A 57,494-nucleotide genomic window follows, 5' to 3' on the forward strand; every position below is an offset into this window, starting at 1 on the left:
CACCGAGGTCGCCGCGCTCTTCTATTCCCTCATCGAGACGGCACGCCTGCGGGGGGAGGACCCCGGGCACTATCTGCGGCGTGCCGCTCTCGCCGCCATCGAGAACCCAGGCACGGTCACACTTCCGGAGAGTCAGGACTGACGGCAGCTCCCGCCGGTCGTCCCGGGCGGGTCAGCACGGCGCCGGGACGGGGCACGGCGAACAGTTACGGTGGTCCTCTTCGTGCCCAACAGCCACAACAACGGGAATTAACTTCGCAACCTCCGCGACTGCTTCAACCACAGCAGGGTGGCTAAATGGGAGGAGCTGCCATTTCTCCGAAGTGCCACCACGAGCAAGCACGATGGCACGAACATCGTGCACGCGGGCGGCCTGGCGCACTCCGGCGGCTATGCTCTCCGCGGAGCCCAAGTCCACATACTCAAAGCCGGGGAATCCAGGGTCGAGATAGTTTGCCCCCTCGAGGACTTTCCGAATGTCCTTCTCGCCAGCGGTGCCCTGCCCCGTGACGATGACGGGGCGACGAATGGTCCGCGTCTCCTTCACCGGGACGTGCCCCACCAGAGCCCTCTCGACGGCGGCGAGCCATTCTATATGCCGGGCGGATTGCCGTCCGAGTTGGGTGAGAGAGGTGATGCGCAGGCGGACCAATTTCTGGAGGGTCTTCGCCTTCTGGTCCTCCTCGAACGCCCCCTCGACGAGGACGATGTCACCCTCCCTCGGAAGGGCGAGGCGCGCGGAGAGTAGAGCGTTGATGTAGCGGCCATCGCTCGCTCGCTGAAGCCACAGGAAGCGTCCACCCTTATTGCCGAGGTGAATGGAGAGAACCTCGGCTTCGAAGTGAGTCGGCCCATGCGGGGTCCCCACCACCGCCTGGAATGAGCTCTTCTTCTTGCTGCCTCGGCCCCCTCCAGTCGAACAACCGCGACCCGTCATGCCAGCCCCCGCGAGAAGTGCGTTGAACTACCTGCTGGGCTGGCTACCTAGCAAATGCGTCTGACATGCCCCCACAGAAACCCCAGTGTCGTCCAGCCGCGGAGAAGACGACTCGGCGCGTCAGGCGGCTCGCACTGGCGACCAGCTGAGGTTTCCGCCCTACCCGCAGTTCCTGTCCTCCTGGCTGCCATCCACGACCTCCTGGCCAGTTTCGCCGCAGCGCGCAAGCCGACTCGCTGGACTGCTGCGACCGCGAGGCCATGGGGTTTGTCGCCACAACCGGGGGCCTCACCGGCGAGCTGGTGCGCGATTTGCTCGCCGAGACGCTCGAGGCCCGGTTCGGCGCGGGCTGCCACCAGGCGCCTCACCCAATTGAATGGCTCACCGACAACGCGCCGGCCTTCACGGCCCACCAGACGCGCGAATTCGGGGCCAGCCTGGGGCTGCGCATCCGCACCACGCCGGCCTACTCGCCAGAGAGCAACGGCATGGCGGAGTCCTTCGTGAAGAGCTTCAATCGCGACTACGTGTACCTCAACCGCCTCGACAGCGCCGAGGTGGTCCTCCAACATCTGCCCCGCTGGTTCGACGACTACAACACCGTGCATCCTCACAAGGCGCTGAAGATGCGCTCCCCACGCGAGTTCTGGCTCGCGACTTCAACCCGCTGACCGTGTCCGATTTGACGGGGGCAACTCCAGCAGCTCGTGCGACTCCCCTCCGCTCCAGTCCTCACTTTCAGCTAGCCTTCCATTTTTCCTATGCTCCCGCATGAGGAAGGAGTCGCTTACGGACGTGTCCGCACAAACAACAGAGCAGGCTTTGGCGACCATTACGAACGAGGGCCTCTTCGAGAGGCTGGCGACGGCCATCCTTCGAGAAGCCGACCCCGACTACGCATCGCTGGCACACACTGGCGTCAATGCCGCGGGAAAGACCGTCAAGTCGCCACTCGACGGAATCTGCTTCGTCCAGGGCGCCAATCCGCCCCACATGATCGCCGTCCACCACACCATCACCGCACGAGACGGTCTAGAGAAAAAATGGCTCCATGACATCTCGAGGGTGAAGCCACGCAAAGGGACGAAGCCGAAGGCTCCGGCGGGGGATATCCTCAAGACAGCAGAGCTGGTCGCGCAAGAAAGAACACGAACGCCGAATCTGCGTGCAACGTTGGTCCTCACCACCAACGAGGAGCCAAGCGAAGGGCTGGTTCGCGACGTCGTGGCGGCAGGGAGCGCGCACGCGATTGTGATTGACCTATGGTCACGCTCGAGGCTGAGCCACTTTCTTGATCATCACCCCAGGGGCCAGTGGCTCCGCCGCGCCCATCTCGGCATCGAGCAGGAACAGCTCTCGTCCGAGCTGCTCCATGAGTTGTCTAAGAAGAGCCTAGAGGCGGCCTGCCCACTGGATGACCCGTCCACCTGGATCCCGCGGACACTGGACACGGTCTTGAGTGCGAGCCTCGCTCGTGACGTGACCTTCCTGGTAGCAGGTTCCGGCATGGGCAAGTCCGTGGCCTGCCATCGCAAACTCGCCGCGCATGTGGACAGCGGTGGATTCGGGCTCGTACTTCCTCACGTGGCGGTCGAGTCCTCGATGACACTCGACCAAGCCATTTCGGCGACGCTGCGCCAATTGCACCCCGCGTTAGCCGTGACGGGCCCGTCGGCCCTCTCGCTGTGCTCACCTGAGCACCCGCTGCTGCTCGCTGTCGAGGACATAAATCGCTCTGGACGCCCTCAATTGCTGCTGGAGAAGCTCGTCAGTTGGCGGCGTATACCGGGCAAACAGGAGACTGGGGCACTGCCCCCGTGGCGTCTCATTTGCCCGTTGTGGCCGGAGACGCTCAGCGCATTGAGCGAGCAGGCCCAGAAGCTCATCGCCTCTCTCATCATCACAACAGGCCGCTTCAGCGAAGACGAAGGCCGCGACGCTGTTGCCACTCGGGCACGAAGGACCGGGTATGAATTCAGCCCTTTGGCCGCCAAGGAGATTACGAAGGCGCTAGGTCACGATCCACTCCTCATTGCACTCCATGATCCGGGGACTGAGCCTGCTCCCTACCGAGTCATCTGTGGCTTCGTAGAGCGTTCGCTCTCTCGAGCCTCTACAGGAGCGAAGGACTATCCGGCTGCCCAGTACCGCCAAGCCTTTCGGGCGCTTGCTGGTGAGATGCTTGCGAGCCGTCAGCTAGAGCCGACGTGGCGTGAAGTGAGCAGTTGGAAGAGCCTACAGGGCGAGCCTCTGCGGCTCATCAGCAGCCTGGCCCAGCAAGGGGAGTTGATTCGCATCGCAGGGCCTTCAGACGAACAACGGTTGGTGTTCCGCCACGACCGCATTCGAGATTGGCTCCTAGCAGATGCTACGGCTGAACTGGATCGCGGGGAAGCCTTGGCCGATACGATATTGACAGAACCGTATCTCGCGGAGGTGTTCGGTACCGTTCTTGCGTGGGAACGCCCGTTGGCAGGCATCCTCCAAAGAGTTGCCTACTCAAACCCACTTGCGCTCTTCTACGCATTGCGCCTGCTGGGCGAGAACGCCGGGCCGCATGGGGAAGCGATTGTCCAGGCCATCCACCAATGGATTGACGAGCCAAGCACACGAGATCCTTCAAACAAGCACCTGAGGCGGGAAGCGCTCGCAATTCTGGCGGAGACGGATTCTCGTGCGGTACCAGGCATTGTTCACAAATTCCCGGATCGAACGACGTGGAGCTCATTCGCTCGGTTTCGCAATGGTGACCTGTCGGGCGGAATCGAGGCCTGCTTTCGTTCTGCACCAGGCATTGGATCACCGTGGCGAGACTTCCAAATCGCCCATGCAAAGTTCCGCTATGGAAAACGCCTGTCCGATGCCTTGGAAAAGTATCTCAGGTTGCCAAGCTTGAACAGTCCGTCGAGAGTGGGCGCCTTGCGTCTTGCTGGCCACTTGGCGGATCCAAATCTGGCTCCTGCGATAGAAGCGTGCTGGGTCACTGACGAGAACCGCTCCGTTCATCTGGCCGACTACTTGTGGGCATTCGCGGAGTGCTGCGGAGAGGATCCTCCGCGCTATCTCAATCCTATCTGTAGTGCTTGGGCCTCACTTCCCGATGAACCGACGCGAGAGGGGTTTCCGTCGCCGCGCGACGAATGCGCGAGCGGCGAAGTGCGTTGGGCATTTAGACAATGGCCACCGACGGCCGCCATCAAATACTTCATCCAACGCGCATCGCAAGAGGACCTCCGCTGGCAAATCACATACATGCTTCATGGAATAGATGAACCAAGCGCCGTCTTGTTTGTAGCCCGCGAGCTTGCGGCCGTTCACCGGCGCTTTGAGGGGACAGCTTCCACGTCGACTTTCGCCATGACAGCACCAGACGAATGGCGCCATGCTCAAGAAAATGGCCGACCAATGTCGAAGGCATCTCGAGACCTATTGCTTGAGGCATGGCAATCCAAGGGAAACGACAAGCACTTCCGTAGGGCAGCATTTTCTCTATGGTCCCAGACCAAAGGCCCTAAAGACCTAGAAGTTCTTCGCACAACCACACCCTCCGCCGAGTTGGCGGACAAGGTTCTGGCAGCACGACTGATTCGTGAAGACCAGCTGGCGATTCCAGCGATGATCGAGAGAATAACCTCAGAGGGCGGCCATTATTGGTGGCAGTACGGGCGATATTTATGGTCACCGGCGCTCACTCAAACTATCGATGAGGAGTTCGGTAGACGCGGGGCATTGGCGAAGCAGTCTTGGGAGGATGGCTCCAAGCTTGATTCAGACTGGATTACATCCGAGTTGATTCAACGGCTTCCAACAGACGAGGCTGAACGCCTTCTTCTCAAACATTGGCACCACCTTCGTTTCGGTTCGCGGTTTGTGCAAGCAGCGCTCTACGTCTGCACGCCACGTCTCTTGGACGCCGCGAGAGCAGCTATCAAAGACTGCCCTCAGCCCGACATGCTTCTGCGGCATTTCAGCCTCCGTGTGGGCATAAACACACGCGACCGCCCGGGGCTCACTCGTGAAGAGCAAGTATCGGCGATGGCCCCATATCTTCACCTGCTCTCCCCCGAGGACATCAACTCCTTATGGGAAACATGTAATGACCGCTGCTGGTTCTCACTTCGGCGTGGGCTCCTGGATAAGGCCCTTAAAGAGCCGTACAGTGAACGCCAATGGAATCCTGACCGCCTTGTTTCGGAACTCGACAAGACACTGACGACGAAACAAACTGTTTGGATAGACCATCTGCTCGGCCACTTCCTCGAAGCCAATGTCTCGTGGTCCGAGATTCTTGCGGTAATGACCCGTTGGCTCGAAGAGCGTCGCTCACTTCAAGCTTTGCGAATCGTCGCCGCCGCCATCTTGCATCAGGGGACACGCGACGACATGTCCGCGCTAAAGATCGCTCAGGCAATGCCTGAACCCGAAGCGAAGCAACTATTTGCGGACACACAGTTCGCCCTGCGTCGCAAGAGCCTTCGCTAGCAGGGTGTTGATGAAGCCCGGTTTGTAGGCATGAGACCGGGCTTCTCGTGTCCTCCGCTCTCAACCTTGCCATCGGCGGGGGCGACGGGCGGTGAGTGGCTATGCGGCGGCCAGCCGCGCCATCCGCACCAGATTGTACGCGGCGCCCACCAGGTAGGCCGCCAACTCCATCCGCTCCCTGCCTTTGAAACGCGTCTTGCGGAAGCCTCCCACCGTCTTCATCCAGCCCCAGACTTCTTCGATTCGCTTCCGTGCCCTCTGGCTGATGGCGTAGCCGGCGGGCCTTGTCGTTCGCCGGTCGATGGCCGAGCGGCGTCGAGAAGCCGTCGTCTGAGCAATGTGAGGCGTCACCCCCATGCGCCGACAGTCAGCGACGAAGTCCGCCGTGTCGTAGCCCTTGTCCGCCCCCACCGAAGCGCGCTTGTTCCGGGACTTCAGCCCATCGAGCATCATCACCGCCGCGTCGCGCTCGGCGTAGCCATCCGCTGGCATCACCGCGAGGTCCACGAGCAGCCCGTTGCGGTTCTCCATGACGCCATTGAGGCTGTAGGTGTTGCGAGGCGCGCTGGTTGATGGACGGGTGATCCGACTGGATGATGGACGCCGGAATCCCGAGTCGGTTCAAGGACCTACGGCCGCCTGGCGGCGGTGCCCTACGGGCAGCCTTGAGCCGCCTCGTGCTCCGGCTCGGGCTGCAACCGTCGATTCCCCAAGGGGAATCGCCTCAAGGCGTGCCCATCATCGGCAGTGACACCCGGTCGAGCACGCTCGTGATGGACTCCAGTGGTTCCGCGTGCTTGCTGGAAGTGCCCATCAACGAGCCGGTCCGTGGAACGCCGTGGAACCATCAAATAGCGTGCGCAGTAACAGTAGGCCAACCGCGCCTCCTTGCCGTTGCCCTTGCGCGCCAGCCGCGCCTCCGGGTCCGTCTTCGAAGCGTGCGTCGTGTTGCCTCGCTTCTGCCCGTGAAAGTTCACCGTCGGGTTGCCCTTGTCGTCGGGCGGCTCCCTCTTGTCGTCCTTCTCGTCCTCGTCCTCGTCCTTTGGGCGGAACGACTTCAGCGACGCCCAGGCCTCGATGAGGCTGCCATCCACGCTGAAGTGCTCGTTGCTGGTGAGCCCCGTGCTTTGCGCCTGGCCCATCACCGCCATGAAGAATCTCCGGGCGATGTCATGCTCCAGCAGCTGGTCCCGGTTCTGCGAGAAGGTGCTGTGGTCGAAGGGAGGCGTCCTCCATCCCCATGTCGAGGAACCATCGGAACAAGAGGTTGTAGTCGAGCTGCTCGCAGAAGAGCCGCTCGCTTCTCACCGAGTAGAACGCCATGAGGAGGCAGGACTTCAGCAACTGCTCTGGCGGAATGCTCGGCCGGCCCGTGCCGCTGTACATCTCATCGAACGTAGGCGAGAGCGTTGCCAGTGCGGCGTCCGCCATGTCCTTCACTCTGCGCAGCGGATGGCCCGCGGGCACCCGGTCTCCCGGCGTCCTCAAGCTGAACAGCGTCGTCTGCTGCTTGGGCCGTCCGCGCATCGCTGCCTCCGATGCGCGGAGGACACCACGTCACGGTGCGGGGTGTCGATCCCCCGGAGGGGTTTCTCAACACCCTGCTAGGGCAGGAACTTCCCCTCTTGCCCATGTTGGGACTTTCCTGGGTGAGCCTTCTCTGAATCAACGCCGCCCCAAGCGAGAAGGGGTTGGGGGGAACGCCACCACAACGAGAGCAACAACCAGCGTTACCGATGTGCCCCCAATCCCTTCCTTGGAGGTTACTCGCCTCACCTGGATCTGCTCTTTCTCCTGCGCCAAATGCTTACCACCGTCCATATGGCGGTGCTTGTCCAGGATAAGCAGGCACCCCAAGCCACTCCCTCTGCTCGAGGCATACTCCGCAGCCTGTTGCAGGTTAGCGTCTACCTGACCTAGGGACTCCCCTCCTAGGTCACGGACCTTGAGTTCGACGGGCATTGATCCAAGCAGAAAGTCAATCCTGCCTTTTGCGGTCTGAACCTCCCGTTCGACGAGCCCACCACGCGCTTCAAGAAACTGATGCAACTGCTCCTGAAAACCCTTCTCACTGAGTCTTGGAGACCACTTATGCGGAGCCTTGCGCTGAGCTGCCTGGTAGTGCATCAACGTAACAAGGGCGGTCCATGCATCCGCAGGTAGTCGAGACGCCAACTCCAAACCAAGGGCCTCCCGCTCAATGCTGCGTGCCAACCACTCGGAAGTGGTCTCGACGCCGGAGGCGACCGCAGGAAAAGGGTTATCGGCCAGAACACGGGCACGAGCTCCAGCAAGCTCGCTTAGCAGTTCACGCAGGTGAGCCTCGCGAGCATCGAAGCCAAACCCGTCAAAAACAGAGAGCACTAAATCAACGCGATCAAGCATCTCGACTGGAAGACGAGCCTCCCGGAGATTCCTTTGGAGTTGTTCAAACTTGACACTCTCCCCGACAACGTGAGCAGCCAGCAGTCGCTGCAGCTCTGCGATAGCATCATCAAGCCGTTGAGGCGCAGAGGGTAGAAGCGCCCTGACCGCCTTCGCGCGAAGATGACGTGGAACATCTCCAGCAGACTCAAACTCCCAACTGGCCATACGACTAGTATGAACAGCGTCACTGGCGAGCACATCCCGGCGAATGTGATCTGCCGGAAAGACAACCGTTGCACGAATCCTAATTCTGCTAATCCCGAGGAACGTGAGGTCGACCCCCAATGCAGGGTCAGCAAATGAGATCCCGCCGTTCGAGACATCAGCAAGTGAGCGCCGAAGCATACGCACTGCGAAAAGCCTCCGCCCTTTTGGAGGAATTCCACCCTTGAGATGGGAACCTACTTGATATCTCCCAAGTTCAAGGACCCCAGCCTCCCAGGGTGGGGTGCAGTTACCGTCGTCGCACACAAGCTCGACTCTATTCTCTGTCTCGGTGACAACGAAACCTACCCATCCATCGAGCGGAAACTCTGAGTCCCCGTCGTTCCGCAACTCAAGCGCGAGTACCTCTTGCACGTCCCCATTGGCCTGGACGAACGCGATGCGCTCCATGCTTCCACTAAGTGGCGAGACGGTACTCATCACTTGTCCATTTGCGGCTTGGGCGTCTGAGCCGCTCCTCCATCCTTGGACCCAGTCCCGTTCTCTGATTTGTGCGCCGGAGCCACGTCTCGGGATGCTGAGGGTGTGACTCCTCCAGCTTGAGCAGGACGAATGCCCGCAGAGGCAAACGGACTCCTCGGCCCAGCCGTTACCCCTATTCCGTCCTGGCGGACCTGCCGGGTTCCACTATTGCGATTGTCGCTCATGGGCGCGCCTTTCTAGAACTACGTCTCAGTATTGTTCGCTGCTGGAGCTGGGCCGCCCTGCGGAAGATTCGGCTGAGGGGGTTGAACGGATTGAGGGGATGGCGCCTGGCCGCCGGTCTGCTGCGGCTGAACATTCGCGGATGCAAACGGACTCTGTGCGGCAGCGCGCACTCCAATGCCAAGTTCCACCGAGTCGCGTCCTTCATCCACCAAGCGAACTAACTTCAGCGTGGAAGGCTCCTGTTCCTTCGCCATGTGTTTCTCCTTCACTTCTGATCTGGAGCCGGATTGGTTGCGCCAGCCTTCGGCCCCCCGGTCTGCTGCGGCGGCCTACCCTGCGCAGCAAACGGGCTGATTGGTGCCGCAGCCACACCGACCCCGCGCTGAGAGTCGTTCAACTGGCGAATCGGCAGCGACAATATGCGCTTCGTGTTCATATTTTTCCTTTCTGCTTAATGGCTACGAATCCACCCTGTGGCGTCTTGGCGTGCCCACGGGTCTCCTACGGCACATGCGTTGCTGAGGTACAAACGGCCCCATGCAGGGGCGGGAAGATGCCGACATTGGTCGAGCTTCGTGGCTTGCCCCATGTCCACTCCGATCTGCTTCTCAGGATTGAGTCCCTGCCATACGCCTCCTTCAGCCCAATCCATCGATGGAGCGCCCCTTGAGTCCACACGCGCATCGGACAACCTAGCGCGGCGGTCTGACATGGCCTTCTCGACCGGGTAGACCTGAAAGGTGGACGATGGGACCAAGACCGACATGAACACACATCAGCCTGCGTCTCACATCAGCGCCTGTGAATCATAGGACCAGGAGGCAGACATGCTCTCTTCGGTGCAGGCTGGACCCAGGGAGCGACCGGCGGCAGCTCGCTGCGCGCCGCTTCGAGGCGCCCTGAGACCCGGCGTGCATTGAGCCTAGCCAAGGCGAGTGAGTGGGCGGACGACCAGCGAGGCCCGTGGGTCGCGCACCACACCCCACGCGAGGCCCCGAAGAGAATCGCGTCGTGTCAGGGACAAAATTCAATCACCGTAGGTCCCCGAAGAAAGGAGCGGCGACCATGACGACGTTGACGGTGCGGACGAACCCGATGAAGCGCAGCTATCGCAAAAGCCTCTGGCCCCAGTTCAGTGCCGCCTCCTGCCCCCGTGTGAGCTTGGCCTCGAGATCCCCCGCGGACTTTGACCGGCTTGGCGGCCCTCCGCCCGTCCCCTGCTGACGCTCGCGCTCCTTCATCGGCGCGCCAAGCCACGCAGAGGCCGGGCTCCCATCCAGGGGACCTGGCCTCTCGGCTTTCAGGGCTCCTGCTCCTCCAGGGGACGTAGAGCGTTAGGGAAGACGCGCGGGCCTGTAGAGCCCGAGCCCGTCAGGGCCCGCTGGGTTCAACTCCCAGCGTCCCCATGCAGCACGAGCGTGGTCCGTCACCACGCAGGCGCACCAGCGCCTCCGCGAGCAGAAGCACCGTCGAGGGACAGCTCCCTGCCAAAGTTCACAGCACCAATCGGACCCCAATCTAGGGACAACCGCAGGCCCCGTCCCCGAACCACTTAGTATCACTCACCTTTTTGCCGCTCAGAGGGTTCGAGTTCTCTAGAGAAAAACAGAGAACGAGTTCGCGCAGGGCTTCATTCGGGGAGCTTCACGAAGTCCACCTGGCCAGTTCCTCCTGGGGTGGCGGCGGTCTGCAAAACCGCTCGGGACGGGTTCGACTCCCGTACTGGCCTCATCGTCTCATGCCGGCCTGGCGTAGGTGGTCCGCGCGCCCGTTTGAAGAGCGGGAGGACTCGGTTCGATTCCGAGGGCCGGCAAGTCGCAGCACGCAGTCCGCAACACGTCTCATAGGCCGCGCTCCGGGAGCAGCTTGGATTCCAAATCCGGGCGTGCGGGGTTCAACTCCCTGGCGGCCTGCTTTCGCCCTTGTAGCTCAGCTGGCAGCAGCGCCGGTTTCGTAAACCGGAGGTCGTCGGTTCGAACCCGACCGGGGGCACTCGTCGTCCTTGTAGCTCAGTCGGATGAGAGCGCACGGTTCCGAACCGTGAGGTCGCAGGTTCGAGCCCTGCCAGGGACACTTTGTTTCACCCACGCTTCCGTAGCTCAGCGGAACCAGAGCACGCGCGTCCTAAGCGCAAGGTCGCAGGTTCGAATCCTGCCGGAAGCCTTCACGAAGCATTTCTGCGGTGTGGGGACGGTGCCCCATCTGGCCTCATACGCCGGAGCCCCAGGGTTCGACTCCCTGCTCCGCAATCCCTTCCATCCCTCTTTCGCACGCCGAGCCAGCTGGAGACGGCGACGGTCCCACACACCGTTCTCGCCGGGTTCGATCCCCGGGGCGTGCACTCGCAGTCTCCCTCTCATGCCGGAGTAGCCCAACAGGTAGAGGTGCCAGGTCGAGAACCTGGAGGTTGCGGGTTCGACTCCCGCCTTCGGCACTCGTCGTCGCGCAGTCGCTGTCCGTCGTAGCTCCCGCAGTCCATCCGCGTAGCCCAAACGGGAGAGGCCGCCGGCTCAAACCCGGCTCAGTGCGAGTTCGACTCTCGCCGCGGATACAGCCGAAAGGTGCCGTGTCATGGAGACGCTGGTCCTCAGTCAAGCCTACGAACCCGTCGCGCGGATCCCCTGGCAGCGCGCGGTGATGCTCATCTTCCAGGGCAAGGTGGAAGTGGTCGAGGAGTACGAGGACCGCTTCGTGCGCTCGGTGACGGTGGAGATCCGCATGCCGTCCGTCATCCGCTTCGTGCGCGGGCTGCGCAAGGGCCCCAAGGGCGTGAAGTTCAGCCGGGAGAACGTGTACCTGCGCGACAACTGCCGCTGCCAGTACTGCGGCCAGAAGGTGTCCCGCGCGGAGGCCACGTACGACCACGTCGTGCCCCGGGCCCAGGGTGGCCGGACGTGCTGGGAGAACATCGTCATCGCCTGCGTGCCCTGCAACCAGAAGAAGGGCAACCGCACGCCACAGGTGGCGCGCATGGAGCTGCGCTCCACGCCGGTGAAGCCCAAGAAGCTCTCGAACACGCTGCGTCTGACGTTCATGTTCGAGAAGGGCATGCCCATGACGTGGGCGAAGTTCATGAACGACGTGGCGTACTGGCACGTCGAGCTGCAGGAGTGAGGCGCGTGGGAGTGTGCTTGGGGTTCGAGTCCCCTGCCTTCCTCTTCATGTCGTTCCTGGAGCATGCGGACCGGGTGGCCGGTCGCCTGGTTGGAAGCCAGGAGGACCCTTCGGGGTCCGTGGTTCGACTCCACCTTGCTCCGCTCTTCTCCACCTGACGTTCTGGAAGTTGGACTGGCGATGGCGCCAGGCCCCGCTGCTAACGGGTGCGAGCCGGCCTTCCGGCTCGAGGTTCGAGTCCTCCGACTTCCGCTCTTCCCCCACTCCAGGGCGACCCGTGCCGTGGCCTGTCCACCGGGTGACTCGGGGCAACCCCCACACGCAGCATGGCCGCCCGCTCCGCCATTCCTAGCCTCCGACCCAGCCGGGTCTCTTCCGGCGAAGGGAAAGGAAGCACACACATGAAGCACTTCCGGATGGGACTCCGCGTGGCGGCGGGTCTCGCCTTCATCTCCATCGCCGGCGGCATCGCGGCGGGCTGCGGCTCCGACGACACGGACGACCCGTTGAACCAGCAGACCCAGACGCCCGTGGGCGCCGAGGACCAGGACCGCATCGACAAGGGGCTGGCGATGTCCCCCGTCATCCTCAACCTGAACGGACTGGACCGGAACCTGGTGGGACTGGGCAGCTACATCGTCAACGCGCAAGCCGCGTGCAACGATTGCCACACCAACCCACCCTTCTCCTCCGGGAGCAACCCGTACCAGGGGCAGGTCGAGCAGATCAACACCGCGAACTTCCTCGCGGGGGGGATGACGCTCGCGCCGAACATCGTCTCCACCAACCTCACCCCCGACGGCCAGGGGTTGCCCGGAGGGATGACCTTCGAGGTCTTCCTGGCGCGGATGCGCACCGGCCAGAAGGAGGACGGGAGCATCCTGCAGATCATGCCCTGGCCCGTCTACGCGAAGATGCGTGACGACGACCTGAGGGCCGTCTACGAGTACCTCCGGGCCATCCCCCACGCGGAGCCCGGGACGGTCGCCCCGCCCACGCCTCCGTGAAGTCACGGCCGCGTCGTCGCGCGACCTCCTGGGTCCTCGGGGGGACGGGCGGCGACGCGCAGGGATTGCGCGCTCACCACGGCGGTTCAGCGGTTAGAGTGCGCACTCCGGCGAGGGGGCGGCTGACGAGACATGGCGACGAGGAAGAGCGAGGACCAGGAGCGGCTCATCGACCGGGACTTGACCGCGCTGGCCCGGGAGGGCCGGCTGGCGGCCGCGCACGGCGTGGACGCGGCCGTGACGGAGGTGCTCGGGCTGTTGACGCGGGGCGGCAAGCATCCCCTGCTGTCCGGGGACCCGGGCGTGGGAAAGAGCGCGCTGGTGCAGGAGGTCGCCCGGCGCATCGCCGAGGGGCGCGTGGACGCGGAGCTCGCGCAGGCCCGGCTGGTGGAGGTCTCCGTGGCCAACATCCTGGCGCGGAGCACCCAGCGGCAGGCGGCGGAGAGCTTCGAGGAGCTGTTGGCCCATCTGGCGCGCCACGCCTGCCCCATCGTCTACATCCGCGACCTGCCCGCGGCCCTGGGCGGCCCGCTGGCCCCCGTGGCCGTGCGCGCGCTGCGCACCGGCGGCCTGCGTTTCATCTTCGAGACGGAGCCCAAGCGCGTACAGGAGCTGCTGCGCTCCGACGAGGCGCTCGCCGAGCGGCTGCACCTGCTGCCGCTGCACGAGCCGCCGCTGGAGAAGGCGCGCTGGGTGCTGGGACGGGTGGCGGAGGAGTTGGAGCGCGAGCTGCGGCTGCCCATCGACCCGGCGGCGTGTGACCTGGCGCTGCGGCTGTCCTCGAAGTTCCTGCTGGCGCAGCGCATGCCGCGCAAGGCCATCGAGCTGCTCAAGGAGACGGCGGCCGAGGCGGCGGGCGTGGCCAAGGACCACGTGGGCCCGGAGGACGTGCTCACCCGCTTCTGCTCCGCCACGCGCCTGCCGCGCTTCGTGGTGGACGACGCCATGCCGCTGGACCTGGACGAGACGGAGCGCTTCTTCGGGGAGCGGCTGCTCGGCCAGACGGACGCGGTGGGCGCGGTGCTGCGGTCGGTGGCGCTGCTGAAGGCGGGGCTGAACGACCCGCGTCGGCCGCTGGGCGTGTTCCTGTTCGCGGGCCCCACGGGCGTGGGCAAGACGCAGCTTGCGAAGCTGCTGGCCGAGTACCTGTTCGGCTCGGCGGACAGGCTGGTGCGCCTGAACATGGCGGACTACCCCAACGACGGCGACGAGAGCGTGCCCTTCGGCGCGTCGTGGGCGCCGGCGCTGGAGACGCGACGGGGCGAGCTGAGCGCGCTGCTGGACGGCAAGGTGTTCTCCGTGCTGCTGCTCGACGAGTTCGAGAAGGCCGCGCGCAGCGTGCACGACCGGTTCCTGCAGCTCTTCGACGAGGGCACCTTCGTCAACGGCGCGGGCGAGGTGGTGTCCTGCAACAACACGCTCATCGTCGCCACGTCCAACGTGGGCGCGGAGGTGTACCGGGAGCCGGGAATGGGCTTCGCGGGCGCGCGGCGCGCGGAAGAGATGGTGTCGGAGGTGGACCGGCGCATCGCCGAGGCGTTCCGCCCGGAGTTCCTCAACCGCTTCGACGCCATCTGCCACTTCCGCCCGCTCTCCAAGGTGGACATCCGCAAGATTGCCCAGCGCGAGGTGGGCCGCGTGCTGGAGCGCGAGGGCATCCGCGCGCGCTCGCTGGACGTGGAGGTGACGCCGGAGGTGGTGGACCTGCTGGTGGAGCGCGGCTACTCGCCGCAGTTCGGCGCGCGCTACCTCCAGCGTGAAATCGAGAAGACGCTCACCGCGGCGCTGGCGGTGGAGATTGCCCGCCGGCCGCTGCCTCCAGGCACGCCCGTGCGCGTGGAGGGACGCCCGGGAGGCCGGGTGATGGCCGTGGCCGAGCCCGCGGCGCCGCCGCCCTCTCCCACCGCGCAGTTGCTGCTGCCGTCCGCGCGCGCGGCGCCGGTGAAGCGCCGGCTGGACCGCAAGTCGCTCCTGGTGGAGATGGACCGGCTGGTGGGAAAGGCGCGCTCGCTCGCGGCCTCCGCGGGCCGGCCGCAGTTGGAGGAGCGGCGCGCGGCGCTCCTGACGGAGACGCAGGCACCCAACCTCTGGGACGACCCCACGCACGCGGCGGAGGTCATCCGCGCCTTCCGCACCGTGGAGGCGCACATCAACGAGATGGAGCGGCTGGAGGCCGCGTGCATGTTCGCGCGCAGGCTGGTGCGCGAGGCGAAGAACGAGGTGCAGTTGGCGTCCGCCGCCAAGCAGGTGGAGGACGTCGCGCGCGAAATGCAGATGGCCGAGGCGCTCCATGCCTCCGGCGCCACCACGCAGGACACGGAGGCGCTGGTGGACATCTGCGCGAGCGACTCCACGGAGGCGCAGGAGGCCTGGGTGCAGGAGCTGGCCACCATGTACCTGGGCTGGGCCCAGCGGCGAGGCTACGAGGCCATCGCCGTCGCCGAGGCGGAGGAGCCCGCTCGGGTGGTGGTGCGCATCGCGGGTCCGGGCGCCTATGGATTCCTGGCCGGCGAGGCGGGCATGCACCGGCGACTGGAGGATGAGAAGCGCCAGCGCGCCTACGTCCGCATCCACCGCGCGGGCGCGCTCTCCGAGGAGGAGCTGGAGCTGCTCGAGGTGCTGGGCCGCCCGGTGAAGAGCCACGAGGGCGCCTACCTCCAGCGCGTGCGCACCGAGGTGACGGTGAAGGACGAGTCCACCGGCCGCGTGCTGACCCTGACGGGCGCGGGAGAGCTGGACGAGCTCAAGGACATCGCCGCGCGGGTGGTGTCCGGCCAGGGCGGCACCACGGACGAGGCACGGCGCTACTACCTGGGCCGCAGCGCCCGCGTGGAGGACCCTCGCACCGGCGCGGGCACGCCGCGCGTCAAGGACGTGCTGCGCGGCGAGCTGGACGTCTTCATCGCCGCGTGGATTGCCCGCCCCCCGCCCGAGCCCGCGACGGGGAGCTGACGTCGTCACGCGAGGGAGCGGAGCGCCTGTGTCGGCCCCGCTCCCTCACGCATTGCTATTGGGTGACCTGGATGAGGGACGTCGCCCAGGTGTTGTTGTCCTCACGCAGCTCCAGCACCGACTGCCCCGGGTCCACGAACGCCCCGAGGTAGAACGCGCCGGGCCCCGTCGCATCGGCAGGGAGGTAGGCGGGCCCCGACACCGACGACGTGATGCAGGCTCCCGGCGACAGCCCCATGATGTTCAAGGTCCCCACCAACCGCTGGTCGTAGGCCGGTCCGGCCGGAGAAGGCTCGGGGGACAGCACCGTGTCCACGGACAGCAGCAGCGCCACGATGCTGGCGGGGCTGGCCATCGTGCCCTGGTTGCACACCTTCACCGAGGCGGAGAGGGTCGTCCCGAGCGCGACGCTGGTGGGCCCGGACAGCGACGACACGACGAGGTCGGGGCGGTTGCCCACGCCGATGCGCCCCATCACGAACGTGTTGTTGTCCTCACGCAACTCCTGCAACGACGCGGAGTCATCCACGATGGCGCCCAGGTAGTAGGCCCCATCCCCCTGCGCGTCCGGCGGCAGGCTGGCCCAGCCCGCGACGGGCTGGGTCAGGCACGAGCCCGCGGCGAGCGCGGGAACCGAGAACCCGGCCACCACCGCCTGGTCCGTCGGAGCAGGGCCGCCCGTGGTCCCCATCATCGGCGTGAGCGTGGCATCCGTGGACAGGAGGACCAGCACGTTGACCGACTGGCTGGTGGGCATCGTCCCGATGTTGCACACCGTCACGTTCGTCGTGAACCCCTGACCGGACAGCACGCTCGCGGGGCTCGTCAGCGAGGTGACGACCAGGTCCGGGCGGTTGCCCACGCCGACGAGGCCCTTCACGAAGGTGTTGTTGTCCTCGCGCAGCTCCGGGACGCCGAGGAACGCATCGACCATGGCGCCGACGTAGTAGGTCCCCTCGCCCTGCGCGTCCGGCGGCAGCATCGCCGTGCCGGTGAGGCTCCGGACCACGCACTGGCCAGGCGAAAGGGAAGGCACGCTCACGTCACCCGCGGGCGACTGGTCGCTGGGCGGCCCCGAGGGCCCGACCATCGACGTCAGGGAGCTGTCCACGGAGATGAGCACCTGGAGCTGGGTGACCGGGCTGTTCGCCGTGCCCTGGTTGCAGACGGTCGCCGAGGCGGCAAAGGTCAGCCCGGGCCGCAGGCTCTCCGGGACCGACAGCGCGGTGACGACCAGGTCCGGACGGTTGCCCACGCCAACCAGGCCCTTCACGAAGGCGTTGTTGTCCTCACGCAGCTCCATGATGGAGGCCGGGTCATCCACGATGGCCCCCACGTAGTAGCCTCCTTCGCCCTGCGCGTCCGGCGGCAACCATGCGGACACGGTCGCACTCCGGGTCGAACACGCGCCCGGAGAGAGGCTGGGCATCGACACCATTCCCAGCGGCGACTGGTCCGACGCGGGGTAGCCCCCCATGGACATCGGCGTGAGCACGTCGTCGACGGACAGCAGGAGCTGCACGTTCGCCGGGCCGGCGCTCGAGGTGCCCTGGTTGCACACCGTCACCGAGGCGGAGAAGGACTGGCCCTGCTGGACGCTCGTGGGCGTCGTCATCGCGGTGACGACCAGGTCCGGAAGCATCCCCACGCCGATGAGCCCCTTGGCGAAGGTGTTGTTGTCCTCGCGCAGCTCCTGCACGGACGCGGCGTCATCCACGATGGCGCCGATGAACAGGGGAACGCCCGGGGTGGCGGCGGGCGGAGGGTACGCGTTGGCGGTCAGCGTCCGCGTCGCACAAGCGCCCGGGTTGAGCCCAGGCGTCTGCACCATGCCCAGCGGAGCCTGCTCCACGGAGGGCGGGTACATCGTCACCAGGGACGGGCTCGTGGACAGGTAGACCTGCGTGTTGGTGGAGGGGCTCGGCTGGGTCCCCTGGTTGCACACCGTCACCGTCGCGGTGAGGGACTGGCCGGGCTGGACGCTCGCCGGGGCCGTCATGTCCGTGATGACCAGGTCCGGGCGGTTGCCCACGCCGATGCGGCTCTGCGCGTACACGTTGTTGTCCTCGCGCAGCTCCGGCACGGAGGCCGGGTCGTCGATGATGGCCCCCAGGAAGAGGCCATCGTCACCCTGGGACTGCTGCGGCGGCAGGGACACGGCGTAGACGGACGCGCTGCGCGTCAGGCACTGCCCGACGTTCAGGGACGGGAAGGGAATGAGCCCCGCGGGAGCCTGCGTCGAGAGCGGCACGCCGGGTCCCATGGGCTGCAGCGACGAGGTCCTCGCCAGGTAGACCTGCGCGTTGGTGGACGGGCTCGCCTGGGTGCCCTGGTTGCACGCCGTCACCGTCGCGATGAAGGACTGGCCGGACGACACGCTCGCGGGCCCCGTCACCGAGGTGATGACGAGGTCCGGACGGTTGCCCACGCCGATGAAGGCCTTCACGAAGGTGTTGTTGTCCTCGCGCAGCTCCTGCACGGAGGCCGGGTCATCCACGATGGCGCCCAGATAGTAGGCCCCATCCCCCGTCGCGGCCGGCGGCAACCACGCGTTGCCACTCACCGAACGCGTCGTACACGAGCCCGGGCTCAAGGTCGGGAGCCAGGTCGAGCCGAGCGGGCTCTGGTCCGAGGGCGGCGGGGCCGACCCCATGGGCGTCAGCACGGCATCCGTCGAGAGATAGAGCTGGACGGAGGAACCATTCGAGGGCGTGGTGCCCTGGTTGCAGACCCGCACCGTCGCCGTGAGCGACTGACCGGACTGCACGCTCGCGGGGCTCGTCAGCGCGGTGATGACGAGGTCCGGGAGGCTGCCCACGCCGATGCGGTCGACCGCGAATGCGTTGTTGTCCTCGCGCAGCTCCGGCACCGACCCGGGGTCATCCACGATGGCGCCCAGGTAGTAGGCCGTCGCGCCCAGCCCCGCTGGCGGCAGGTTCGGGTAGAGCGACACCACCCGCCGGGCGCACTCGCCCGCGACCAGCCAGGGCGTCTGGACGCTCCCGAGGGGGGACTGGTCCATGGGAGGAGCCCCGGGCCCCGTGGGCGACAACACCGTGTCCGTCGACAGGAAGAACTGCGTCGTCGACTGCCCCGCCGGCATGGTGCCCTGGTTGCAGACCTTCACCGAGACGTTGAAGGCCGTGTTGGGCGATACGCTGGGAGGGCCGCTCAGCTCGGTGATGACGAGGTCCGCCAGGTCCCCCACGCCGATGGCGCTCTTGGCGAAGGTGTTGTTGGACTCGTTGCTCTCCGCCACCATCTGGGTCGCGTCCGCGACCGCGCCCAGGAAGTAGCGACCGCTGCCCGTCGCGGACGCGGGCAGCGCGGCATACCCCTGCACCGCGACGCTCGAGCACTGGCCCGCCTCCAGCGGGAGCTGCAGGGACGCCATGCCGATGGGCCGCTGATCCGACCCCGCGGGTCCTGCCGGCGGCCAGGTGAGCGTGTCGCGCACGGACAGATACAGCTCCACCGACGTACCCGAGGGGACCGACTGCGTCCCCGCGTTGCACACCTTCACCGTCGCGGTGAAGGACTCCGAGACACGGACACTCGCGGGGCCGCGAATCTCCGTCACCGTCAGGTCCGGGCCCGTACCCAGCCCCTCCGACGTGGTTGCGGGCTCGGGTGCTCCGGCGGAGGCACCGTCGCCCCCGCTACAACCCGTTCCCATTCCGACGCACAAACCCATGACCAGCCACTTCGTGGCGGTCATTCTCCACTCCGGCCTCTTCATGAAGTCTCCCGTTGCTGTGTCGCGCGTGGAGCGCGGGTTCCCCGAAGAAGGCGGGGCCTCGCTCCCCTGCGCGGCCTAAGTGCGTAGCAGGAAGACTGAAAGCCGTAGAAGTCCCTGGCGGGTCACTTCGACGAAGGATGTCTTTGGAAAGCCCAGGGGAGACACATGTATCAAATCAAGACATGTGACTTTCCCCGAGACTGAGAACCCAGAGGTGGAATGGACTCCCCAGCCCGTGGTGAGCAGACCTCACCGGGCTGGGGCCATCCGCACCCTACGTCACCGGTGCGCGACGCCCGCGACACGCACGGACGAATCGGGAGACGTGGCGGCCACGGCCCTGCCGAGCGACGCGGCGCTCTCCGGGAAGGGGCCTCGCGCCACTTCATCCCCCGAGGGGTCCAGCACCTGCGCGTAGACGTTCTTGAAGCCCTTCTGCAGGCCGACCGCCTGGTGGGGCTCTCCCTTGGAGTCCGCGACCATGAAGAGCGACGAGTCGAGCTCCGCCGGAGGCGCCTCGCCGTGCTGCTGGAACAGGCCGCGCATCAGCTCGAGCGACTCCTTGTGGCTCTTGCGAATCTCGCCCTTGGCCATGCCCTTGAAGAGGCCGGGGACGTCGCGCAGGTCCACGCGCACCACGACGATGGGCTTGCCCCCCCTCACGTCATAGGCGAACTGGTAGGCATGCTCGCGCAGCTCGTCGCGAGTCCCCTTGTTGGCATAGAGCACGACCGTGGGCCTGCCCTTGCCGATGGGCACTTCCCTGCCGAACACGTCCTTGAGCTCGGCGGCGTGCGCGGGAAGGACTCCCAGCAAGCCGACCAGACATGCGAGCGCGGCGATCTTCCTCATGTGAACGTGTCCTCTCGAATGGGGATGGAATCGTCTCAACGGTCCTGTCGAACACCCTCCCCCCAACCACCGAATCCCCAGTCACTTCCGACCCGCTCCACACCTTTCCCGCTCACCAGGCCACACAGCTCCGGCGCGCCCGCTCGATTGCCATGCGAGGAAGCTGTCTGCTAACGCGCATATCCATGCCGCAACCCACCCCGCGCGGCAGGGGGGCTGTCTTGAACACGCCATTGCTGGACTGGAAGCGACTGGTCACTCCACTGCTGCTGTTGACACTCCATTCCTCGGCGCTGGCCGCCCAGCCCTTCCAAGAGGGAATCGTCACCATCACGCTGGACGACGGCTGGGCCACGCAGTTCACGTACGCGCGCGCGGCGCTCAACACGCGAGGCATCAAGGCGACGTATGGGCTCATCTCCCGGGCGCTCGAGCAGGGGTGGGGGGGATACATGACCACCGCCCAGGCCCGGACGCTCGTGGCGGAGGGCAACGGCATCGCCAGCCACACGCTCACGCACCCGGACCTGACCACGCTGACGCCCCTGGAGCTCACCGCCGAGCTGAAGGATTCGCAGGCGTGGCTGGTGAACAACCTGCACCTGTCCGCCGTGCCGGACTTCATCGTCCCCTATGGGCGCTATGACGCCACGGTGCTCTCCGCCGTGAAGCAATTCTATGGCAGCAGCCGCACGGTGAATGGCGGGCGCAACTTCCGGGACACCGTCGTCTACGAGCTCTACGCGAATGACGTGGCGCGCGGCGTCCCGGTGAGCACGGTGGTGGGTTGGGTGGACCGAGCCATCGCGGAGAAGAGCTGGCTCATCCTCGTGTTCCACGAGTTCTCCACCGGCCCGCTGACGCGTGACACGGAGTACCGGGCGTCCGACTTCGCGGCCATCCTCGACTACGTCCGGACGAAGGGCGTGCGCACCGTGACGCTGGCGCAGGGGCTGGCGTTGACGGAGGGCCGCACGGAACCGGAGGCGAGCGAGGGGACCCCCGTCTACGAGGACGGCCTCACCAGCGGCTTCGCGGACTGGAGCTGGGCGGACCACTCGTTGGACGAAGCCGTCACCGTCCACGCAGGGAGCTCCGCCATCCGCTTCGAGCCGGATGGTTGGTCGGGGCTGCTCTTCCACCACTCGGGGATCGACTTGTCGCAGTACCAGGCCATCGAGCTGTGGGTGCATGGAGGCACCACGGGCGGACAGCAGATCCGCGTGGTCCTCCACGACGGCACGGACTACCTGGGGACGATGCGCGTGGACACGGCGCCGGGAGGCCCCATCGTCGCGGGGCTTTGGCACAAGGTGACGCTCTCGCTCGACGACATGGGTGTGACGTCGGGCATCCTGCGCGACCTCTACTTCCAGGACGACACGGGCGAGGACCAGGCGGCGGTGTACCTGGACGACATCGTCCTCGTCCCTCGCTGAGCCCCCACGTCCTCCGGGCCCGCCACGAGCCTGTCCGCACCGCGTCATGGCGGGGTCCGGCGGCCCCTCTTCTCAGGGACCTGCCACGTGGTGGAACATCCACTCCGTGTCCTGTTTCGACGAGAAGACGGCACGGGCCCTGGTCAGGGGCACGCTTGCCCCGACGGAGGCCCAACGACTCCGCCGCCACGCCGAGGGGTGTCGCGCATGCGCGGCGCTGCTCGGCAAGGTGACGCCCCCTGGCGCCGCCGCTCGTCGCACCACACAGCGCATGGATGCGTTGCCCTCGACAGGACCCGGAGAGCTGGACGCCACGGGCGAGCAGCCCACCGAGCCCGTCCGCGCCGGGCGGCGGGTCGAGAAGCATGAGACGACGGACACGGACCTGACCCATCCAGGAGGTGGCAGAGCCCTCGGCGACGCGGACTCCGCCACACCCACCACCACGGACCTCGTCGCCGCGGTCGCGGAACCGACAGAAGCGCGGACCACCGCGTCCTCTCCGGCGGCGACGAAGTCGACAGGGGGCACGAGCGCGGCACGGACCCTGACGGAGATGGAGGTGGGGCCGAGCGCCGTCGCGAATGGCGCGGCCTCGACGAGGGCCTCGACCGACGCGACGTTACGCCCCGGCGCCACCGCGACCTCCCTCTCCCCGTCCGGGAATCCCGCGAACAGCGCGGCCTCGACGAAGCCCCTCGTGGAGGCTTCCGCGCATTCGAGCGTCGCCGCCACGCCCGCCAGCAAGTCCGCACCGCGCCGCGAAGGTGCGGAGGTCCGTGACGCCCACGTCGCCGCGCCCGCCAGCAAGCCCGCACCGCGCCGCGAAAGCACCGAGGCCAGCGACGCACACGCCGGCAAGTCCTCGCCTCGCCGCGAAGGGGCCGAGACCAACGACGCACACGCCGCCGCTCCTTCCAGCAGGTCCGCGCCTCGCCGCGAAGGGGCCGAGCCCAGCGACGCACACGCCGCCGTACCTGTCGGCACGCTCGCGCCTCGCCGCAAAGGGGCCGAGGCCAGCGACGCCCATACCGCCGTGCCCTCCAGCAAGCCTGCGCCTCGCCGCGAAGGCACCGAGGTCAGCGACGCACACGCCGCCGTACCCGCCAGCAAGCCCGCGCCTCGCCGCGAAGGCACCGAGGTCAGCGACGCACACGCCGGCAAGTCCGCGCCTCGCCGCGAAGGTGCGGAGGTCAGTGACGCCCACGTCGCCGCGCCCGCCAGCAAGCCCGCGCCTCGCCGCGAAGGTGCGGAGGTCAGCGACGCCCACGCCGCCGCGCACGCCAGCAAGCCCGCACCTCGCCGCGAAGGGGCTCCCGACGCCCAGGTCGCAGCGCCCACGTCTCGTGGCGACGAGCCATTCGTGTTGCCCGCCTCGCGTGCCGGGCGTCCCACCGCCCAGGTCCAGCCCGGAGGCGCGGTGTCCGTCGGCGTGCCCATCTCCGCGATGCCAGCGTTCACGGAGGAGCTCGCCCGCCCGGAAGGCACGCTCGTCGTGCCGCCCCCCGCCCCGCCCCTCGGGGCAAGCCTGCGCGTCCAGCCACCCACCCCCATGCAGGCGGGCGCCTCGCCTGCCCGCGGCGGCGCCTCCCCGGGAGAGCCCGGGCCTCGCAGTCAGGTGGGGCGCTACCACATCCTCGACAAGCTGGGCTCGGGAGGCATGGGCGTCGTCTACAGCGCCTACGACCCGGAGCTGCATCGGCGCGTGGCCATCAAGCTGCTGCACTCCGAGGCGAACACGGTCGCGCGCGCGGACGGCGCCTCGCGCCTGCTACGTGAGGCCCAGGCGATGGCGCGCCTGTCCCATCCCAACGTCGTCTCCGTCTACGACGCGGGCACCTTCGCCGGACGCGTCTTCATCGCCATGGAGCTGGTCGAGGGACTCTCCCTGCGCCACTGGCTCCGCGCCGAACACCGCTCCTGGCGCGACATCCTGGAGGTCTTCCGTCAGGCCGGACGAGGACTCGCGGCCGCGCACGCAGCCGGGCTCGTGCACCGAGACTTCAAGCCCGCCAACGTGCTCGTCAGCCGCGACGGGCGCGCGCAGGTGACGGACTTCGGCCTGGCCCGCACCACCGCGGACCAGGAGGCCGCGGAGGCGGGCCGACGCACCGCGCCCCCCGGACGGAACTTCGAGGAGGACCTGCTCGAATCCGCCCTCACCGAGGCAGGCCTCGTCATGGGCACGCCCGCGTACATGCCGCCCGAACAACACGAGGACGGCCGCACCGACGCGCGCGGCGACCAGTTCAGCTATTGCGCCTCGCTCTACGAGGCCCTCTACGGCCAGCTCCCCTTCGAGGGGAAGCACGCCTCGGCGTACCTCAGCGAGTCGCTCGCCGGTCGCGTGCGCCAGCCCCCGCGAGGCAACCGCGTCCCCACCTGGCTCCTGCGCGCCGTCACCCGCGGCCTGTCGCCCGCGCCCGCCGAGCGCTACCCGTCCATGGAGGCGCTGCTCGCGGAGCTGGGCAAGGACCCGACCGTGGCGTGGCGACGCCGGGGCATCATGGCCAGCGGCGTGCTCGTCCTCTACGCGTCCATGGGCATCGCCTGGTGGATGGGCAACCGGCGTCAGGCGCCCTGCCTTGGCGCGGAGGCCCGACTGACGAACGTCTGGGACGGCGCGCGCAAGGAGAAGGTGCGTCAGGCCTTCACCGCGACGCAGAAGCCCCAGGCCGCCGAGCTGTTCACCCGCGTGGAGAAGGTCCTGGACACCTTCGCCCTGGACTGGGCCGTCATGCACCGCGAGGCGTGCGAGGCCACGCGCGTCGACGGCCACCAGTCCGACGAGGTCCTCTCCCTGCGCATGGGGTGCCTGGACCGCCGTCGCTCCGCGCTGGACGCCGTGGCGGGCGTGCTCGCGCAAACAGACGCGGAGTCGCTCTCCACCTCCCTGGACGCCGCCCAGCGCCTGCCCGCCGTGCTCGACTGCGCGAACGTGGACGCCCTGCGACGCGGCCTGCCCGAGTCCACGGAGCAACGTCAGCACGTCGAGGCCCTGCGCGCCCAGGTCGACCGCGCCACCGCGCTGGTGGACGCGGGCCGCTACGACCGCGCCGCCGTGGAGCTGAAGGCCACGTTGGAGAAGGCCCGCGCGCTGAACTACCCGCCCGTGCTCGCCGAGGCGCTCGAGCTGGAGGGAAGGCTCGGGCTCGTGCTGGGGGACGAGGCACGGGCGCAGACCGCGCTGCGCGAGTCCATGCTCGTCGCCCAGGCCACGCGCCACGACGAGCTGGCCGCCCGCGCCGCCGCGCGCCTGGTCACCACCGTCTCCCAGACGCCCGTCCTCGAGGAGTGGGCGCTCCTGCAGGCCCGGTCGAACATCGAGCGCGCGGGAGGTGCCCCGGAGCTGGAGGCCCTGCTCCAGACGAGCATCGCGCGCAACGCGTTCCTGCGCGGACAGTACCCCCAGGCGGCGGAGGCCTTCGGCCGCTCCGCGAAGCTGCGCGAACAGGCCCACGGCCCCGAGCACATGCTCACCCTCGAGTCCCTGCGCAACCAGGCCGCCGCCCTGTCGCGCACCCCCGAGGCCGAGCGCACCGCGGCGGTGCTCCAGTACGTGCTGGAGACGACCGAGCGGGTGATGGGACCCGACCATCCCCAGACGGGCATGGCGGCCAACGCCGTGGGCTACCACCTCACGCTGAGCCGCCGCTTCGAGGAGGCCCTGCCCTACCTGCGGCGCGCCATCGTGGTGGAGGAGCGCGTCATGGGCGAGGACAGCGCCACGCTGAGCTATCCGCTCAACAACCTCGCCGCCGCGCTGGAGTCGCTCGGGCGCGACCCGGAGGCACGGCGCCTGCGGGAGCGCGCGCTCGCGCTGGACTTGAAGACCTACGGGCCCTCGCATCCGGAGACGGCCTCCGACCTGAGCCTGCTGGCGGAGCTGGCCCTGCGCGAGGGTCGCGCGCGCGACGCACTCGACCTGGCCCGGCGCAGCGTGGAGGCCTACGAGTCCTTCCAGAAGGGCCACCCGGACCAGGCCGCGTCGCTCACCGTGCTCGGACAGGCGCAGTTCGCGCTGGGCCGCCCCCGAGAGGCCCGGCCCCTCCTGGAGCGCGCGCTCGCCCTGCGCACCGCCCACCCCGGGCCTGGAGAGGGACTGGCCACCACCCGCTTCGCGCTCGCCCGCGCCCTGGCCCCCGCCGACAAGGCCCGCGCCCGCACCCTGGCCCAGCAGGCCCTGAGCTTCTACGACGCCGAGCCCGCCGCCTGGTCCACCGAGGCACAGCACGTCCGCGCCTGGATGCGCGGACGCCCCCCCGCCCCCCCCTGAGCGGAGCGAGACTCGCGGGCCGCCGTCACCCAGCCGACACATCCGCCTTTCCCCGTCGCCCCGGGCGCTCGCACGGACCGTACGGCGCATGTGATGGTGAGCCCGGAGCTCACGCACCGGGAGTCACATGCGCCTGTCCCGCCGCGCGTCGTTCGATGCCCCTGGCCGCGCCCAACGACGTCCCCAGGGACCGGTGCCCGCCCTGCGCGCGCCCACCCGAAAACCCCAGGGCACGGAGCCCCCCGCCCCCAAGAAGGCCGACCCCCGGCGGAACCGGGAGGCGGACGCCTTCGAGGCCCCGTCACGGCGCGCCAAGGGCATCCCGGTGCGGCTGTGCAGCATGGAGCGCCCGAGTGGCGTCGCCCTCCCCCCACGCGTGGCCACGCCCTCCGCCTGGAGGGACACCCGCTACTACGCCGACGCCTTTGACGACACGCGTCGTCGAGACGCCTAAGCACCTTCGCGCGCCATCCCCCGATACTCCCTGTGTCGGGTCTTTCTGCTGCTCCGAATTTTCCGGGGGTGTCCACATGCGTATCGAGTCCGCTCCGAAGTCCGTGTCGTCCGGCACCACCCCCGCCGCCGCCACGAACAAACCGGCCCAGGGCCACGCCCCCGCCCCCGCCGAGGGAAAACAGCTCCACCCGGACCGCTTCGACCCGTCACGCCCCGTCCGAGGCGCGGGCATCCCCATCCGCCTCAGCCAGCGGGGCCTCGCGGTCCGTCCCGCTCCCCCACGGCCGCTGAAGCCCTGGAGCGGCGTCTCGCTCAAGCCCTGGCTCCACCGGCCCGACCTCTTCCGGCCAGGCCCGGGGGGTCCCTTCCGCCCGCAGCACGCGCAACAGCCCTGCGACACGCGGGGTCACGGAATCCCCATCCGCATCACCTGAGGGGTCGGCGGGCGTGAAACTTTCAGCCGCGCGCGACGGAGGGAGTCCTTAGACTCCGTCCAATGCTTCAAGTCATTCCCCTGGGGGGCCTGGGCGAGATCGGCCTCAACTCCCTGGTCATCGCCTGCCGTGGAGAGCTGCTGCTCATCGACGCGGGCCTGATGTTCCCCGCGGAGGGGATGCCGGGCGTCGACATCATCATCCCGGACTTCACCCACCTGAAGCAGAACGCCGCGCAGCTCAAGGGCGTGGTGCTCACGCACGGCCACGAGGACCACCTGGGCGCGCTCCCGTACCTCCTGAGCGAGGTGCCCGGCGTGCCCATCTACGCCACGCGCTTCACGCTCGCCATGGCGCGCCACCGCCTGGACGAGCTGGGCGTGGAGGCGGACCTGCGCGAAATCGAGCCGCGCGAGCCGTTCTCCGTGGGCAGCGTCTTCCAGGTGGAGGCCAGCCGGGTGACGCACACGGTGCCGGACGCGGTGGGCTTCATCGTCCGCACGCCCGAGGGCACCCTCATCCACACCGGCGACTTCAAGCTGGACCCCGACCCCATCGACGGGCTGCGCACGGACCTGGAGCGCTGGGGCGAGGCCGGCGAGCAGGGCGTCCTGTGCCTCCTGTCGGACTCCACCAACTCCGAGCTGTGCGACGAGACGGGCAGCGAGCGCGTGGTGGAGCAGACCTTCGATCGGCTGTTCCGCGACGCCACCGGCCGCATCGTGGTGGCGCTCTTCTCCTCCAACCTGCACCGCGTCCGGCACCTGCTGGCGCTGGCGGAGCGGCTGGGCCGCAAGGTGGCGCTCCAGGGCCGCAGCATGCAGCGCAACGTGGAGATGGCGCGGCAGCTCGGCTACCTCGACGTGCCCGACTCGCTCTTCGTCCACGTCGACACGGTGCCCATCCTCCCCCCCCAGCGCGTCATGGTGCTCACCACCGGCGCCCAGGGCGAGCCGCGCGCCGGGCTGTCGCAGTTGGCCTCCGGAGAGGGGCCGGTGCGCCTGGGCCCCGGGGACCTGGTGGTGCTCAGCTCGCGCCCCATCCCCGGCAACGAACGGGTGGTGGGCGCGCTCATCGACGAGCTGCACTGGCGCGGCGCGCGCGTCGTCTACGCGCAGGTGGAGCCCGGCGTCCACGTCTCCGGCCACGCCAGCCGCCCCCAGCAGAAGCGGGTGCTGGAGCTGGTGAAGCCCCACCACTTCATCCCCGTCCACGGCGAGGGGCGGCACCTGCACCGACATGTGGCCACCGCCCGGGAGACCGGCCTGGAGCCCGCGCAGTGCCTGCTCGCCCAGGACGGGGACGTGGTCAGCTTCGAGGACGGCCGGGGCCGCTTCACCGGGAGCGTGCCTTCCGGGCGCATCTTCAAGGACCGCTTCGGCAGTGGCGTCGTGACGGCGGACACACTCCAGGAGCGGGTGCGTCTGGCGGAAACGGGGCTGGTGGCGGCGGTGGTGGTGCTCCAGCGGGACACGCAGAAGCTGGTGGCCGGCCCGCAGTTGTCCAGCCAGGGGCTCTCCCTGGACGAGCAGGTGCTCCTGCCCCGGGTGGCCCAGGAGGCGCGGGCGCTCTTCGAGGAGCTGTCCCCGCAGTTGCGCGGGGACGACGCCCTGGTGAGAGAGGAGCTCACCCGGGTGGTGCGCCGTGCGTTCCGGCTGTACACCTCCAAGCGCCCCCTGGTGGTGCCCATGGTCGTCAGGGTGTAGGTGTGGTAAGCGCGGCTGCTGCCCATGCCATCCTTCGACGTCGTCTCGAAAATCGACCTCGCGGAGCTCGACAACGCGGTCAACCAGACCAAGAAGGAGCTCAGCACCCGCTATGACTTCCAGGGCGTCCAGGCGGACGTCGTCATCGCGCCGGATCAGACGGCGCTGACGGTGAAGGCCAACAGCGAGGAGCGGGTCCAGGCGGCGAAGGAGGTGCTGCTGGCGAAGCTGGCCAAGCGCAACATCAGCCTGCGCGCGCTGGAGTACGGCGACATCGAGAAGACGGGCCTGCACAACGTGAAGCAGGTCATCAAGCTCCAGCAGGGGATTCCCGTGGAGAAGTCCAAGGAGCTGGTGAAGCTCCTGAAGGACTCGAAGATGAAGGTGCAGGGCTCCATCCAGGCGGACCAGCTCCGGGTCACCGGCAAGAACAAGGATGACCTCCAGGCCGCCATCGCCCTGTTCCGCAAGGAGCAGGACCGACTGAAGCTGGACATGCAGTTCACCAACTTCCGCGATTGAAGAAGCCCATGCGAGCCGCCGCCCTGTCCCTCTGCCTGACGCTTTGTGCTCCGGCCATCGCCTCCGCGCAGGATGAGTTCGACCGCCCGTCGAAGCCCGTTCCCACGATGTCCAAGCCCCCGCGCTTCCAGGGGGGCCTGAAGGGCTTCACCTCGCCGCTGGTGCTCAAGCCCGCCAACGTGCCCGCGGACGCCACCGCGAACTTCACGGCCAAGGTGGGCTTCCGCAAGGACACGCTCTACGTGGGCGTGGACGCCACGGACGACCAGTTGGTCGCCAACGACCTCTTGACGCTGTCCATCTACTTCCCGGGGACCGGGCCGCTCACCACGGGCTACTCGTGGCGCTTCGGCTTCGACGGCAAGCGCGCGTCGGGCGCGGACAGCGGCACGCCGGAGTTCGCGCAGCAGAAGGTGAACGCGGCCGTGGAGCGCCGGGGCAACACGCTGTCGCTGGTGGCGGCGGTGCCCATGCGCGCCCTGCCCCGCTTCCCCGCGCGCGACCCCATGGTGATGGACGTGTGCATCACCTACGAGGACCAGGATGGCTCGGGCGTGAAGTCCGCCCCCATCTCCAACTGCCAGAGCGGCACCATGGTGGGCGACGCGCTGCGCCTGCCGGACGAGCCGCGCAAGGCGCTGAAGCTCAAGCCCCCGGAGGCCATCACCGCGCTGGAGCCGGCGGCCACCGGCTGGCTGGGCTGGGACCTGCTCGCCTACCCGGCCTGGGCCCAGGGCGACGAGGACCTGACGCCGGAGACGCTGCGCGAGCTGGTGGCGACCCACCCCCTGGACGCGTCCGCGATGAACGTGAACGTGCCGGACGCGCTGAGCCTGCCGGACGGACGGTCGGTCGTTACAGTGCTCACCGGGAAGAACCCCTATGCCGTCGAAGGTCAGTGTGACGCCGACGACGAGCTGCGGGCGGGGTTCTACGTGGTGACGGGGAAGACGGCGTCCCGGGTGCTCGAGTGGCCGGTCGCCACCTGCGCGCTGGGGCGGGCGTCGTCGGTCGTGATGGATGAAGAGGGCACGTTGACCATCCGTTACTCGAACGGCGCGACACAGAACTTCGCCTGGAGTGGGGACCACTTCTCGCGAACCGAACTGGGAAAGCGGTAGAAGCGGTGGAACAGACCAAGAGCTTGTACATGATGACCCTCGGCTGCCCGAAGAACCGGGTGGACTCCGAGGTGATGCTGGGCACGTTGAAGCACCGCGGCTACACGCTGGTGCAGGAACCGGCGGAAGCCCAGGTCATCGTCGTCAACACGTGCGCCTTCATCGGCCCCGCCAAGCAGGAGTCGGTGGACTCCATCCTGGAGATGGCGGAGCTGAAGAAGTCGGGCAGTTGCAGCACGCTGGTGGTGACGGGGTGTCTGTCCCAGCGCTACGGGGACGAGCTGGCCAAGGAGATGCCGGAGGTGGACCACTTCCTGGGCACCAGCGCGTACGCCCAGATTGGCGACCTGCTGGCGGCCGAGGCGTCGCCGCGTCAGGTGATTCCGGACCCCGACTACATCCACGACGCCAACACGCCGCGCATCAACTCGATGCCGAAGTACACGGCGTACCTCAAGGTGTCCGAGGGCTGCGACAACGCCTGCGCGTTCTGCATCATCCCCACGCTGCGCGGCGGGCAGCGCTCGCGGACCATCGAGGACGTCGTCGAGGAGGCGCGGCGGCTGGCGGACAGCGGCGTGCAGGAGCTGAACCTCGTCGCGCAGGACCTCACCGCGTACGGGCATGACCTGCCGGGCAAGCCGAAGCTGCACGACCTGCTCAAGGCGTTGGTGAAGGTGGACGTGCGGTGGATCCGCCTGCACTACGCCTACCCGCGCGTCTTCCCGGACGAGCTCATCGAGGTGATGGCCTCGGAGCCGAAGATCGCCCGCTACCTGGACATGCCGGTGCAGCACGTCAGCGACAAGCTGCTCTTGTCGATGAAGCGTGGCCGCAACTCGGAGTTCCTCAAGGGCCTGCTGACGAAGCTGCGCGAGCGCGTGCCGGGGCTCGTCATGCGCACCTCGCTCATCGTCGGCCTGCCGGGCGAGACGGACGAGGACTTCGAGATGCTGAAGGAGTTCGTGAAGACGCAGCGCTTCGAGCGGCTGGGTGTCTTCCAGTACTCCGACGAGGAAGGCACCGCGGCGTACGACCTCCCGGACAAGGTGCCGCAGAAGGTCATCGAGCGCCGGTGGCGCGAGGTCATGGCCATCCAGAAGCGCATCAACCGCGAGCAGAACAAGAAGCTCGTCGGCAAGCGCCTGGAGGTGCTGGTGGAGGGCCCCGCGCCGGAGACCGAGCACCTGCTCGTGGGTCGCCACCAGGGTCAGGCGCCCGAAATCGACGGCATGGTCTACATCAACGACGGCATGGCGTACCCGGGCGAGCTGGTCACCGTCGAGGTGACCGAGGCGCACGACTACGACCTGGTCGCCCGCGTGGTGGAGCGCCCCGACCCGAAGCAGCGCGAGCACCACGCGCGTGATGCGCACCCCACGCCGGTGCCGGTGGTGTCCGCGCCGCGCCCCGTGACGCGGCTGGAGTAGCGCCGTCGTCTTCCACCGGGCCACTCCATGGGGTGGCTCGGGAGCAGCCGTCCGGAGCGTGAGCGCCTCGCGCGAGCGGGGCGCCTACTTCGGATCCTCGGGCTCCAGCTCGCGCTCCTCGCGCGGCGGCTCGCGGGACGCGCCCTTGCGCGACGGCAGCACGCCTCCCTCTCCCAGCGGCGTGGGCTGACACTCGCACACGGTGCGGCGGGTGGCGTTCTCCGTGACGAAGGCGCAGGCCGACGGGCACTCGGGTTGCGGCCCCTCCTCGAAGAGCGCGAGCCTGAAGTCGCGGGCCTGGGCGAGCGCCTCGTGGCACGCCGGCAGCGTCCGCGCGAGCGTGGGCCAGGGCAGCCGATGCTGCGTCGTCAGGCCCCGGCTCGTCGCGGGGAAGCTCAATCCGACACCACAGCCGGACTCGAGCCGCTGCCCCTCCGCGCCCACCGGCTCCAGGTGCAGCCGCCCGCCCTCCGGAAGGTCCCGGTACACCGCGCCCACCACGGACACGCCGCCGTCCGGCTCGCGCCGCACGTGCAGGCCGTAACAGGCCTCCTCGCTGAAGACGCCGTGGGCATCGGAGCAGCGCTGCCAGCCCGGCGCCGAGGCATTCCGGGGTGAAGACTCGGCGGTGTCCGGCCCCGTCGCCGCGTCCGGTGCCTGGGGCGTCGGCGGCGTCACCCGGGGCCGGCGCAGCACCAGCACGCCGCCCGTGGCGTCCAGGGTGGCGGTGAAGCGGCCCCAGACGTCGGGCCCCAGGCGGCCCAGGCTGCTCGGCGACTGCCAACGGCTCGCGGCCTCGACGACGAGCGGGCGCACGCCCAGCCCCTCGGACAGGTCCACGGCGTCGAGGACGAAGGTGCGAGGCGGCAGGTTCGCCGCCGTCTCCAGTGGCTGGAGGCCCTGCGCCTCGGCGGGCCCGAGCGCGACGCGGGAGAAGGGCTCGCGAGTGGCGAGCACGAAGGGCCCGGTCAGCTCCGCCTCGCCCTGGCGGACGCGGACCGGGAGGAGCGGCCAGTCGCCCACGGGCTCGCGGCTCAGCTCCACCGCGTGCGCCTCCCGCGCGGCGTCCGAGCTGGCCACCTCCGCCAGGTACGCCTCCCGCGAGCGCGACGCGGTGAAGGTCACCTCGCGCCGGAGCGGCTCCACCGTGAGCGCGTAGGGCTCCAGGACGTCCGCGCCGAGCGTCACCGCGCAGGGCTGCTCCCCCGACAGCGCGGCCGCGCGCAGGGACACGGCCGAGGCGCCCACCGTGAGAGGAGGCAGCGGCACCATGGCCCAGGAGCGGAATCCTCCCGCGAGCTCGGGTGCGCGCACGGTGCCCTCGGGCGAGGGCGCGGCGCCCTCGAAGCAGCCGGCGGCCACCAGCGACAGGGGGCGCGCGACATCCAACACCACCGGGATGGCCTTGCCCCCGAGCCGGCCTGCGACGGTGAGCCGCAGCGCGGGCGAGGCCAACAGGGGCAACGTCATCCCCGAGAGCGACTGCGCCTGGGGAGCGGGGCCCGAGGTCGTCCCCCGGTGACACCCGCCCCACACCATCAACCCCGCGAGAAGGAATGCGCCGCGCACGGCCCGCAGGTTACTGCGCCTTCTGCTTCGTGAAGTCGTCCACGCGCGTGTCGTCGGGGACATCCAGCTTGAAGTGGTCCGCGGAGATGCCGACGTTCGCCTTCAACTTCAGGAAGGAGATGGTGTTCTCGCTGCCGTCCGGGTCCACCACCGTGCTCTTGAGCACCTGGGCCGTCTTCGGGTCGACCTCCAGGCGAACCTGCCGGAAGCGCGGCTCCTGCTTCAGCGGGTCGAGCACCAGCAACGTGCCCTTGCAGTCCTTGCACTCGCCCTTCGTGATGGCGAACTCGCTCGCAAGCTTCCCCTGACCGAAGAGGAACGTCACGGACGCGGAGAGCTGGCTGGTGTCCATCCCCGCCACCGTGAGCGTCTGGGCCGGCGGGTCGTACGCGTAGATCTTGTTGCCGGCCAGCACGAAGGTGCGCGGAGAAGGCGTCTTGTACTCCCACCGCATCAACCCCGGCTTCTTGTACGAGACCACGCCCTCGGAGGTCTGCGTGCGCCGGAAGGTCTTGTACTTGTAGTCCTGCCGGAAGTCCGACTGGAAGTCGCCCGTCTTCTCGTAGAACGCCTGCATCCGGTCCACGAGCGACTTCACCTCGGGCGTCATCGCGGGCGCGGACTTCGTGGCCGGCGGCGGGGTGGCGGCGCCGGTCTGCGTCGAGGCGGGCGGGGTCGCCGTGGGAGCCTTCGGCGCCTCGGGCTTCGCGGCGCCGCCCGTGGGCGCCGGCGCGGCCTGGGCCACCTGGACGGGCGACACGGGGGCCGCCTGCGCGGCGGAAGACTGCGGCACGGCGGGCGCGGTCAGGAGCGTGGCGAGCAGGGTTTCCAGGAACATGACGTGCGTCTCCAGGGGGCCAGGTAGGCCGACAGCGTCCATCTACTCCATACCGACGGACGCCGGGGACACGACATTCATGGCTGCTTCTTGAAGAGGCGCTTCCTCTGTTTGATGGCCAGCACGTAGAAGCGCTCGCGCAGGGCCTGGGCCTCGTCAGCGGACAAATCCCCCGAGCCTCCCGGCAGGTGCTCGTCCCGCCAGGCGATCGCCCGGCTGACGATGGCCGAGGCCGCCGCGGAGATGTTGAGGCTCTGGCTGAAGCCGCGCATGGGAATCCAGAAGGTCCCATCCACGGCGTTGAGTACGTCGTCGCTCACCCCGTAGCGCTCGTTGCCGAGCACGATGGCGACCTGGGTGTCGAAGCGCAGCGAGTAGAGGCTCGTCGCCCCCTCCCGGATGGCCGAGGCGTAGAGCTGGAAGCCGCGCGACTTCAAGTGCTCGCGGCACTCGGCGAAGGACTTGTACAGCTTCACGTCCAGCCACTTGTCGCAGCCCTGGGCCACCCGCGAGTTGGGGAGGAACGGCGCGTCGGGGTTGATGACGACGTGGACCTCCTGCACACCCATGGACTCGCAGGTGCGCAGCACCGCGGCCATGTTGAAGCTGTCCTCCAAGCGGTCGAGCACCACCGTGAAGTTGCGCGTGCGCTGACTCACGACGCGGTCGATCTTCTCCTTGCGCACGTCGAGAAGGAACTGCTCGGGCTCGAGCTTCTCCTTCTCGAATCGCTCGTATCGGGGGCCGCCGCCGGACATCGCCTCAGCGCCTCCCGCCCGACTTGCGAGCAGGGGCCTTCTTCGACGCGGGCCTCTTCGCCGCAGCGCCCTTCACGACGGGCTTCTTCGCGGAAGTGCTCTTCGAGGCGGCCTTCTTCGCCGGCCCCTTCGCGACGGGCTTCTTCGCCGGCCCCTTCGCGACGGCCTTCTTCGCAGCGCCCTTCGCGACGGGCTTCTTCGCCGGCCCCTTCGCGGCGGGCTTCTTCACCGCACCCTTCTTCGCAGCGCCCTTCACGGCGGGCTTCTTCGTCGCCGGGGCCTTCGTGGCGGCCTTCTTCGCGGCGGCGCCCTTCGCGACGGGCTTCTTCTCGGGCGACCCCTTCGTCGAGGCAGACTTCACGGCCTTCGCGCGCGGCGGGGGCTCCACATGGAGCTTGTCGGTGCGTCCGGTGAAGAGCACCTCCGCCACCGAGTCGATCAGCGCCTGCATGCCCTCGCCGGTGGCGCAGGAGACGGGATACACGCGCACGCCGCGCTCGCGCAGCGCCTCGGTGAACGCGCCCAGCCGCGCCTGCGCGTCGGGCAGGTCCAGCTTGTTCGCGGCCACCACCTGCGGGCGCTTCGCCAGATCCTCGCTGTACTTCTCCAGCTCGCGGTTGAGCACGTCGAAGTCGTTGAGCGGATCACGCCCCTCGCCCTCCGCGCCCATGTCGATGAGGTGGATCAGCACCTTGCACCGCTCGACGTGCCGCAGGAACTGGTGCCCCAGGCCCACGCCCTCGCTGGCGCCCTCGATGATTCCGGGGATGTCCGCCATGACGAAGGACAGGTCGTCCTTGTACTGGACCATGCCCAGGTTGGGCACCAGCGTGGTGAACGGATAGTCCGCCACCTTGGGCCGCGCGCGGCTCACCCGGGAGATGAAGGTGCTCTTGCCCGCGTTGGGGAAGCCCAGGAGCCCCACGTCCGCCAGGAGCTTCAGCTCCAGCCGCAGCGTGCGCTCCTCGCCCTTCGTCCCGTCCTGGGCGAAGCGCGGCGTCTGGCGCGTGGACGTGGCGAAGTTCATGTTGCCCAGGCCGCCACGCCCGCCCTTCGCCGCCTCCCACCGCTGGCCGGCCTCGCTCAGGTCCACGAGCAGCTCGTCCGTGGCGTGGTCCTTCACCAGCGTGCCCACGGGCACCTTCAGCACCATGTCCTCGGACGCGCGACCGTTGCAGTCGCTGCCCATGCCGTGCTCGCCGTTCTTGGCGCGGTGGTGCTGCTGGTAGCGGTAGTCGAGCAGCGTGGTCAGTTGGGGGTCCGCGACGAAGATGACCGAGCCACCATCGCCACCGTCACCGCCATTGGGCCCACCGCGCTCGATGAACTTCTCCCGGCGGAAGGACACGGCGCCATTACCGCCATCGCCCGCCTTCACGAAGATGCGGACCTCATCGACGAACTTCATGGAGGGGTCTCCTGGAAAAACACAAAGCGGGCCGCCTCGTGTCCGGGACGCCGAAAAGGGCGCGAGGACGAAAGAAGCGACCCGCTCGTGGATGCCGCCCGGCGACCGGCCCCTTCACGGGGCCGGAACAACCGTCAGGCGCTGGGCTGCTCGGCAGCCGGATAGACCGAGACCTTCTTGCGGTCGCGGCCCAGGCGCTCGTACTTCACCACGCCGTCCACCACCGAATAGAGGGTGTAGTCGCGGCCGAGCTTCACGTTCGCGCCCGGGTGGATGACGGTGCCCAGCTGCCGCACCAGGATGCTCCCGGCCGACACAGCCTCGCCACCGTACACCTTCACGCCACGGTACTGCGGATTGGAATCGCGCCCGTTGCGCGAAGAACCCTGTCCCTTTTTATGGGCCATGACACCTTGCTCCTGAATTTTTGAGGTGAAACCGTCCGACCAGAACTAGCCGGAGATGGAGGTGACCTTCACCTCGGTGTAGGGCTGACGGTGACCGCGGCGGCGGGTCCAGCCTTCCTTCTCCTTGCGGAAGTGCAGGACGCGGCGGTGCTTGTCCTGAGCCAGGACCTTGCCCACCACGCGCGCGCCGGAGACCGTCGGCTGGCCCACCTTGGGGCTATCCGTGCCACCCAGCAGGAGAATGTCCGTGAAGGCCACCTCGGCTCCGATGTCGCCGGCAATCTTCTCGATCCGGACCACATCGCCCTCGGCGACGCGATACTGCTTTCCGCCCGTGCGAATCACTGCGTACATCGTCAAACCCCTGTCAGCTTCGGGTTGGGTCAACCCGTGGTATCGACCGCGCATTTCGGACGGTCGAGCCGGCCGGTCGCGCAAAGGACGGCCGGATTTACGGGAGATGCCCTGGGGAGTCAAGGCGGATGCTGGATCATCTTGTCCCCGGGGTCTCTTGCGGGCCCTCTAGCACCCCCAAGGAGCCTTGTTGACTGGAATCCAGGCAATGGGGCGCTAGGATGGGTACCGCCCAACCAACCTCATTGCGAGGGGGAATCCACAATGAAGAAGCTCATGATCGGCCTGCTGGCCGCCTCGACCCTTGTTTTCGGCGCCGGCTGCGGCGGCGATGTCTGCGACGACCTCGAGGACGCGGCCAAGGCCCTGGATGACAAGCTCGCAGGCTGTGGCGGCTCCGGCGGCGGTGACGACGAGGACTACGACAAGAAGCAGTGTGAGGACGCGCTGGACTCCTGCTCGGACAGCGACAAGGACAAGCTGAGCGACCTGGCCAAGTGCATCGAGGACCTGCCGGACTGCAGCCAGAGCAACGCCCAGGAGTGGCTGGCGAAGCTGGCGGCGTGCGGCGACAAGGCCGAGGGTCTGAGCCCCTCTTGCACCGTCTCAGCGGAGTAGTGCCCCCCGCGTAGCCTCCGTGATGTGACGGGCCCGGCTCCCTCAGGGAGGCCGGGCCCTGTCGTTCAAGCGGGCCACCACGCCCCGGGCGTCGAGCAGCCGGCGGACGACCCGGTAGCGGTGGTGGAGGATGGACTCGAGCGGATCCAGCGCCAGCCCCCGCTCGTAGGTCTCCAGCGCCCGGACGAGCTGCCCGTCCCGCTCCAGGGCGGAGCCCGACAGGAAGTGCACCCGGGCCATGCCCGCCGCCTGCGGGCGGCGCGCCAGGAACTCGCGGCGCAGGCAGTCCAGTTGCTCCGTGGTGAGGCCCGCCTCCAGACACCGGGCGATGCCCCGGTGGTTGCCGCGCCAGGCGTCGTAGAGCGCCCGCTGCGTCACCGTCCCCAGCACCTCCCCCGCCTCGCGCAGCCGCCCCATCACCGAGTCCAGGAGGAGCCCCTGCGAGGGAGACAGCGGACGCTGGCGGAGCCCATCCACCAACGCGCGCGCCTCCCTCGCCCGCGCGCGCACCTCCCCCAGGTCCGCGTCGGCCGCCAGCTCCAGCACCGCGTAGTGGTCCCCGGCCAGTCGGGTCCGGAACGACTCCAGCACGCGCGCCGCGTCGGGATCATCCGCGACCATCCGCGCCGCGGGCGGCCGGGCCCCCTGCCCTCCACGCAGGAGCTGATCCACCGAGGCCTTGAGCGCGGCGGTGGCCTCGACGAACTGGACCCCGAAGCCGGTGGCCATGCCCCAGACGCGGGCCTGATCCGCCGGGACGTGGCGCACCACCTCGCAGAGCACCGACTGGGGCCCCGCCTCCAGCTCCAGCACCACCGGCATGCGGGTGAACAATGGCGGCAGGATGCTGTCGCTGCGCAGGAACAGGCCCCCGCGCGACAGGTCCGAGCCGGTGAGCCAGACCGGCGTCTCGCCCGGGCGCAGCACCACGCGCACCGGGAGTTCCACGGAGCGGGGCCGCGAGGGGGTCCCGCCTCGCGCGGCGGCCCGCGGCTGGGGCGTCCCCGACACGGGCAGGGAGGGCGCGGCGACGGGTGGGTCGACGGGTGCCCCCGGTGGAGGAGCGCCGGCCCACTTCGGGACGGAGGACCTGGGACCCGGTGCCCAAGGCACCCCGGGCTCCCCCACCGTGCGCTCGGTGATGGGCGAGGACAACGCCCGGGCGGCCGGGGGCGGCGAGCCGGCGACGGCGGGCACGGACCCGCGGACGCGCGCGCGCGGCGGCTCCGCCATGGCGCCCTCGAGCGCGGCGCGCATCACCGCCGCGGTGGTGAAGCGCTCCTCCGGGGCCTTGGCGAGCGCATGCAGGATGACGCGCTCCAGGGCGGGGGGCACGGCGGGGTGGATGGAGCGCGGGGGTGGCGGCGCGCGCATCTGGTGCGCCACGAGCTGCGCCGTCAACCCCTCGTCCTCGAAGGGTAGCCGCCCGGTGACGAGCTGGTAGGCGATGATGCCCAGCGAGTACAGGTCCGCGCGTCCGTCCACGCGGCGACTCAGCGACTGCTCCGGGGCCATGTACTCGGGCGTGCCCACGATGATGCCCGCGTGCGTCTGGGGCATGTTCGCGTCCACCAGCTTCGCGATGCCGAAGTCGAGCACCTTCACGAAGGGCGTTCCGCGTCCGCGCCGCACGAGGAAGACGTTGTCCGGCTTCAGGTCGCGGTGGACGATGCCACTCAGGTGCGCGGCCTGGAGCGCGTCACAGACCTGCGCGAGCACCGACACGACCGCGCGCGCCGGCAGCGGCGTCCCCACCCAGGCCGACAGCGGCGCGCCGTCCAGGTACTCCATGATGAGGTAGGGCCGCGGCGGGCCGGCGTTCAGGTCGAAGATGCTGACGATGTTCTCGTGCCCGATGACGTTCACCGCCCGGGCCTCGGCGTGGAAGCGCAGGACCAGCTCCGGGTACATCGCCAGGTGCTCGTGCAGCACCTTCACCGCCACGCGGCTGCCGATGGAGACGTGCTCCCCCAGGTACACCGTGCCCATGCCCCCACGGCCCAGCCTGCGCACCAACCGGAAGCTCCCCAGCCGCGTGCCCACCAGCGGATCCACCTCCACCCCCGGAGCGGTGCACCGGGGCTTCGGTGGCGGCTGGCCGTCGGGGCGCACCAGCGTCGAACACGACGTCGCCGCCCCGTGTCGCTGGCCGCACGCACCGCACGCATCACCGCTGATCATCTCGGCCATGCCACTCCCCCGGGCCTGCCTGGATAATCTGGACATTCCCGTCCGTGGGCGACCACTGCCGGTGCGCGCCGGTGTCGGGTGGATTGATGCAATCCAGGCCCGGGGTGCATGACGAGGGTTGGCGGCCCAACGCTGGAGGTGCCGACAATCCAGCACCCTGGAATAGAGTGCGCGCCCCATGTCCGGCACCCCACGTCGCATCCCCCTCGTCGACCTGTCCCACTACCGCTCCGGCACCCCCTCCGAGCGGGCCCGCTTCGTGAGCGTCTTCGGTGAAGGGCTGCGGGAGTTCGGGTTCGTGTCGGTGGTGGGCCATGGCATCGACGACGGGCTCATCCGCCGCACGTACGCGGACGTGGCGAGCCTGTTCGACCAGCCGGAGGCGGTGAAGTCGCGCTACGCGGTGCCGACCCTCGCGGGCCAGCGCGGCTACACGGGCTATGGCCAGGAGCACGCCAAGGACCGCAAGGTGGGTGACTTGAAGGAGTTCTGGCACGTCGGCCGCGAGCTGCCGGCGGAGCATCCGTACCTGGCGCACTACGGCGCCAACGTGTGGCCGGAGGAGGTGCCGTCCTTCCGGGAGCACACCCTGGCCCTGTTCCGCGAGCTGGACGGCGCGGCGAGCCTGCTGCTCCAGTCGCTCGCGGAGTTCTTCGGCGTGCCGCGCACCGCGTTCAGCGACATGGCCACGGACGGCAACTCCGTGCTGCGGCTCATCCACTACCCGCCCCTCAAGGAGCGCTTCATCCCCGGAGGCGTCCGCGCCGCCGAGCACGAGGACATCAACCTCATCACCCTGCTGTGCGAGGGCACCGCGTCCGGCCTGGAGCTGCTGACGCGCGACGGGGAGTGGCTGCCCGTGGACACGCTGCGCGGGCAGATCGTCGTGGACTCGGGCGACATGCTCAGCCGCGTGACGAACAACGTCATCCCCGCCACCACGCACCGCGTGGTCAACCCGCGCAGCGCCGCCGAGGACACGGTCCGCTACTCGCTCCCCTTCTTCTGCCACCCGCGCTCCGACTGCGTGCTCCAGCCGCTGCCCTCGACCGAGACGGCGGACAACCCCGCCCGCCACGCGGCCATCACCGCCGGCGCGTTCCTCCAGCAGCGCCTGCGGGAGAACGGCCTGCTGAAGTAGCCTCGCCCGAGCGCGCGCCGTGGACACCGCCTCGCACGTCGAGCTGTATGCCCTCCAGCCCCAGGTCTCCCTGGAGGACTACGCCTCGCCTGCGGCCTTCTCCGCGAGACACCGGGCCCTGGCCGCGCGCGTGGACGCGCTGCGCGAGAGGGACGCGGCGGGACGTCCCCGCCATCCCGCCCTCGTCGTGTGGCCCGAGTGGGTGGGCACGGCGCTCGCCTTCCTGGGCCAGGTGTCGCGCGTGAGGGGGCAGCCGACGCTGCGGTCCGCGATGAAGCGCGTCGCCTGGGCGGAGGCCTTCCCCCTGTGGCGCACGTGGCGCGAGCTGCGCCCCCCTGGCTGGCTCGAGGGCCTGCACGTGCTGCTCGCGCCCCGCACCCACCGGGTGATGTGGGAGACGTTCTCGGCCATCGCCCGGGACTTCGACCTGTGGGTGGTGGCGGGGAGCGCACTGCTGCCCGCGAACCGACGTGGACAGGACACACCGGACTTCGAGCCGTACGGCACGCGCACCTACAACACGGGCTACACCTTCGCGCCGAGCGGCCACTGCGTCGCCGTGACGCGCAAGGTGAACCTGGTGCCCACGCGCGAGGACGTGCTCCACCTGAGCCCGGGCCGGCCCGAGGACCTCGCGCTCGTGCCCACGCCCTTCGGGCGGCTGGGGACGGTGCTCTGCTACGACGCCTTCCGCGCGCCCCACACGTCCGAGGAGCCCTGGTTCGTGCCCTGCGCGCAGTACCTGGACTCGCTCGGGGCGGACGTCCTCGCGCAGCCCTCGTCCAACGTCTGGCCGTGGGAGGCGACCGCGCCCGTGGACACGCGTGGAGGCGCTCGCTCCCGCGGTGAGCAGTGGCACGCGGAGGGACTGGCCTCGCAGCTCCCCGCGCTGCGACACGTGCGCTACGCGGTGAATGCGCAGCTCGCGGGGGGATACCTCGACCAGCGCTTCGGCGCGCCCTCGCTCATCCTGGGGCGCACGTCTTCGGGGGAGGCCCGCGTCCTCGCCCGCTCCGAGCATCCGCGCGAGGAGGACGTGCTCCACGTCACCGTGCCCGTGGGCGATTGAGCGCGAGGCGCGGTCGTCAGTCGCCGAGCTTCTTCTTGAGCAGCTCGTTGACGAGCGTCGGGTTGCCCTTGCCCTTCATGGCGCGCATCACCTGGCCCACGAAGAAGCCGAACACCTGCTTCTTGCCCGCGCGGTACTTCTCCACCTCGCCCGCGTTCCTCGCGAGGATGTCGTCCACCACCGCCTCGATGGCGCCGGTGTCGCTCACCTGGGCCAGGCCCTTCTCCGCGATGATGTCCGCGGGCGCCTTGCCGGTGCGGAACATCTCCCCCAGCACGTCCTTGCCCGCGTTGTTGGAGAGGGTGCCCGCGTCCACCGCCGTGAGCAGCTCCGCGAGCCGCTCGGGCGTGAAGCGCAGCGCGGACACCGGCATCGCCTCCTCCTTCAGGAGTCGCAGCAGCTCACCGAGGAACCAGTTGGAGAGCTTCTTCGCGTCCGGGTACTTCGCCGCGCACACATCGAAGAAGTCCGCCAGCGGGCGCTCCGCGGTGAGCGTGCGCGCGTCGTACGCGGGCAGCCCGTACTGCTGGACGAAGCGCTGGAGCTTGGGGCGGGGCAGCTCGGGGAGCCGCTGCCCCATCGATTCGATGGTGGCCGTCGTGACGAGCAGGGGCGGCAGGTCCGGCTCCGGGAAGTACCGGTAGTCGTGCGCGTCCTCCTTGCTGCGCATGGAGCGCGTGACGCCCTTGTTCGTGTCCCAGAGGCGCGTCTCCTGGGCCACCTTCCCGCCGGACTCGATGACGTCCACCTGCCGGGCGATCTCGTACTCGATGGCCTGCTTCACGAAGCGGAACGAGTTGAGGTTCTTCAGCTCGCAGCGCTGGCCGAAGGTGTCGGAGCCCCTGGGCATCACCGACACGTTGGCGTCGCAGCGGAAGCTCCCCTCCTCCAGGTTGCCGTCGTTGACGCCCAGGTAGACGAGCACGTCGCGCAGCGCCTTGAGGTACTCCACCGCCTCGTCCGCGTCGCGCAGGTCCGGGTCGCTGACGATTTCGAGCAGCGGCACGCCCGCGCGGTTGAGATCCACCAGGCTCTGGCCCTCGCTCGCGTCGTGGACGTTCTTGCCCGCGTCCTCCTCCATGTGGATGCGGCGCACGCGGATGACCTTCTCCCCCCGCGGCGTGTCGATGGTGAGCCGTCCGTGCTCGCAGATGGGCAGGTCGTACTGCGTGATTTGATAGCCCTTGGGCAGGTCCGGGTAGAAGTAGTTCTTCCGGCTCCACACGCTCCTCGACCGCACCTCGCACCCGAGCGCCAGGCCGGTGAGCACCGCGAACTCCACCACGCGCTGGTTGAGCACGGGCAGCACGCCGGGCATGCCCAGGCACACCGGACAGGTGTGGAGGTTCGGCTCGGCGCCGAACGCGGTGGAGCAGCCGCAGAAAATCTTGGACTGCGTGAGCAACTGCGCGTGGACCTCGAGGCCGATGACGGGCTGGAAATCGCTCACGGGCATGGCGGACACACCGGGGTCATGCGCCCTGCGCCGGCAGCGGCGCGAAGCGGCGGGAGTAGTCGTGCTCGCGCTCGAAGGCGCGCGCGACGCGGAGCAGGAGGGCTTCTTCGAAGGGCCGCCCCAGAACCTGCAGGCCCACGGGCAGCCCCGCCTTCGTGAAGCCACACGGCACGGACAGCCCGGGCACGCCCGCCAGGTTGCACGGCAGCGTGTAGACGTCCATGAGGTACATGGACAGCGGGTCGTCCACCTTCTCCCCCAGCTTGAACGGGGGCACCGGCGAGGCGGGCGTCAGGAGCGCGTCCACGTCGCGGAACACACGCAGGAAGTCCTCGCGGATGAGCGTGCGGACCTTCTGCGCGCGCAGGTAGTAGGCGTCGTAGTAGCCCGCGGACAACGCGTACGTGCCCAGCATGATTCGCCGCTTGGCCTCGGGGCCGAAGCCGCGCTCGCGCGTCTGCGAGTACAGCTCCTTCAGTCCGCGCGCGTCCTTCGCTCGCAGGCCGTAGCGGATGCCGTCGTAGCGGGCCAGGTTGCTCGACGCCTCGGCCGGGGCGATGAGGTAGTACGTCGCCAGCGCGTGCCGCGTGTGGGGCAGCGACACGTCCACCAGCGTCGCGCCCAGCCGCTCGTATTCGCGGAGCGCCGCGCGGACGGAGGCCTCCACCTCCGAGTCCATGCCCTCGGCGAAGTACTCCCGAGGCACGCCCAGCCGCAGACCGCGCACGCCCTCCTCCAACCCCGCGGAGTAGTCCGGCGTCTCCACCGCCGCGGACGTCGAGTCCAACGGGTCGTGCCGGGCGAGCAGTTGCAGCAGCGCCGCCGCGTCCCCCACCGTGCGCGTCATGGGCCCGGGCTGGTCCAGCGACGAGGCGTAGGCGATGACGCCGTAGCGCGACACGCGGCCATACGTCGGCTTGAGGCCCACCGTGTTGGTGAAGGCCGCGGGCTGGCGGATGGAGCCGCCCGTGTCCGTCCCCAGCGCGCCGAACACCTCGCGCGCCGCCACCGCCGCCGCCGAGCCTCCCGAGGAGCCTCCCGGCGTGCGCGTCAGGTCCCAGGGGTTGTGGGTGGGGAAGTACGCGCTGGACTCGTTGGAGGAGCCCATGGCGAACTCGTCCAGGTTCAGCTTGCCCAACAGCGGCAGGCCCGCCTCCTTCAGCAGGCGCACCACCGTGGCGTCGAACGGCGGGACGAAGCCCTCCAGCACCCGCGAGCCGGCCGTGGTCTCCACGCCCTCCGTGAGGAAGAGGTCCTTGAGGCCCACCGGCACGCCGTCCAGCGCGCTCGCCGGAGTGCCGGCCTTGCGGCGCGCATCGCTGGCCTCGGCGGCGGCCAGGGCACCTTCCGCGTCCACGCGCAGGAAGGCGCGCACCTGGGGGTCGACCCGGGCGATGCGCTCCAGGCTCGCGCGGGTGGCCTCCACGGAGGACACCTCGCCCGAGGCCAGCTTGCGCGCCAGCTCCAGCATCGTGAGGTCCGTGAGCTGCATGACGGGCGTCTCCGGGGGCGGCTGCTATTCGATGATCTTCGGCACCGCGAAGCTCGTCCCGACCTTCGCCGGGGCGTTGGCCAGGGACTTCTCCGGCGGCAGCGACGGCCGCGCCACGTCCTCGCGCAAGAGCGACGCGGCGAGCGTGGCGTGCGAGGTGGGCTCCACCGTCTCCACATCGACCGACTGTAGCTGAGCCACCGCGTCCAGCACGGCAGACAACTGGGTGGCGAAGCGCTGCTCCTCCTCGGGAGTCAGCGCCAGCCTCGCCAGCGTGGCCACGTGACGCACCTGCTCGAGCGTGAGGGCCATGACGGGGAGCCTCCTCGCGGCGGGACTACTTGCGCTTGAACAGGTTGAGGATGGCGCCCATCACCTTGCCACTGCCCTCATGCCCGTGCTGCTTCATGAGCTCGTCCAGCTCGCCGGAGTCCAGGAAGACGCCGCCACAGTTGAAGCACGTCTCCAGCTCGACGTTGCCCTGCTTGAGCGTCTGCAGGTCCATGCCGCACTTGGGGCACTTCATCCAGTGCAGCTTCTTGAGCTCCTCGCGCTGCTTGTCCGCGGTCTCCGCGGCCTGCTGGAGGGCCAGCTTGCGCTTCTTCTCAATCTCCTCCCGGGCGAAGTACTCCTCCTCGGTCGAAGACGGCTTGTCCGTTCGGTTGTCGGCCATGGGGTGGATCCTCCAAGGAAATCGTGGCGGCACCATACCCGCTTCGGTGGAGCACGCAGCCGAAATGTAGGCCTTGTGTCCCGTACACTCCGCCCCTGCTGGAAGGACTGCCGGAAAATTGACCACTCCCCCCTCCTCCCTACACTCGTCGCGGGCATTGCTACAGCCCGCTACGCGGCTGGGACGCGCAGAGGGAAGAGGTCATGACGGCGAAGAAGGGTCGGGCGGAGAAGGCGGTGCTGTCGCGGCAGGAGATCGCGACGCGTCGCAGGGCGCTCGCCGAGAAGAAGCGGAAGGTGGGCGGAGGCGGCGGCTCGGGCCGGGCCATCGTGGGCGTGTTCCTGCTCGCGGCCTCCCTGATTTCGCTGCTGGCGGTGGCCACGTTCGACCCCCATGACCGGGTGGGTCCAGGCTTCCGCAACGCGGTGGGGCCGATGGGACACCTCATCGCGGAGACGCTGCGCGGCATGTTGGGCGTGTGCGCGTACCTGGTCCCCGTGGCGGGCGTCTACACCGCCATGGTGCTCTTCGTGGGCAACCGGGACCGGAAGCGGGCGCCTCAAATCATCAGCCTGGCGCTGCTGACCGCGAGCGTCGCCGTCCTGGCACAGCTCATGTTCGCCGGGGACAAGGGTTGGGCCCATCACCCGGGCGGCGCGCTGGGCGCGAGCCTGGGAGGCGTGCTGTCGGGGCTGTTCTCCACCGTCGGCACCGTCATCCTGGTCACCGCCATCAGCGCCGCGGCGCTCATCGTCGGCACCCAGTACACGTTCTTCAAGCTGTGCTCGCTGGTCTGGGCGGGCATGTGCGTCGTGGGCCGCCGCCTCTCGGAGGTCGGACACGCCTTCTGGGAGAACCAGAAGGCCGCCTACAAGGTCCGCCAGGAGCGCGCCGCGCAGGAGAAGCTGGAGGAGGCGGCGTTCCTCGCCCAGTTGGAGGCGGACGAGGAGGAGCTCGCCGAGGCCGAGCGCGCCGCCGAGGAGGCGGAGGCCGCGGAGGCCGAGGCGATGGCCGAGGAGGCCGTGCGGCTCGCCCGCCAGTCGGAGAAGGAGCAGGCCGCCGCCGCGAAGCAGGCCGTCAAGGACGCCCGCGAGCGGGAGAAGCTGGAGAAGAAGAAGGTCCCCGTCGTCGCCGAGGAGTCGGACTCGCTGCCCCCGACGCCCGCCATCACCGTGGCCGGCGAGAAGCTGGCCCGCGTGGAGAAGCGCCCGGCCCCTGGCGCGGACCCGGCCTGGGCCGCGTCCTTCCTCGCGCCCGCGCCCCACTCCACGCCCATCGTCCCCGAGGGGGTCGAGCCTCCGCGCGGTCGCCGCAAGACGCCGAACATCGTCACCGGTCCGTCCGCGCCGGCCACGGGCGCCCCGTCCGAGCCCGCCGAGCCGGTGGTCTCGCCGCCCATCGCCATGCCCGCCGCGCCCCAGCCGGCGCCGGTCGCCGCCGCCCCCGCGGCCATCGTCCCGGCGCCGCCGTCCGCGCTGGCGCGCATGCCGCTCATCGTGGAGCCCAAGGCGCCGCCCAAGCCCACCGCGAAGAAGACCCAGGACCAGTTCGAGTTCGTGGGTGACCGCAAGAGCTTCTCGCTGCCTCCGCTCGACGTGCTCGAGTACAACAAGAAGGAGCGCTCCGAGCTGGACAAGGACGCCTTCCTGTCCACGGCGGAGAAGCTGCGCGCCAAGCTGGCCGACTTCGGCATCGTGGGCGAGGTGGTGGAGATCCGCCCCGGCCCCGTCGTCACGATGTACGAGTTCCTCCCGGGGCCCGGCATCAAGGTGAGCAAGATCGCCGCGCTCGCGGACGACCTGGCCATGGCCATGGAGGCCATGCGCGTGCGCATCGTCGCCCCCATCCCCGGCAAGGGCGTGGTGGGCATCGAGGTCCCGAACAAGGACCGCGAGACGGTCTACCTGAAGGAGATCGCCGAGCAGGACGCGTTCCTCAAGGGCCCCAGCAAGCTGACCATGTGCGTGGGCAAGGACATCGAGGGCATGCCGTACGTCTTCGACCTGGCCAAGGCGCCCCACCTGCTCATCGCCGGCACCACCGGCTCGGGCAAGTCGGTGGCCGTCAACTCCATGATCATGAGCATCCTCCTCAAGTCCACACCGGAGGAGGTGCGCTTCATCATGGTGGACCCGAAGATGCTCGAGTTGTCCGTCTACGAGGGCATCCCCCACCTGCTGCTGCCGGTGGTGACGGACCCGAAGAAGGCGGCGCTCGCGCTGCGCTGGGCCGTGGAGGAGATGGAGCGGCGCTACCAGATGCTGTCCGAGGCGGGCGTGCGCAACATCGCCGGCTTCAACAAGCTGGTGGAGAGCTCCGCCTCCGAGGTGACGGACGCGCTGGCCTCCGAGCCCGCGCCGAAGAAGTCGAAGCCCAAGAAGGTCCTGGTCGTCGACGTCGAGGGCGGCGAGAAGTCGGCCGCGTCGTCGGGTTCGGGCGGAGACGGCCTGGGCGTGGCCGCGCCTCGAGAGGACATGGAGGAGCTGCGCGAGGCGCTGGTCTCCGAGGCTTCCGCGGACGTCGTGCCGGAGGTCGATGCCGAGGCCGAGGACGACGAGGCTCCGCTGGAGGCGGGGGCACACAAGCCGGAGAAGAAGGAGCTCAAGAAGCTGCCCTACATCGTCGTCATCATCGACGAGCTGGCCGACCTCATGATGGTCGCCAGCCGCGAGGTGGAGACGTACGTGGCCCGCCTGGCGCAGATGGCGCGCGCGGCCGGCATCCACCTGATGGTCGCGACGCAGCGTCCGTCCACGGACGTCGTCACCGGCGTCATCAAGGCCAACTTCCCCACGCGCATCAGCTTCATGCTCCGCTCCAAGCCGGACTCGATGACGATCCTGGGCACGGTGGGCGCGGAGGCCCTGCTCGGCATGGGCGACATGCTCATCATGCCGCCCACCAGCGCGCACCTGCAGCGCGTCCACGGCGCCTTCGTCTCCGAGGACGAAATCAAGAAGGCGGTGGACCACCTCAAGGCCCAGGGCAAGCCCGTCTTCGACGAGTCCATCCTCAAGCCGCGCGACGAGGACGTGGAGGCTGGTGGCGAGGAGGACGAGCTGTCCGACGAGCTGTACGACCAGGCGCTCGCGGTGGTCAGCGAGATGCGCGCGGTCTCCATCTCCATGCTCCAGCGCAAGATGCGCATCGGCTACAACCGCGCCGCGCGCATGATCGAACGCATGGAGCGCGACGGCGTGGTCGGCGCGGCCGACGGCGCCAAGCCCCGCGAGGTGCTCATCCGTGGCGTGGGCGACATGCCCGGCGCGGGCGCGATGTAGCGGTCCGTCGCGGCTGTAGTCTCCACGGGGGTGTCCGGCGCGGTCCGGGCGCCCCCGTCGCCTTTCATGGCCCCGCCGCCCCTGTGCCCCGGGGAGCGAGCGGCCGACCCCACGCCCACGACGAGGCCCCCGATGATTGTCGCCATCTCCCGCTTCCGCGCCGCCCCCGAGGAGGCCCAGCGCCTGGTCGCCCGCTTCCAGGAGCGCGCGCGCCGGGTGGACGCGCACGACGGCTTCCTGGGGCTGGAGGTGCTGCGCTCCTTCGAAGCGACCCCGGAGCTGCTGCTGGTGACGCGCTGGCGGGACAGGGAGGCCATGCGGGCCTATTTCCAGTCGGAGGACTTCCGCCGGGCGAAGGAGGCCAGCGCCAACCAGGCGGGGGCGACCTTCGCCTTCTACGAGGTCGTGGGCACCTGATGCGTCTTGCCGGTTCCCAAGCGGGCCCGTGTCGTCTATGGGCGGAGTCCCATGGCTGAACGCATCGCCCTCTTCGCAACCGCCGCCCGAGGTACCGAGGACCTGCTCGCCGACGAGCTGAAGGAGCTCGGCGCGCGCCGCATCCGTCAGGACCGAGGGGGTGTCCGCTTCATGGCCACGCTCGACGAGGCCCTCATGGTGTGCCTCTGGTCCCGCATCGCCATGCGGGTGCTCTATCCGCTCGGTGCCTTCGAGGCCCACGGCGCGGAGGGGCTCTACGAGGCCGCCGCCAGCGTCCCCTGGGAGGAGCACCTGACGCCCGCCACGACGTTCGCGGTGGACGCCACGCTGAAGGACAGCGAGCACAGCCACTCCGGGTTCGTCGCCCTCAAGGTGAAGGACGCCATCGTCGACCGGATGCGCGAGGTGGTGGGCACCCGCCCGGACGTGAACACCAAGAACCCCGACGTCAGCGTGGTGGCGCACCTGTCCCGCGACACGCTGTCGCTCTCGCTCGACCTATGCGGCGAGCCGCTGCACCGCCGGGGCTACCGCGTGCGCCCCACGGCGGCGCCCCTCAAGGAGACGCTCGCCGCCGCCATCCTCCGCGCCGCGCACTACACCGGCGAGGAGGCGCTGGTGGACCCGATGTGCGGCTCCGGCACGCTGCTCATCGAAGGCGGGATGATCGCGCGCCGCCGGGCCCCGGGCCTCAACCGGGACTTCTCCGTGGAGCGCTGGCCGGAGATGGGCGCCCGCGCGAAGGAGCTGCTCGTGGACATGCGCGCGGACGCGCGGCGCAACGAGCGCAAGGTGCAGGTGCCCCTGTGGGGCTTCGACAAGGACGCGGAGGCGCTGGAGGCCGCGTCCCGCAACGTGCGCGCCGCGAAGCTGACGGAGGAGATCACCCTCGCCGAGGGCGACGCCACGAAGCTGCCGCCCCTGCCCGGGACGGGTGGCCTCATCCTCACCAACCCGCCCTACGGCGACCGGCTCGGCACGGGCGGCCAGAAGGGCATGAAGAGCTTCTATTACAAGCTGGGCGAGTCGCTGCGCGTGCCCGGCTGGCGCACCTGGGTGTTCATCGGCAACCCGGCCTTCGAGAGCGCGTTCCACGCGCGCCCCTCCGCGCGGCGGGATTTGTGGAACGGCCCCATCGCCTGCACGCTGCTCGGCTACCGAGCGCCGGACGCGCGGGGCGGCGACTCAGAAGCGCCGCTCGGTGCGCCGCGCCAGCCGGACGATGTTACCCCGGTGCGTCCACAGCATGAGGACGAAGAGCAGGGCTGACAGGCCGGCGTACTCCACCGCGGGCGCGGTGTAGGCGGACATGCCCACCGCCGTCGCGCCCGCCGCGAGCGAGCCCAACGAGCTGACGCGCCACACCGCGAGGATGGCGACGTAGACGACCCCGGCCGCGAGCGCCGCCAGGGGTACCAGCACCAGCAGCACCCCCAGCGCCGTGGCCACGCCCTTGCCGCCCTGCAGCTTCAGCCACACGGGGTAGACGTGGCCCAGCACCGCGGCCAGCCCCACGGAGACGTGGACCACCGGCTGCTCCGGCATCAATCGCAGCGCGAGCACCACCGGCAGCGCGCCCTTCAGCGCGTCCAGCACCAGCACCACCGCGCCCAGCTTCTTGCCGGCGACGCGGGTGACGTTGGTGGCGCCGATGTTGCCGCTGCCGCTCTGGCGCACGTCCACGCCGCGCAACCACCGCGTCAGCAGCACACCGAACGGAATGGAGCCGGCGAGGTAGCCCAGCAGGACGAGCGCGGAAATCACGCCCCCAGGCTACAGCAGCCAGTGGGGGAAGCGCGTCTTCACCACCACGTAGGCGTAATTGACCACGATGATGACGGGCATCGCGACCTGGAATAGGTGCCACTCCCGGGGTGTGAGCTGGACCTCCGGGATGGGCATGGCGAAGACGAGGTGCAGCACCATGGCCACCGCAGCGAGCGCGAACAGGAGGGCCGCCACCGTGCCCAGGGGGTTGGCCTCCCAGGCCCCCACGAAGTTGAAGTGGGCCACCCGGTCCGCCACGCGCGTCAGCCCGCAGCCGAGGCAGGGCCACCCCGTCCGCTGGCGCAACACGCAGCCCCAGAACGGGATGAGCCGGGCCACCGGGATGTAGCGGGCCACCAGCAGCCCCACCAGGCCGATGATGCCCAGGTAGTCCACCGTGCCGAGTCGACGATTCCGGGGAGGGATGAGGACCTTCATGCGCGCCCCACCAAGGTGTGCGGGAGTGAGAGCTTAGTACGGGGGGCGCCTTGCCGGAGCAATGAGTTTTGACTAAGCGGACAGGCCATGAACCCGCTCCGCACGTCCCTGATGCTGCTGGTCGCTGTTCCCCTGCTCGCCCTGGCGGCGGACAAGACGCCCGCCAAGGACAAGGCCGTGAAGGCCGACAAGGCCGCGGCGAGCGACTGTCACCACCCGGCCGACGCCAAGACGGCGACCCCCGCGCCCACGCCCGCCGCCGCGCAGGACGGCTGGAAGCTCAGCCGGGGCGAGCCCCTCAAGGGCGCCACGGCGGTGAAGCTGGCGGACCTCATCGCCAAGCCCCAGGCCCACGACGGCAAGACGGTGTTGCTCGAGGGTCGCGTGCGCAAGGCGTGCGAGCGCAAGGGCTGCTGGATGGAGCTGGCGGCGGACGACCAGGTGAAGAGCCCGGGCGTGCGCGTCACGTTCAAGGACTACGGCTTCTTCGTACCGCTGGACTCGGCCGGCGCCCAGGCGCGCGTCGAGGGCGTGGTGAAGGTGGCCGAGCTGAGCGAGGGCCACGCGTCGCACTACGAGTCCGAGGGCGCCGTCGTCCCGCGCGGCACGGACGGCAAGCCGCGCGAGGTGCAGTTGGTGGCGACCGGCGTCGAGCTGCGCCGGTAGTCCATGGCACGCAGCTTCAGCATGAGGGGCGTGCAGAGCGCGGCGGACCGCGCCGTGCAGCACGCCCGCGCGTGGATGTTGGAGACGGAGCCGGGCTCGCGGGTGCACGACGTCCAGTTGGACCCGCGCTTCCAGCACCGGGGCGTGGACCTCCTCTGGGAGCTCCCCTCGGGAGAGGTGCGTGGCATCGAGGTGAAGGGCGACCGCAACGCCACCCGTCGCCGCTACTTCTTCGAGCTCGTCTCCAACCTGGAGAAGGACACCCCCGGCTGCTTCCTCTACAGCGGCGCGGACCTGCTCGTGTACGTCTTCCTATCTCAGGGAGAGATGCACGTGCTGCCCCTGAAGGCCGTGCGTGACTGGTTCCTGCCGCGCGCGAAGGACTACGCGCTCAAGCACGCCTTCACCCAGACGGGCGCCATCCGCTACACGACGGTGGGCGCCGTGGTGCCGACACGCGACGTGGGCGAGGGCGTCGCCAACGTCCTGCGGGTGCCCCTGAGGCGGTCGGCCGCCGTCGCGGAGGAGGTCGCCTCCGGCGAGGGCGAATCCGTCCCCGTCGGGGAAGCTCCCCGTGGCGAGCGACAGGGTCCGGGCGCGGCGGACTGAGACGACGTCACGCGAAGACCTCCGCAGCCCGGGACGCGGGCGGCGCGTGCGCCATGCGCGAGCGCGTCTGTGCCGGCGAGGGCGAGCCCATCCCCGTCGAGGATGCGCCTCGCGGCGAGCGTCAGGGTCCGGGCGCGGCGAATTGAGGCGACGACTGCCCTCGCCCGCATGCCCGGGACGCGGGCGGCGCATGCGCGAGCGCGTGTGGGGCCCGAGCGCCAGGCGATGACCGACCGCCCCACCCGAGAGCGACAAGGTCCGTGTGCGTGAAGCGAAGGTGGAGGCCGCACGGGATGACGGCCCCGCGCCACCGGGGCACGAGCGGGAATCCCCCGCGACGAGCGCATGCCGGGCGGGCCCCTGGAAAAGCGGCGCGCCCGCGGAGGCCGGTTGCCAGGTCTGCTGGCTCGGCCGCGCGGGCGCGCTCGCGACGTGGCGATGGAACGCCGCTCAGTGCTGGTGAGCGTGGCGGTGGCGGCGATGGCCGGGGTGGATGCGGTCGTGCTCCGCCTCCAGCCGCTCGGCGGTGCGCACCAGGTCCAGCAGCGCCAGTTGGTCGTTCTGCGCCTTGTAGACGTGCTCCAGGCGCGGCACGAGGTCGAGCGCCAGGTGCAGGTCCTTCGCCGACTCCGCCCACTCGAGCAGTTGGCGGCCCGCGGCGGCGGCCTGCCCATGCGCCTGCAGGTGGATGAGGCCGTCCATGGCCAGGATGCGGGAGATGGGCGAACGGGAGGTGTCGCTCGTGAGCTTCACCAGGTCGTCGATGGCGGGGTCCTTCTCACCGCGGGCCGCGCGCACCATGGACTTGGAGATGCCCTTGCGGTCCGGGATGAAGAACTCCTCGATGTCCGCGAAGGCCTCCGCGTGGTCCGGGTGACCCGAGCGGGCGAGCGTCTCAGCGAGGCTGTCGAAGACCTCGGCGTCCTTCTCCGTGAACGGCGCCAGCGCCTCCTGCATGAAGCGCTCCTGGGGCGAGCCCTTGTCGTCCACGGGGATGCGGGGGCGCAGCGTGCCCATGCGCTCGAAGGCCGCGGCCACGGGCGCGTCGGTGATGCCGTTGAGCAGCCGCAGCAGCGCGTTCATCAGCCCCGCGAGCGTGTCCGTCAGCTCGTACGGCGCCACGCGGTCCGGCAGCCAGCGCCGCCACAGCTCCACGGCCACCGCCACCACGAAATCCTTGAAGGGGCCCGTGCCCTTCCACTTCGGCTTCCACTGCTGGGCGATGCCCAGGGGATAGGTGCCCTCGGAGAGCTTCCGGAAGTCCTCCTCGTTGATGGGAAGGCCGTAGTGGCCGAGCGTCCCGAGCAGGGCCTCCGTCGAGTACTCCTTCAGGCCCTTCTGCTGCCACGCCTTGTCCACGCGCTGCGTGCTCACCTGGTTCTCCGCTGCCCTAGGCGCCGGGCATCGGCGCCAGCGCGACTTCTAGCGGAACCGGGGCCCGCATTGCACCGCTCGTTCGCTCTCCGCGTCACACGGCGGACGCCGCGGGCATCACCTTCGGAACCGTGGGCCAGACGGTGGGGTTGCGGCGACCATCCTCCACCCTCCGGGCCAGGTAGGGCTCACACCCGCGCGCCTCGAAGGCCTTCTTCCACGCGGAGAAGCCCGCCCCCGCGCGCCAGGCGTCCATCGCCGCCAGCCCGCCCTCGGGGCCGCACTGGGCCAGCATGTACTCCACCCACGCCCACCGCGCGGACGTGGGACGCACCTCGGCGCGCCCCCGCAGGCCCTTGCGCAGCCGCTCCAGCCGGGTCTCCACCTCGCGGATGCCCGCGAAGGGCGCGCCGTCCAGCGGGGTGTTGCGCTTGGCCACGAACGGCGCGACCCCCAGGGCCACCGGGAGGATGCGCGACAGCTCCGTGGTGAAGCGGATGAGCTCGTCGATGTCCGACGCGTCCTCGAAGGGCAGCCCCACCACGTTGTACACCTTGAGCTGCTTCATCCCCGCGGTGCGAGCGAACCCCGCGGCGCGGACGATCTGCTCCTCGGAGTGTTTGCGGTCGACCATGTCCCGCATCCGCTGCGAGGCCCCGTCCGCCGCCACCGTCAGGTTCGTGGCACCGCCCCGGCGCAGTTGGTCCACCAGCGCCTGTGTCAGCCGGTCCGCCCGCAGGGACGACACCCCTACCTCCCGGCCAGCGTCCACCAGCGTGCGGAGCAGCTCCACGATGCGGGGATGGTCCGTCACCGCCGCACCCACCAGTCCCACCCGCCGGGCATGGTCCGGGATGAGCGAGAGGATGCGCTCCGGGGGCACCGTCCGCATGCCCCCGTTCGTCGTCCGGCGCATGACGCAGTAGTGGCAACCGCGAGAGCAACCCCGCTCCGGTTCGATGAGGAACATCGACCGCAGCTCGGTGTGGGGCGTGATGATCTGCGAGCGCGCCGGCAGCCGGGCATCCTGCGCCTTGGCCACGTGGTAGCGCGGCCCGCCCCGGCCGGGCACCCGGAAGCCGGGGATGCGCGCCAGGTGGTCCAGCAACGCCTCGCGCTCCATGGAGGCCGCGGCGTCGATGAGGACGTGGATGAGGTCCTCGGACTCGCCCTGGACGAGCACGTCCACGAACGGCTCCAGCGGATCCGGATTGGAGAACGTCAGCGGGCCGCCCGCCACCACCAGCGGGTGACGCCCGTCCCGGCGCTCCTCCGCCAGCAACGGCAGGCCCGCCAGGTCCAGCAAGGTGAAGAAGCCCGTCAGCTCCAGCTCGTACGCCACGGAGAAGGCGAGCATGGAGAAGCTGGAGACCGGGGCCTGGGACTCCCAGGTGAACAGGGGCGTGCGGGTCCGCCGGAACGCCTCCACGTCATCCGGGAGGAAGACCCGCTCGGCCGTCGCCCCCAGGTGCTGGTGGACCTCCCGGTAGATGGCCTGGAAGCCCAGGGAGCTCATCCCCACGTGGTAGGGGCTGGGGTAGCAGAGGGCCACCCGATAGGGCGCCTCCTTGTAGAGAGTCCCCTCTTCGTCCGCCAGCAGCGAACGGACATGCCCGATGAGTGAGTAACGGCCCTCCATGTGCCTCCAGGGTGCTCCAGCGCCATAAAACACCGCGGCCCCGTCAGTCCACTCCCTGAGGAGGGCTGCCGGGGCCGCGTTGCGCCACTCGGTGGTGGCTCAGCTCAGCAAGCGCTGGCTGTTACTTGAGAGAGGGCACCGCTTCCGAGAGGACGCAGAAGCCCACCGACTCCTCGCACGTCACCGCGAAGTCGGGGTTCACGAAGCTGCCCGCACCGCAGTTGTCCGCAGAACCTGCGGGAGCCTCGGGATCGCAGCCCACCGCCGGCCACATGCCGCGGAAGATGTAGTTCGCGGTGCAGCCATCACGGGTGTACTTCAGCTCACCGGTGATCTGCGTACCAGGAGCGCTCGGCGCCGAATAAACCCGGACGTTCGAGAACTGGTACGAGATCGTCGTGTGGGCGGCCGTGGGGGTCGCAGCCGCGTCCACCGTCGCCTCAGTGAACGTGTCTGCGTGGCACAGCGACTTCTCGTCCGGCGTGATGGCGAAGTCGCCAATCGCCGTCTGGTTCGTCGAGGGCCCCGGATCACGAGCGCCGCGGCTCGCCAGACCCGCAGGACGGAGCGTCAGCTGGGCCTTCGAGGGGTCGGCAGGGTTGGCGAACTTGAAAACGCCCACCAGCTCAGCCGGGGGAATCCCGGTTTCGCAAGCCTCGCCCGCTGCGTTCGTTCCCGACTCGCTCAGAGCATCGTACTTCGTCGCCCAGCTCGCGCTGTCCTGGACGAAGCAGGAGACCTCGGCCTGCTCGTTGCTGCATCCCGTCATCAGGGAAGCAACGCCGGCGACGACCATCGCAGTCTTCAGAATGTTCTTGGTCATGTGACTTGAAGTTCCGATTCCGTGAATGGTCAAGGACTAGAACGTGTACCGGATGCCGAAGCGCATCTGCCGCGGCGGCTGGTAACGGGTCGGGTTCTTGAAGTTCTTGTTGATGTCGCCATCACGCGCGCCGAACGCGATCGGGTTGCCGTCGTCGTCCGTCGGCTCATAGCCGGGGATGTACTGGACGTTGTTCGGCAGGTCGGTCGGCTTGCCACCCTCGAGCGGGAGGACGTCGCGCGTGGTGTAGGACTGGTCGACGGCGTCAGCGGTCTGGAAGTTGAACAGGTTGAACACGTCCAGGGTGAAGGAGATCGTGCTGTCCTTGCTGACGCGGTAGTTCACGCCCACGTTGGAGTCGATGATGTTGATCCACGGGGTGCGACCGCCAGAGCCACGGGGGAGGACGAAGGACTCATCCTGGCCGTAGTCCGGGTGGTGACCGTAGTAGTTGATCGGGGTACCGGAGTTGCCGCGGTAGGACAGACCGATGCTGGCCGACAGCTCGTTGGTGAAGTTGAACTCCTTCGCGCCGAAGATCTTGATGGAGTGCGTGCGGTCGAAGGGCAGCAGACCGGTGCGGTTGGCGAGCAGCTCCACGAGGTCGAAGTCCGACAGGATGTTCGGGTCCAGCTGGGCCGTCTCGGGACGGAACAGACCGGGGTAGTTACCGTACAGGCGCGACCAGGTGTAGCTGGCCTGGGCGAGCCACCCGTCCG

General features: G+C 69.0%; 44 protein-coding genes, 10 tRNA genes and 1 pseudogene (1 of these 55 running past the window's edge). 31 read left to right on the forward strand and 24 right to left on the reverse strand.

Annotated features, from left to right (window positions below):
- Positions 1-172 precede the first annotated feature (172 nt).
- Entirely contained in the window at positions 173-937 is a 765-nt protein-coding gene (locus LZ198_RS23740) for an exodeoxyribonuclease VII large subunit (RefSeq protein WP_253974319.1), read from the reverse strand.
- Between the two features lie 209 nt (positions 938-1,146).
- Here LZ198_RS23740 and LZ198_RS23745 point away from each other — a divergent pair.
- Together LZ198_RS23745 and LZ198_RS23750 are read left to right on the forward strand one after the other, a co-directional pair.
- Positions 1,147-1,608 (forward strand): annotated as a pseudogene (locus LZ198_RS23745) (integrase core domain-containing protein); the annotation flags it as partial.
- 124 nt (positions 1,609-1,732) lie between these two features.
- Entirely contained in the window at positions 1,733-5,419 is a 3,687-nt protein-coding gene (locus LZ198_RS23750; protein ID WP_253974320.1) for a hypothetical protein, read from the forward strand.
- A gap of 99 nt (positions 5,420-5,518) precedes the next feature.
- Here LZ198_RS23750 and LZ198_RS23755 read toward each other — a convergent pair whose 3' ends face one another.
- The 4 genes from LZ198_RS23755 to LZ198_RS23765 all read right to left on the reverse strand — a co-directional run bounded on the left by LZ198_RS23755 (position 5,519) and on the right by LZ198_RS23765 (position 8,461).
- A complete protein-coding gene (locus LZ198_RS23755) occupies positions 5,519-6,004 on the reverse strand; it encodes a transposase (protein WP_323382855.1) in 486 nt (161 codons plus the stop codon).
- Positions 6,005-6,072: 68 nt separating this feature from the next.
- Positions 6,073-6,570, reverse strand: coding sequence for a hypothetical protein (locus tag LZ198_RS43695; RefSeq protein ID WP_407667457.1), 498 nt, complete (start codon positions 6,568-6,570; stop codon positions 6,073-6,075).
- A gap of 19 nt (positions 6,571-6,589) precedes the next feature.
- Positions 6,590-6,946: a transposase gene (locus LZ198_RS43700; RefSeq protein WP_407667458.1), complete on the reverse strand. Its 357-nt coding sequence runs from the start codon at positions 6,944-6,946 to the stop codon at positions 6,590-6,592.
- A gap of 138 nt (positions 6,947-7,084) precedes the next feature.
- Positions 7,085-8,461: a hypothetical protein gene (locus LZ198_RS23765; RefSeq protein ID WP_253974322.1), complete on the reverse strand. Its 1,377-nt coding sequence runs from the start codon at positions 8,459-8,461 to the stop codon at positions 7,085-7,087.
- A gap of 1,578 nt (positions 8,462-10,039) precedes the next feature.
- Here LZ198_RS23765 and LZ198_RS23770 point away from each other — a divergent pair.
- From LZ198_RS23770 to LZ198_RS23830, 13 genes are all read left to right on the forward strand, one after another.
- Positions 10,040-10,125: transfer RNA gene (locus LZ198_RS23770), tRNA-Tyr, on the forward strand.
- A 253-nt stretch (positions 10,126-10,378) separates the two neighbouring features.
- Positions 10,379-10,448: transfer RNA gene (locus LZ198_RS23775), tRNA-Cys, on the forward strand.
- Between the two features lie 11 nt (positions 10,449-10,459).
- Positions 10,460-10,532 (forward strand) — tRNA-Phe (locus tag LZ198_RS23780).
- Positions 10,533-10,637: 105 nt separating this feature from the next.
- Positions 10,638-10,711 (forward strand) — tRNA-Thr (locus LZ198_RS23785).
- A gap of 6 nt (positions 10,712-10,717) precedes the next feature.
- Positions 10,718-10,792 (forward strand) — tRNA-Arg (locus LZ198_RS23790).
- A 15-nt stretch (positions 10,793-10,807) separates the two neighbouring features.
- Positions 10,808-10,882 (forward strand) — tRNA-Arg (locus tag LZ198_RS23795).
- A 15-nt stretch (positions 10,883-10,897) separates the two neighbouring features.
- Positions 10,898-10,968, forward strand: a tRNA-Met gene (locus LZ198_RS23800).
- 111 nt (positions 10,969-11,079) lie between these two features.
- Positions 11,080-11,153 (forward strand) — tRNA-Leu (locus LZ198_RS23805).
- A 43-nt stretch (positions 11,154-11,196) separates the two neighbouring features.
- A tRNA-Leu gene (locus LZ198_RS23810) sits at positions 11,197-11,270 on the forward strand.
- 20 nt (positions 11,271-11,290) lie between these two features.
- Positions 11,291-11,833, forward strand: coding sequence for an HNH endonuclease (locus tag LZ198_RS23815; RefSeq protein ID WP_253974323.1), 543 nt, complete (start codon positions 11,291-11,293; stop codon positions 11,831-11,833).
- A gap of 58 nt (positions 11,834-11,891) precedes the next feature.
- Positions 11,892-11,976: transfer RNA gene (locus LZ198_RS23820), tRNA-Ser, on the forward strand.
- Positions 11,977-12,234: 258 nt separating this feature from the next.
- Positions 12,235-12,840, forward strand: a complete 606-nt coding sequence (locus LZ198_RS23825) for a cytochrome C (RefSeq protein ID WP_253974324.1) — start codon at positions 12,235-12,237, stop codon at positions 12,838-12,840.
- 132 nt (positions 12,841-12,972) lie between these two features.
- Positions 12,973-15,792, forward strand: a complete 2,820-nt coding sequence (locus LZ198_RS23830; protein WP_253974325.1) for an AAA family ATPase — start codon at positions 12,973-12,975, stop codon at positions 15,790-15,792.
- 55 nt (positions 15,793-15,847) lie between these two features.
- Here LZ198_RS23830 and LZ198_RS23835 read toward each other — a convergent pair whose 3' ends face one another.
- Positions 15,848-19,510: a CARDB domain-containing protein gene (locus tag LZ198_RS23835; RefSeq protein ID WP_253974326.1), complete on the reverse strand. Its 3,663-nt coding sequence runs from the start codon at positions 19,508-19,510 to the stop codon at positions 15,848-15,850.
- 300 nt (positions 19,511-19,810) lie between these two features.
- Complete coding sequence (locus LZ198_RS23840) at positions 19,811-20,383, reverse strand: hypothetical protein (protein ID WP_253974327.1); 573 nt, start codon at positions 20,381-20,383, stop codon at positions 19,811-19,813.
- A 221-nt stretch (positions 20,384-20,604) separates the two neighbouring features.
- On the opposite strand from LZ198_RS23840, the gene LZ198_RS23845 reads away from it, so the two are divergent.
- From LZ198_RS23845 to rimO, 8 genes are all read left to right on the forward strand, one after another.
- The gene (locus tag LZ198_RS23845; RefSeq protein WP_253974328.1) at positions 20,605-21,822 is read left to right on the forward strand and encodes a polysaccharide deacetylase family protein; all 1,218 of its coding nucleotides are present in this window, start codon (positions 20,605-20,607) and stop codon (positions 21,820-21,822) included.
- Between the two features lie 106 nt (positions 21,823-21,928).
- On the forward strand, positions 21,929-26,098 hold the full coding sequence (locus tag LZ198_RS23850) for a protein kinase domain-containing protein (RefSeq protein WP_253974329.1): 4,170 nt from the start codon (positions 21,929-21,931) through the stop codon (positions 26,096-26,098).
- A 127-nt stretch (positions 26,099-26,225) separates the two neighbouring features.
- Complete coding sequence (locus LZ198_RS23855) at positions 26,226-26,552, forward strand: hypothetical protein (RefSeq protein WP_253974330.1); 327 nt, start codon at positions 26,226-26,228, stop codon at positions 26,550-26,552.
- A gap of 76 nt (positions 26,553-26,628) precedes the next feature.
- Complete coding sequence (locus LZ198_RS23860) at positions 26,629-26,988, forward strand: hypothetical protein (RefSeq protein WP_253974331.1); 360 nt, start codon at positions 26,629-26,631, stop codon at positions 26,986-26,988.
- A gap of 62 nt (positions 26,989-27,050) precedes the next feature.
- Positions 27,051-28,694 carry a ribonuclease J gene (locus tag LZ198_RS23865; RefSeq protein ID WP_253974332.1) on the forward strand — a complete coding sequence of 548 codons (1,644 nt, stop codon included), beginning with the start codon at positions 27,051-27,053 and terminating at the stop codon, positions 28,692-28,694.
- Between the two features lie 24 nt (positions 28,695-28,718).
- Positions 28,719-29,216 carry a YajQ family cyclic di-GMP-binding protein gene (locus tag LZ198_RS23870; protein ID WP_253974333.1) on the forward strand — a complete coding sequence of 166 codons (498 nt, stop codon included), beginning with the start codon at positions 28,719-28,721 and terminating at the stop codon, positions 29,214-29,216.
- 8 nt (positions 29,217-29,224) lie between these two features.
- The gene (locus LZ198_RS23875) at positions 29,225-30,337 is read left to right on the forward strand and encodes a CBM9 family sugar-binding protein (protein WP_253974334.1); all 1,113 of its coding nucleotides are present in this window, start codon (positions 29,225-29,227) and stop codon (positions 30,335-30,337) included.
- A gap of 32 nt (positions 30,338-30,369) precedes the next feature.
- On the forward strand, positions 30,370-31,767 hold the full coding sequence (gene rimO, locus LZ198_RS23880; protein ID WP_256559869.1) for a 30S ribosomal protein S12 methylthiotransferase RimO: 1,398 nt from the start codon (positions 30,370-30,372) through the stop codon (positions 31,765-31,767).
- A gap of 84 nt (positions 31,768-31,851) precedes the next feature.
- On the opposite strand, the gene LZ198_RS23885 is transcribed toward rimO, so the two are convergent.
- The 6 genes from LZ198_RS23885 to rplU all read right to left on the reverse strand — a co-directional run bounded on the left by LZ198_RS23885 (position 31,852) and on the right by rplU (position 37,101).
- Complete coding sequence (locus LZ198_RS23885) at positions 31,852-33,336, reverse strand: hypothetical protein (RefSeq protein ID WP_407667459.1); 1,485 nt, start codon at positions 33,334-33,336, stop codon at positions 31,852-31,854.
- 10 nt (positions 33,337-33,346) lie between these two features.
- The gene (locus LZ198_RS23890) at positions 33,347-34,174 is read right to left on the reverse strand and encodes a LolA family protein (protein ID WP_253974337.1); all 828 of its coding nucleotides are present in this window, start codon (positions 34,172-34,174) and stop codon (positions 33,347-33,349) included.
- Between the two features lie 77 nt (positions 34,175-34,251).
- Complete coding sequence (locus LZ198_RS23895; RefSeq protein ID WP_253974338.1) at positions 34,252-34,932, reverse strand: TrmH family RNA methyltransferase; 681 nt, start codon at positions 34,930-34,932, stop codon at positions 34,252-34,254.
- 4 nt (positions 34,933-34,936) lie between these two features.
- Positions 34,937-36,340 carry a GTPase ObgE gene (gene obgE, locus LZ198_RS23900; RefSeq protein WP_253974339.1) on the reverse strand — a complete coding sequence of 468 codons (1,404 nt, stop codon included), beginning with the start codon at positions 36,338-36,340 and terminating at the stop codon, positions 34,937-34,939.
- Positions 36,341-36,474: 134 nt separating this feature from the next.
- Positions 36,475-36,747 (reverse strand): 50S ribosomal protein L27, encoded by a 273-nt coding sequence (gene rpmA, locus LZ198_RS23905; protein ID WP_234066619.1) that lies wholly within the window; start codon positions 36,745-36,747, stop codon positions 36,475-36,477.
- A gap of 45 nt (positions 36,748-36,792) precedes the next feature.
- On the reverse strand, positions 36,793-37,101 hold the full coding sequence (gene rplU / locus LZ198_RS23910) for a 50S ribosomal protein L21 (protein WP_253974340.1): 309 nt from the start codon (positions 37,099-37,101) through the stop codon (positions 36,793-36,795).
- A 264-nt stretch (positions 37,102-37,365) separates the two neighbouring features.
- On the opposite strand from rplU, the gene LZ198_RS23915 reads away from it, so the two are divergent.
- Complete coding sequence (locus LZ198_RS23915) at positions 37,366-37,719, forward strand: hypothetical protein (RefSeq protein ID WP_253974341.1); 354 nt, start codon at positions 37,366-37,368, stop codon at positions 37,717-37,719.
- 42 nt (positions 37,720-37,761) lie between these two features.
- Here LZ198_RS23915 and LZ198_RS23920 read toward each other — a convergent pair whose 3' ends face one another.
- Positions 37,762-39,909 carry a serine/threonine-protein kinase gene (locus LZ198_RS23920; RefSeq protein WP_253974342.1) on the reverse strand — a complete coding sequence of 716 codons (2,148 nt, stop codon included), beginning with the start codon at positions 39,907-39,909 and terminating at the stop codon, positions 37,762-37,764.
- Between the two features lie 178 nt (positions 39,910-40,087).
- On the opposite strand from LZ198_RS23920, the gene LZ198_RS23925 reads away from it, so the two are divergent.
- On the forward strand, positions 40,088-41,050 hold the full coding sequence (locus LZ198_RS23925) for an isopenicillin N synthase family dioxygenase (RefSeq protein ID WP_253974343.1): 963 nt from the start codon (positions 40,088-40,090) through the stop codon (positions 41,048-41,050).
- A 19-nt stretch (positions 41,051-41,069) separates the two neighbouring features.
- Complete coding sequence (locus LZ198_RS23930) at positions 41,070-42,119, forward strand: carbon-nitrogen hydrolase family protein (protein WP_253974344.1); 1,050 nt, start codon at positions 41,070-41,072, stop codon at positions 42,117-42,119.
- Between the two features lie 16 nt (positions 42,120-42,135).
- Here the strand turns inward: LZ198_RS23930 and gatB are convergent, their stop codons facing one another.
- The 4 genes from gatB to LZ198_RS23950 are packed head-to-tail and all read right to left on the reverse strand — an operon-like array spanning position 42,136 to position 45,740.
- The gene (gene gatB / locus LZ198_RS23935; protein ID WP_253974345.1) at positions 42,136-43,575 is read right to left on the reverse strand and encodes an Asp-tRNA(Asn)/Glu-tRNA(Gln) amidotransferase subunit GatB; all 1,440 of its coding nucleotides are present in this window, start codon (positions 43,573-43,575) and stop codon (positions 42,136-42,138) included.
- A 16-nt stretch (positions 43,576-43,591) separates the two neighbouring features.
- Complete coding sequence (gene gatA, locus LZ198_RS23940; RefSeq protein ID WP_253974346.1) at positions 43,592-45,067, reverse strand: Asp-tRNA(Asn)/Glu-tRNA(Gln) amidotransferase subunit GatA; 1,476 nt, start codon at positions 45,065-45,067, stop codon at positions 43,592-43,594.
- 24 nt (positions 45,068-45,091) lie between these two features.
- A complete protein-coding gene (gene gatC, locus LZ198_RS23945) occupies positions 45,092-45,379 on the reverse strand; it encodes an Asp-tRNA(Asn)/Glu-tRNA(Gln) amidotransferase subunit GatC (RefSeq protein WP_253974347.1) in 288 nt (95 codons plus the stop codon).
- A gap of 25 nt (positions 45,380-45,404) precedes the next feature.
- A complete protein-coding gene (locus LZ198_RS23950) occupies positions 45,405-45,740 on the reverse strand; it encodes a TFIIB-type zinc ribbon-containing protein (protein ID WP_253974348.1) in 336 nt (111 codons plus the stop codon).
- 203 nt (positions 45,741-45,943) lie between these two features.
- Between LZ198_RS23950 and LZ198_RS23955 the strand changes: the two genes are divergently transcribed.
- The 3 genes from LZ198_RS23955 (at position 45,944) to LZ198_RS23965 (ending at position 50,728) form a co-directional block, all read left to right on the forward strand.
- Positions 45,944-49,021 carry an FtsK/SpoIIIE family DNA translocase gene (locus tag LZ198_RS23955; protein ID WP_253974349.1) on the forward strand — a complete coding sequence of 1,026 codons (3,078 nt, stop codon included), beginning with the start codon at positions 45,944-45,946 and terminating at the stop codon, positions 49,019-49,021.
- 132 nt (positions 49,022-49,153) lie between these two features.
- Positions 49,154-49,438: an antibiotic biosynthesis monooxygenase family protein gene (locus LZ198_RS23960; RefSeq protein WP_253974350.1), complete on the forward strand. Its 285-nt coding sequence runs from the start codon at positions 49,154-49,156 to the stop codon at positions 49,436-49,438.
- Between the two features lie 51 nt (positions 49,439-49,489).
- Entirely contained in the window at positions 49,490-50,728 is a 1,239-nt protein-coding gene (locus LZ198_RS23965; RefSeq protein ID WP_253974351.1) for a THUMP domain-containing class I SAM-dependent RNA methyltransferase, read from the forward strand.
- Here LZ198_RS23965 and plsY read toward each other — a convergent pair.
- A complete protein-coding gene (gene plsY, locus LZ198_RS23970) occupies positions 50,645-51,223 on the reverse strand; it encodes a glycerol-3-phosphate 1-O-acyltransferase PlsY (RefSeq protein ID WP_253974352.1) in 579 nt (192 codons plus the stop codon). The genes LZ198_RS23965 and plsY overlap by 84 nt on opposite strands.
- Positions 51,224-51,232: 9 nt before the next feature.
- A complete protein-coding gene (locus LZ198_RS23975) occupies positions 51,233-51,664 on the reverse strand; it encodes a DUF2752 domain-containing protein (protein ID WP_253974353.1) in 432 nt (143 codons plus the stop codon).
- 87 nt (positions 51,665-51,751) lie between these two features.
- Between LZ198_RS23975 and LZ198_RS23980 the strand changes: the two genes are divergently transcribed.
- On the forward strand, positions 51,752-52,330 hold the full coding sequence (locus tag LZ198_RS23980) for a DUF4920 domain-containing protein (protein WP_253974354.1): 579 nt from the start codon (positions 51,752-51,754) through the stop codon (positions 52,328-52,330).
- Between the two features lie 3 nt (positions 52,331-52,333).
- Positions 52,334-52,939 carry a hypothetical protein gene (locus tag LZ198_RS23985; protein WP_253974355.1) on the forward strand — a complete coding sequence of 202 codons (606 nt, stop codon included), beginning with the start codon at positions 52,334-52,336 and terminating at the stop codon, positions 52,937-52,939.
- A 450-nt stretch (positions 52,940-53,389) separates the two neighbouring features.
- Here LZ198_RS23985 and LZ198_RS23990 read toward each other — a convergent pair whose 3' ends face one another.
- From LZ198_RS23990 to LZ198_RS24005, 4 genes are all read right to left on the reverse strand, one after another.
- Positions 53,390-54,313, reverse strand: coding sequence for a hypothetical protein (locus tag LZ198_RS23990; RefSeq protein ID WP_253974356.1), 924 nt, complete (start codon positions 54,311-54,313; stop codon positions 53,390-53,392).
- A 94-nt stretch (positions 54,314-54,407) separates the two neighbouring features.
- On the reverse strand, positions 54,408-55,952 hold the full coding sequence (locus tag LZ198_RS23995) for a radical SAM protein (RefSeq protein ID WP_253974357.1): 1,545 nt from the start codon (positions 55,950-55,952) through the stop codon (positions 54,408-54,410).
- 121 nt (positions 55,953-56,073) lie between these two features.
- Complete coding sequence (locus tag LZ198_RS24000) at positions 56,074-56,775, reverse strand: hypothetical protein (RefSeq protein WP_253974358.1); 702 nt, start codon at positions 56,773-56,775, stop codon at positions 56,074-56,076.
- Between the two features lie 36 nt (positions 56,776-56,811).
- Positions 56,812-57,494, reverse strand: partial view of a TonB-dependent receptor gene (locus LZ198_RS24005; protein WP_253974359.1) — the 3' portion only. 2,542 nt of this gene lie beyond the right edge of the window; only the last 683 of its 3,225 coding nucleotides appear in the window; its start codon lies off the right edge, out of view; the stop codon is at positions 56,812-56,814.

Origin of the sequence: Myxococcus dinghuensis (assembly GCF_024198235.1) — a bacterium.
Taxonomy (GTDB): Bacteria; Myxococcota; Myxococcia; order Myxococcales; family Myxococcaceae; genus Myxococcus; species Myxococcus dinghuensis.

Coding starts and splice junctions, on each gene's coding strand:
- gatA (WP_253974346.1), bottom strand. CDS start 45,067: ATGCAGCTCACGGACCTCACGATGCTGGAGCTGGCGCGCAAGCTGGCC.
- LZ198_RS23825 (WP_253974324.1), top strand. CDS start 12,235: ATGAAGCACTTCCGGATGGGACTCCGCGTGGCGGCGGGTCTCGCCTTC.
- LZ198_RS24000 (WP_253974358.1), bottom strand. CDS start 56,775: ATGACCAAGAACATTCTGAAGACTGCGATGGTCGTCGCCGGCGTTGCT.
- LZ198_RS23920 (WP_253974342.1), bottom strand. CDS start 39,909: ATGGCCGAGATGATCAGCGGTGATGCGTGCGGTGCGTGCGGCCAGCGA.
- LZ198_RS23895 (WP_253974338.1), bottom strand. CDS start 34,932: ATGTCCGGCGGCGGCCCCCGATACGAGCGATTCGAGAAGGAGAAGCTC.
- LZ198_RS23890 (WP_253974337.1), bottom strand. CDS start 34,174: ATGTTCCTGGAAACCCTGCTCGCCACGCTCCTGACCGCGCCCGCCGTG.
- gatB (WP_253974345.1), bottom strand. CDS start 43,575: ATGCCCGTGAGCGATTTCCAGCCCGTCATCGGCCTCGAGGTCCACGCG.
- LZ198_RS43695 (WP_407667457.1), bottom strand. CDS start 6,570: ATGGCGGTGATGGGCCAGGCGCAAAGCACGGGGCTCACCAGCAACGAG.
- LZ198_RS23815 (WP_253974323.1), top strand. CDS start 11,291: ATGGAGACGCTGGTCCTCAGTCAAGCCTACGAACCCGTCGCGCGGATC.
- rimO (WP_256559869.1), top strand. CDS start 30,370: ATGACCCTCGGCTGCCCGAAGAACCGGGTGGACTCCGAGGTGATGCTG.
- LZ198_RS23965 (WP_253974351.1), top strand. CDS start 49,490: ATGGCTGAACGCATCGCCCTCTTCGCAACCGCCGCCCGAGGTACCGAG.
- LZ198_RS23875 (WP_253974334.1), top strand. CDS start 29,225: ATGCGAGCCGCCGCCCTGTCCCTCTGCCTGACGCTTTGTGCTCCGGCC.
- LZ198_RS23915 (WP_253974341.1), top strand. CDS start 37,366: ATGAAGAAGCTCATGATCGGCCTGCTGGCCGCCTCGACCCTTGTTTTC.
- LZ198_RS23960 (WP_253974350.1), top strand. CDS start 49,154: ATGATTGTCGCCATCTCCCGCTTCCGCGCCGCCCCCGAGGAGGCCCAG.
- LZ198_RS23855 (WP_253974330.1), top strand. CDS start 26,226: ATGCGCCTGTCCCGCCGCGCGTCGTTCGATGCCCCTGGCCGCGCCCAA.
- LZ198_RS23840 (WP_253974327.1), bottom strand. CDS start 20,383: ATGAGGAAGATCGCCGCGCTCGCATGTCTGGTCGGCTTGCTGGGAGTC.
- LZ198_RS23860 (WP_253974331.1), top strand. CDS start 26,629: ATGCGTATCGAGTCCGCTCCGAAGTCCGTGTCGTCCGGCACCACCCCC.
- LZ198_RS23955 (WP_253974349.1), top strand. CDS start 45,944: ATGACGGCGAAGAAGGGTCGGGCGGAGAAGGCGGTGCTGTCGCGGCAG.
- LZ198_RS23995 (WP_253974357.1), bottom strand. CDS start 55,952: ATGGAGGGCCGTTACTCACTCATCGGGCATGTCCGTTCGCTGCTGGCG.
- LZ198_RS23985 (WP_253974355.1), top strand. CDS start 52,334: ATGGCACGCAGCTTCAGCATGAGGGGCGTGCAGAGCGCGGCGGACCGC.
- LZ198_RS23740 (WP_253974319.1), bottom strand. CDS start 937: ATGACGGGTCGCGGTTGTTCGACTGGAGGGGGCCGAGGCAGCAAGAAG.
- LZ198_RS43700 (WP_407667458.1), bottom strand. CDS start 6,946: ATGCGCGGACGGCCCAAGCAGCAGACGACGCTGTTCAGCTTGAGGACG.
- LZ198_RS23950 (WP_253974348.1), bottom strand. CDS start 45,740: ATGGCCGACAACCGAACGGACAAGCCGTCTTCGACCGAGGAGGAGTAC.
- LZ198_RS23975 (WP_253974353.1), bottom strand. CDS start 51,664: ATGAAGGTCCTCATCCCTCCCCGGAATCGTCGACTCGGCACGGTGGAC.
- LZ198_RS23925 (WP_253974343.1), top strand. CDS start 40,088: ATGTCCGGCACCCCACGTCGCATCCCCCTCGTCGACCTGTCCCACTAC.
- rpmA (WP_234066619.1), bottom strand. CDS start 36,747: ATGGCCCATAAAAAGGGACAGGGTTCTTCGCGCAACGGGCGCGATTCC.
- gatC (WP_253974347.1), bottom strand. CDS start 45,379: ATGGCCCTCACGCTCGAGCAGGTGCGTCACGTGGCCACGCTGGCGAGG.
- LZ198_RS23870 (WP_253974333.1), top strand. CDS start 28,719: ATGCCATCCTTCGACGTCGTCTCGAAAATCGACCTCGCGGAGCTCGAC.
- obgE (WP_253974339.1), bottom strand. CDS start 36,340: ATGAAGTTCGTCGATGAGGTCCGCATCTTCGTGAAGGCGGGCGATGGC.
- LZ198_RS23835 (WP_253974326.1), bottom strand. CDS start 19,510: ATGACCGCCACGAAGTGGCTGGTCATGGGTTTGTGCGTCGGAATGGGA.
- LZ198_RS23980 (WP_253974354.1), top strand. CDS start 51,752: ATGAACCCGCTCCGCACGTCCCTGATGCTGCTGGTCGCTGTTCCCCTG.
- rplU (WP_253974340.1), bottom strand. CDS start 37,101: ATGTACGCAGTGATTCGCACGGGCGGAAAGCAGTATCGCGTCGCCGAG.
- LZ198_RS23765 (WP_253974322.1), bottom strand. CDS start 8,461: ATGGAGCGCATCGCGTTCGTCCAGGCCAATGGGGACGTGCAAGAGGTA.
- LZ198_RS23830 (WP_253974325.1), top strand. CDS start 12,973: ATGGCGACGAGGAAGAGCGAGGACCAGGAGCGGCTCATCGACCGGGAC.
- LZ198_RS23865 (WP_253974332.1), top strand. CDS start 27,051: ATGCTTCAAGTCATTCCCCTGGGGGGCCTGGGCGAGATCGGCCTCAAC.